Annotated in this window: 39 protein-coding genes and 1 pseudogene (1 of these 40 running past the window's edge); 19 read left to right on the forward strand and 21 right to left on the reverse strand. The window is 45.5% G+C overall.

The genetic code is table 11. The features are described from left to right. Nucleotides 1-517: 517 nt before the first annotated feature. From QUB70_RS11675 to QUB70_RS11685, 3 genes and pseudogenes are all read right to left on the reverse strand, one after another. Nucleotides 518-1,516: pseudogene (locus QUB70_RS11675) on the reverse strand (RNA-guided endonuclease InsQ/TnpB family protein); the annotation flags it as partial. Then, on the reverse strand, nucleotides 1,507-2,106 hold the full coding sequence (locus QUB70_RS11680) for an IS607 family transposase (RefSeq protein WP_332979977.1): 600 nt from the start codon (nucleotides 2,104-2,106) through the stop codon (nucleotides 1,507-1,509). The pseudogene QUB70_RS11675 and the gene QUB70_RS11680, both read right to left, overlap by 10 nt. 117 nt (nucleotides 2,107-2,223) lie before the next feature. After that, a complete protein-coding gene (locus tag QUB70_RS11685) occupies nucleotides 2,224-2,823 on the reverse strand; it encodes a sulfite oxidase-like oxidoreductase (RefSeq protein ID WP_332980436.1) in 600 nt (199 codons plus the stop codon). Between the two features lie 662 nt (nucleotides 2,824-3,485). Here QUB70_RS11685 and QUB70_RS11690 point away from each other — a divergent pair. After that, complete coding sequence (locus QUB70_RS11690) at nucleotides 3,486-3,719, forward strand: hypothetical protein (RefSeq protein ID WP_332980437.1); 234 nt, start codon at nucleotides 3,486-3,488, stop codon at nucleotides 3,717-3,719. A 333-nt stretch (nucleotides 3,720-4,052) separates the two neighbouring features. On the opposite strand, the gene QUB70_RS11695 is transcribed toward QUB70_RS11690, so the two are convergent. Both QUB70_RS11695 and QUB70_RS11700 read right to left on the reverse strand, forming a co-directional pair. Continuing rightward, a complete protein-coding gene (locus QUB70_RS11695; RefSeq protein WP_332980438.1) occupies nucleotides 4,053-4,748 on the reverse strand; it encodes a potassium channel family protein in 696 nt (231 codons plus the stop codon). Between the two features lie 141 nt (nucleotides 4,749-4,889). Then, nucleotides 4,890-6,224 carry a TrkH family potassium uptake protein gene (locus QUB70_RS11700; protein ID WP_332980440.1) on the reverse strand — a complete coding sequence of 445 codons (1,335 nt, stop codon included), beginning with the start codon at nucleotides 6,222-6,224 and terminating at the stop codon, nucleotides 4,890-4,892. 215 nt (nucleotides 6,225-6,439) lie between these two features. On the opposite strand from QUB70_RS11700, the gene QUB70_RS11705 reads away from it, so the two are divergent. The 4 genes from QUB70_RS11705 (at nucleotide 6,440) to QUB70_RS11720 (ending at nucleotide 18,556) form a co-directional block, all read left to right on the forward strand. Further along, nucleotides 6,440-7,393: a methyltransferase domain-containing protein gene (locus tag QUB70_RS11705; RefSeq protein ID WP_332980442.1), complete on the forward strand. Its 954-nt coding sequence runs from the start codon at nucleotides 6,440-6,442 to the stop codon at nucleotides 7,391-7,393. 99 nt (nucleotides 7,394-7,492) lie between these two features. After that, nucleotides 7,493-8,488: a homogentisate phytyltransferase gene (locus tag QUB70_RS11710; protein WP_442927771.1), complete on the forward strand. Its 996-nt coding sequence runs from the start codon at nucleotides 7,493-7,495 to the stop codon at nucleotides 8,486-8,488. Beyond that, nucleotides 8,473-8,724 carry a hypothetical protein gene (locus QUB70_RS11715; protein WP_332980445.1) on the forward strand — a complete coding sequence of 84 codons (252 nt, stop codon included), beginning with the start codon at nucleotides 8,473-8,475 and terminating at the stop codon, nucleotides 8,722-8,724. The genes QUB70_RS11710 and QUB70_RS11715 overlap by 16 nt, the downstream gene beginning before the upstream one ends. Continuing rightward, nucleotides 8,714-18,556 (forward strand): tetratricopeptide repeat protein, encoded by a 9,843-nt coding sequence (locus QUB70_RS11720; protein WP_332980447.1) that lies wholly within the window; start codon nucleotides 8,714-8,716, stop codon nucleotides 18,554-18,556. Before QUB70_RS11715 ends, QUB70_RS11720 begins: the two co-directional genes overlap by 11 nt. 115 nt (nucleotides 18,557-18,671) lie before the next feature. Here QUB70_RS11720 and QUB70_RS11725 read toward each other — a convergent pair whose 3' ends face one another. Beyond that, the gene (locus QUB70_RS11725; RefSeq protein ID WP_332980449.1) at nucleotides 18,672-21,107 is read right to left on the reverse strand and encodes a class I SAM-dependent methyltransferase; all 2,436 of its coding nucleotides are present in this window, start codon (nucleotides 21,105-21,107) and stop codon (nucleotides 18,672-18,674) included. A 163-nt stretch (nucleotides 21,108-21,270) separates the two neighbouring features. Between QUB70_RS11725 and cobA the strand changes: the two genes are divergently transcribed. From cobA to QUB70_RS11755, 6 genes are all read left to right on the forward strand, one after another. Next, nucleotides 21,271-22,851 carry a uroporphyrinogen-III C-methyltransferase gene (cobA, locus tag QUB70_RS11730; protein WP_332980450.1) on the forward strand — a complete coding sequence of 527 codons (1,581 nt, stop codon included), beginning with the start codon at nucleotides 21,271-21,273 and terminating at the stop codon, nucleotides 22,849-22,851. Between the two features lie 136 nt (nucleotides 22,852-22,987). After that, a complete protein-coding gene (locus tag QUB70_RS11735) occupies nucleotides 22,988-23,179 on the forward strand; it encodes a DUF2281 domain-containing protein (RefSeq protein WP_332980451.1) in 192 nt (63 codons plus the stop codon). After that, the gene (locus tag QUB70_RS11740) at nucleotides 23,166-23,558 is read left to right on the forward strand and encodes a type II toxin-antitoxin system death-on-curing family toxin (RefSeq protein ID WP_332980452.1); all 393 of its coding nucleotides are present in this window, start codon (nucleotides 23,166-23,168) and stop codon (nucleotides 23,556-23,558) included. The genes QUB70_RS11735 and QUB70_RS11740 overlap by 14 nt, the downstream gene beginning before the upstream one ends. Before the next feature lie 227 nt (nucleotides 23,559-23,785). After that, a complete protein-coding gene (locus tag QUB70_RS11745; protein WP_332980453.1) occupies nucleotides 23,786-24,976 on the forward strand; it encodes a tetratricopeptide repeat-containing serine protease family protein in 1,191 nt (396 codons plus the stop codon). 88 nt (nucleotides 24,977-25,064) lie between these two features. Then, on the forward strand, nucleotides 25,065-25,643 hold the full coding sequence (locus QUB70_RS11750; protein ID WP_332980454.1) for a Uma2 family endonuclease: 579 nt from the start codon (nucleotides 25,065-25,067) through the stop codon (nucleotides 25,641-25,643). Between the two features lie 12 nt (nucleotides 25,644-25,655). After that, nucleotides 25,656-26,288: a restriction endonuclease subunit R gene (locus QUB70_RS11755; protein WP_332980455.1), complete on the forward strand. Its 633-nt coding sequence runs from the start codon at nucleotides 25,656-25,658 to the stop codon at nucleotides 26,286-26,288. 83 nt (nucleotides 26,289-26,371) lie between these two features. On the opposite strand, the gene QUB70_RS11760 is transcribed toward QUB70_RS11755, so the two are convergent. Beyond that, complete coding sequence (locus tag QUB70_RS11760; protein WP_332980457.1) at nucleotides 26,372-31,519, reverse strand: CHAT domain-containing protein; 5,148 nt, start codon at nucleotides 31,517-31,519, stop codon at nucleotides 26,372-26,374. A 206-nt stretch (nucleotides 31,520-31,725) separates the two neighbouring features. On the opposite strand from QUB70_RS11760, the gene coaE reads away from it, so the two are divergent. The 3 genes from coaE to patX all read left to right on the forward strand — a co-directional run bounded on the left by coaE (nucleotide 31,726) and on the right by patX (nucleotide 33,187). Next, entirely contained in the window at nucleotides 31,726-32,346 is a 621-nt protein-coding gene (gene coaE, locus QUB70_RS11765) for a dephospho-CoA kinase (RefSeq protein ID WP_332980459.1), read from the forward strand. Between the two features lie 422 nt (nucleotides 32,347-32,768). Continuing rightward, nucleotides 32,769-32,900, forward strand: coding sequence for a hypothetical protein (locus tag QUB70_RS11770; protein ID WP_332980461.1), 132 nt, complete (start codon nucleotides 32,769-32,771; stop codon nucleotides 32,898-32,900). An 83-nt stretch (nucleotides 32,901-32,983) separates the two neighbouring features. Further along, nucleotides 32,984-33,187: a heterocyst-inhibiting protein PatX gene (patX, locus tag QUB70_RS11775; RefSeq protein WP_332980462.1), complete on the forward strand. Its 204-nt coding sequence runs from the start codon at nucleotides 32,984-32,986 to the stop codon at nucleotides 33,185-33,187. Nucleotides 33,188-34,045: 858 nt separating this feature from the next. Here the strand turns inward: patX and QUB70_RS11780 are convergent. Both QUB70_RS11780 and QUB70_RS11785 read right to left on the reverse strand, forming a co-directional pair. Continuing rightward, the gene (locus QUB70_RS11780; protein ID WP_332980488.1) at nucleotides 34,046-35,452 is read right to left on the reverse strand and encodes a TldD/PmbA family protein; all 1,407 of its coding nucleotides are present in this window, start codon (nucleotides 35,450-35,452) and stop codon (nucleotides 34,046-34,048) included. 89 nt (nucleotides 35,453-35,541) lie between these two features. Next, nucleotides 35,542-36,732 carry an RNA-guided endonuclease InsQ/TnpB family protein gene (locus QUB70_RS11785; protein WP_332980489.1) on the reverse strand — a complete coding sequence of 397 codons (1,191 nt, stop codon included), beginning with the start codon at nucleotides 36,730-36,732 and terminating at the stop codon, nucleotides 35,542-35,544. A gap of 342 nt (nucleotides 36,733-37,074) precedes the next feature. On the opposite strand from QUB70_RS11785, the gene QUB70_RS11790 reads away from it, so the two are divergent. Then, complete coding sequence (locus QUB70_RS11790; protein WP_332980463.1) at nucleotides 37,075-38,691, forward strand: sensor histidine kinase; 1,617 nt, start codon at nucleotides 37,075-37,077, stop codon at nucleotides 38,689-38,691. Nucleotides 38,692-38,910: 219 nt separating this feature from the next. Here QUB70_RS11790 and QUB70_RS11795 read toward each other — a convergent pair whose 3' ends face one another. Continuing rightward, the gene (locus QUB70_RS11795) at nucleotides 38,911-39,078 is read right to left on the reverse strand and encodes an ATP-binding protein (protein WP_332980464.1); all 168 of its coding nucleotides are present in this window, start codon (nucleotides 39,076-39,078) and stop codon (nucleotides 38,911-38,913) included. A 397-nt stretch (nucleotides 39,079-39,475) separates the two neighbouring features. On the opposite strand from QUB70_RS11795, the gene QUB70_RS11800 reads away from it, so the two are divergent. Further along, a complete protein-coding gene (locus QUB70_RS11800; RefSeq protein ID WP_332980465.1) occupies nucleotides 39,476-40,681 on the forward strand; it encodes a glycosyltransferase family 4 protein in 1,206 nt (401 codons plus the stop codon). A 178-nt stretch (nucleotides 40,682-40,859) separates the two neighbouring features. Here the strand turns inward: QUB70_RS11800 and QUB70_RS11805 are convergent, their stop codons facing one another. The 6 genes from QUB70_RS11805 to QUB70_RS11830 form a co-directional block, all read right to left on the reverse strand. Continuing rightward, on the reverse strand, nucleotides 40,860-42,395 hold the full coding sequence (locus QUB70_RS11805) for an MBOAT family O-acyltransferase (protein WP_332980466.1): 1,536 nt from the start codon (nucleotides 42,393-42,395) through the stop codon (nucleotides 40,860-40,862). An 88-nt stretch (nucleotides 42,396-42,483) separates the two neighbouring features. After that, nucleotides 42,484-43,593, reverse strand: coding sequence for a hypothetical protein (locus QUB70_RS11810; protein ID WP_332980470.1), 1,110 nt, complete (start codon nucleotides 43,591-43,593; stop codon nucleotides 42,484-42,486). Nucleotides 43,594-43,687: 94 nt separating this feature from the next. Continuing rightward, nucleotides 43,688-45,109, reverse strand: a complete 1,422-nt coding sequence (gntT, locus tag QUB70_RS11815; RefSeq protein ID WP_332980471.1) for a guanitoxin biosynthesis MATE family efflux transporter GntT — start codon at nucleotides 45,107-45,109, stop codon at nucleotides 43,688-43,690. Between the two features lie 316 nt (nucleotides 45,110-45,425). Then, nucleotides 45,426-46,115, reverse strand: coding sequence for a TylF/MycF/NovP-related O-methyltransferase (locus QUB70_RS11820; protein ID WP_332980472.1), 690 nt, complete (start codon nucleotides 46,113-46,115; stop codon nucleotides 45,426-45,428). Between the two features lie 140 nt (nucleotides 46,116-46,255). Beyond that, the gene (locus tag QUB70_RS11825) at nucleotides 46,256-46,987 is read right to left on the reverse strand and encodes a TylF/MycF/NovP-related O-methyltransferase (RefSeq protein ID WP_332980473.1); all 732 of its coding nucleotides are present in this window, start codon (nucleotides 46,985-46,987) and stop codon (nucleotides 46,256-46,258) included. An 83-nt stretch (nucleotides 46,988-47,070) separates the two neighbouring features. After that, on the reverse strand, nucleotides 47,071-48,717 hold the full coding sequence (locus QUB70_RS11830; RefSeq protein WP_332980475.1) for an alpha-amylase family glycosyl hydrolase: 1,647 nt from the start codon (nucleotides 48,715-48,717) through the stop codon (nucleotides 47,071-47,073). Nucleotides 48,718-49,556: 839 nt separating this feature from the next. Here QUB70_RS11830 and QUB70_RS11835 point away from each other — a divergent pair. The 3 genes from QUB70_RS11835 to QUB70_RS11845 all read left to right on the forward strand — a co-directional run bounded on the left by QUB70_RS11835 (nucleotide 49,557) and on the right by QUB70_RS11845 (nucleotide 52,232). Continuing rightward, nucleotides 49,557-50,666: a DegT/DnrJ/EryC1/StrS family aminotransferase gene (locus tag QUB70_RS11835; RefSeq protein WP_332980477.1), complete on the forward strand. Its 1,110-nt coding sequence runs from the start codon at nucleotides 49,557-49,559 to the stop codon at nucleotides 50,664-50,666. Beyond that, nucleotides 50,659-51,630: a hypothetical protein gene (locus QUB70_RS11840; RefSeq protein WP_332980479.1), complete on the forward strand. Its 972-nt coding sequence runs from the start codon at nucleotides 50,659-50,661 to the stop codon at nucleotides 51,628-51,630. Before QUB70_RS11835 ends, QUB70_RS11840 begins: the two co-directional genes overlap by 8 nt. Before the next feature lie 62 nt (nucleotides 51,631-51,692). After that, entirely contained in the window at nucleotides 51,693-52,232 is a 540-nt protein-coding gene (locus QUB70_RS11845) for a DUF1349 domain-containing protein (protein ID WP_332980480.1), read from the forward strand. Between the two features lie 303 nt (nucleotides 52,233-52,535). On the opposite strand, the gene QUB70_RS11850 is transcribed toward QUB70_RS11845, so the two are convergent. The 5 genes from QUB70_RS11850 to QUB70_RS11870 form a co-directional block, all read right to left on the reverse strand. Then, nucleotides 52,536-52,949 carry an ester cyclase gene (locus QUB70_RS11850; protein ID WP_332980481.1) on the reverse strand — a complete coding sequence of 138 codons (414 nt, stop codon included), beginning with the start codon at nucleotides 52,947-52,949 and terminating at the stop codon, nucleotides 52,536-52,538. A 79-nt stretch (nucleotides 52,950-53,028) separates the two neighbouring features. Then, complete coding sequence (locus tag QUB70_RS11855; RefSeq protein WP_332980482.1) at nucleotides 53,029-53,976, reverse strand: aldo/keto reductase family protein; 948 nt, start codon at nucleotides 53,974-53,976, stop codon at nucleotides 53,029-53,031. A gap of 264 nt (nucleotides 53,977-54,240) precedes the next feature. Further along, nucleotides 54,241-55,584: a guanitoxin biosynthesis MATE family efflux transporter GntT gene (gene gntT, locus QUB70_RS11860; protein WP_332980484.1), complete on the reverse strand. Its 1,344-nt coding sequence runs from the start codon at nucleotides 55,582-55,584 to the stop codon at nucleotides 54,241-54,243. A gap of 330 nt (nucleotides 55,585-55,914) precedes the next feature. Continuing rightward, nucleotides 55,915-57,438 carry a UDP-N-acetylmuramoyl-L-alanyl-D-glutamate--2,6-diaminopimelate ligase gene (locus QUB70_RS11865; RefSeq protein WP_332980486.1) on the reverse strand — a complete coding sequence of 508 codons (1,524 nt, stop codon included), beginning with the start codon at nucleotides 57,436-57,438 and terminating at the stop codon, nucleotides 55,915-55,917. Nucleotides 57,439-57,469: 31 nt separating this feature from the next. Beyond that, nucleotides 57,470-57,671 carry the 3' portion of a glutaredoxin family protein gene (locus tag QUB70_RS11870; protein ID WP_332980490.1) on the reverse strand. Its footprint extends 104 nt past the window's final position, so 202 of the gene's 306 nt are visible here — the last part of the coding sequence; its start codon lies beyond the right edge, outside the window; the stop codon is at nucleotides 57,470-57,472.

Consider the following 57,671-nt stretch of genomic DNA (forward strand, 5'->3'; position numbering starts at 1 on the left):
AATTTAATAGGTTACTCATATTCTCGTGGTAAAAAACTAACTTTCTACTATTTTACCACAAGAGTTTCTATTTTGGATATGTCTATTACAGAGTGCTTAGTTGGTCAAACCAGTAATTGCCAACCCTGTGGTAAATTGAAGGTAGAATCCCTTTATTACCAATCCTTGCCCTTTTGGGACTCCCAGCGTATCAACCTGTTTCGCTGGTTATCGATCACGATGGTTCGGATGTACCTTTGCTTTCGCTACCCATAAGCTCCTGCTCGACGGGACTCTAGAATAGGTTTTCCAGTTACCGCCTTTTCACCCCGCTTTACGGATTGATGGCTAATCGCTACCGTAGGGGTGATGCTTTCACCGCAGCACCAGCGGGATGGGACTTGAACAATGTTCTCACCCACAAGACGAACAAGTTGTCATCTAACAAGGGATTAAAGTGCGAACTCAATCCATATTGGATTACCTTGTTAGAGCCTGAAATCCCCCCATTTCTGGGTTTCTTCAGAACGAAACGCACACTGGAGCGGGATGTGTAGGATTCTTCATGTACGATTACGGTGATTCCTACCAGCCGAGCTTTGTATTCTAACATCTCAATTAATCGAGAGTGAGGAATGCTGACAAAATTTTGGTTGGTTTGTTTACCTAGATTGATATCGGTTTTCCACTGTGCATTTTTGCCAATGACCAGCGTTCCAATTTGGTTTACTACCAAATGGTCAACAATCACACGACTAGCATGATGCAAGTAATTATCAACTTTCTGATTGCGACAGCGAGTTAATCGCTGAATTCTGGGTGAAGTTTGACGATTCCCTTTTAACTGAGATTGTAATCTGGATTTGCGTTTATTGTAGAACTGGTTAATCGATTTTAGTGGTCGCCCGTTAATCAACAAAGGGATAAATCCCGGTTGATTTGAAGTTAGCGCTGCTAAATTGCCCAGTCCTAAATCAATACTAGCCACAAGATTGTCCGAGCTGGCGGTGGACTCCTGTTCATCGTAAATGACCTCAATTACATACGAATCGCATTTGGGAACCAATCTAACTTGACAAATCTGGTTGGGATTTACCTGGGTTTTAATTAAAAAATCTGTACCCGAAAGTTTAACAATTCCTTTTTTTAGGAATTTGCTACTAATTGCTTGAATCGTGTACACAAGGATGTTTCGTCCTTTAACTTTATCTTTGTACTTCGGTAGTTTGGGGCGACCAGTGAATTTAGAAGAATCAGTTTTGTAAGCTTTGACGGCTTCAAAAAACGATTGCCAATTATTGTCTAAAACCATTAAGATTTGCTGACTAACTTTAGCAGGCATTGCCTTGTAGGCTTCATGAAATTTCATCAATCGGTTCATTTCGTTGTAATTAACATAGCCCCATCCATAAATAAAGCTCTGACGAATGACGTAATTGGCGGCATTGTAGAGGTTTTTGGACTTGAAAGCTAGTTCGTCAATTTGGGCGAAACGATGTTCCGTGGATTTGATAATGTGTCGTTCTGTTAGTTGCATTCAGAACCTCCATCTTTCAGTTCGGCGATTATTTTTTCTGTTTTCCGACTCGCACGGGGCTGCCCGTAAAGTCGAGGAGCAAAACTTGTAACTATTGCCACTAAATCTTGCATTAGTTCATCTTTCCCGTTCTCCGCTAGATTGACTATTTCTAGTTTAATTCCTAACCGAAAAAGCAATACGCTTAGGTAATTTGTACCAAAGCGAGCTAATCTATCTTTGTGTTCGACCAGTAAAATGTCGTAGTCATTTTGCTGTAACAGTGCTTCTAACTGTTTTCTGTTATCGTTTAATCCACTGCCGATCTCTTTGACATTTCTAACAATTTGATAGCCGTTAGCAATTGCGTATTCAGTGAGTTGTTCTGATTGACGATTGAGATTGTCTTTGTTTTCAGAAGACGAGACTCGGCTATAAATGGCAACTCGGTTTTTCTTGATTTGGGCCGATGATACTGGTGGCAAATAATCAACTATGATTAAACCGCTTTCTGTTTGCCGTGCCGGATGTGGTAGCTTGTTTGCTTTCCACCACCGCCATGCAGTTGTGTAACTTATGCCTATTGCTTTGGCGTAGTCAGGTAGTTTCATTTTCGATCTCCTGACTATATATTACCACGATTGCTTATAAATGCTTATAAACTTAACGAAGTTTTACAATACCGTATATAGAAGCTCTCGGCAAGTCCTTGCTGGCTCGCGACCGCATCAAAACAAACCGCTGTAGCGTTCCTCGGCCCAAGGTTCGCCCCGCCGGTGGTAGCCGTTGCGTTCCCAAAAACCGAGTTCTTCGTTTTCTGTAAACTCCAGGCCGTTAATCCATTTGGCGCTTTTCCAAGCGTACAGGTGCGGAACTACCAGCCGCATCGGGCCGCCGTGGTCTGGGGATAGTGGTTCGCCGAAGAGGGTGTGGGCGAAAAAGTTTTCTTCTCGAAGGAAGTCGGCGCGAGCAATGTTAGTCGTGTAGCCGCCGTAGCAGTGTTCCAGAACGTGCACTGCTTTCGGATCGAGTTCTATGTAGTTCATAAAATCTGTGACTTTGACTCCAGTCCACTGCACGTCGAGTTTTGACCAGCGGGTGACGCAGTGAAAATCTGCTGTAAAGTTACTTTGGGGCATGGCCTGGAAGTCCGACCAAGTGAAGGTTTTTGGTTTTGCCAATCCCCAGACTTTAAATTCCCAACTCTCAATGCTGACCGAGGGTGTATCGCCGTAGGTCAGCACGGGAAAGCCGTTGGCGAGGTGTTGACCCGGGGGGACGCGATCGCTGTTTTCTGATTCTGGCTTGCGAAAAAATTTTCCCAGCATTGATTCACCGAAAATTTGGGTCTGAAGCCCCGTCCTTCTAGGACGGCTTTACATTGAATTAAATCCCCCCACGGGGTGGAGGGGTATGGTGTCCCCTCCGAGAGGATATGGTTGTCCTCAAACACCCATTTCTGGGGTAAAGTTAGCTTCGCCAAAGTTATCGGTCGGTTTTCCAAAGCGCACGTCCTTAAACCCCTTAGAGATGTTTAACGCTTTGGTTCTAGAGCAGTGAACTAGCTACGCATTCCCTGGTAGGAGCTTTAACGCTTGCCGATAACGTAGTCTTCAAGAGACTTAGGCTGGTCAGCTACCTAAAGTTGGAGGCTCGAAGCCCCCGTACTTCAGTCGGGGGTGCTGACGCTCTACAGTAACTGACTGCAATCCTGAGTATAACTTGCAGGGATGGGCGCATCGCAATTCATCTCAAGGTAGAAAGCTTTCATCACTCCAGCAGAAAGAAAAATCCCAAAATTCTGACTGATGCCGACCTACTTCTGCCTTCGGAGAGATCCCAAGCTAAAAATTAAAAAGTATGGCTTTAGCGTATTAGTTACCTAACCTTAAATTTTATCGCAATTTATGGTGCATTTCCGAATCTTTGATGTATTGTTACAATATGCTCAAATGTCATATGTAAAAAAATTTTGATGGGGGTAAAAACCATGATCGCAAGTTGCTTGATTCCGTTGACAGTCTGCTTGATTGCTGGGTGGGTGACTGCCGGGACTGACAACAGGACGCTAGACGGGATTCCGGCTCCCATAGCTGCAATTATTGGAGTGTGTTCGTTAATTTGGTTTCTGGTCGTGTGTCCTTGGCCTGTTCAACTCGCTCTAGTCTTGGCGGTGCTGGTTTTGGGCAAAGCTTACCTGCAAGATATTTTGAATGTAGGCTAAATTTTCAGCGCTAGCGCTCCTATGATTGGGGGAGCGCGATCGGGTGATCTACGTTGTTGAAATTTTCGGTATTTGTTTGGCTAGCTTCTAGAGTGGGTCACAACGGCGAAAACAACCCGAGCATTGGTGAAAGTCAATTTACATATTTCGGTTAAAAATTAGAACATAAAGATCGACCGAGAAACCCGGTTTATCTAAGATAAACCGGATTTATCGGAGGCTGAAATTTTCACATATCCCGCAAGACTTGTTTAGAACTTAGGCACTCGGAACCCAAGAAACCGGATTTATGAGTCCAGGACTGTTGCTGTATGTGCGTAAAATGGCGAGCTGTTAAATTGGCAAGCGATTGATATCTTTATTAGAACCAACTACTACCATCACCTCGCCCTTGCTCAATCGTTCGTTTGGCTGCGGATTGATCTCGAACTTGTCGGTGCGACCGACTGCTAGCAAGTTCAAACCATACCTGCGCCGGAGATCCAAATCCGAAATTGTTTTACCGTCAAACTTTTCCGGAACGAGCAACTCAACTATGCTGTGATCTGGGTCGAGGTCAAAGCGTTCTAAAATGCTGGGTTTTGTAAGAATTCGGGCCAAAGAGCAGCCCATTTCTCGTTCGGGAAAAACCACATGATCTGCGCCGACTTTTTGCAAGATTTTCAAGTGAGTTTCCGAGGAAGCTTTGGCTATTACGTGATTTACCCCGCCTTCCTTAAGATTTAGGGTGGTGGTAATGCTTTCTGCTAAGTAATTGCCGATCGCCACAATCACTGTTTCAAATTCAAATATACCCGCTCCCCTAAGAGCGCTAGGCTCAGTAGAATCTAACTGCACAACGTGAGCAGCTATACGATCGTTCAAAGCTTGAGTTACTTTTTTTTCGTCGGTGTCAACCCCGAGGACTTCGTAACCCAAGTCATGCAGGGTCGAACACACAGCTTTGCCGAATCGTCCCAAACCAATAACTGCAAACTGCTTGTTTTCGGCGCGCAAACTGCGAAAAAAATTTAAAGATGACAGGTTCACTGAATATCCAGCGCTGAGCGTCTTGCTGTTTAAATTTTAGCAGAGACAGCGCCGCCTCCTTTTGATTTGTAGGTAAGTTGTAAAAGTAGATTTGGGTTGTCACCCATTGTTTAGATTATCAGCAACTAGGCAGGATTTTTTTTATCCAACTAACAAACTTTCCTCAGCATACTTAAAAGGCCTGGGTTTTGGGTCGCCGAGTGCAGCACTCATCAGCAGCAGCACCCCAACTCTACCTACATACATTGTAGCAATCAAAACCAACTTACCGATCGCCGAAAGCGTGGGTGTAATCCCAGTGGAAAGACCGACCGTGGCAAAAGCTGAAACTGCTTCATACAGGGCTGCGATAAATTCTACTTGGGGATTGGTCAGCTCGATTAAAATTGCAGATGTGAACGCGACCAACAGGGAACCGAAGACTACGCTAATGGTTTTCAGAATCATTGCTGGCGGGATTTGACGCTGATAGCACTCCACATCTTCCTGGCCTTCGAGAACTGCTGCGGTACAGCAAAACAATATCCTAAAAGTTGTGGTTTTGATTCCGCCGCCGGTGCTGCCAGGACTGGCGCCGATAAACATCAGCGCGATAGTCAGAAATAGCGAGGCTTCGGTCATTTGGCCAATGCTAATTGTATTGAACCCCGCCGTCCGGGGAGTAACAGATTGAAACCAAGCTGCCATCAGCTTTTGAGGAAAATTTAGAGAGCCGAAAGTGTCTGGGTTGTCGTATTCCAGCACCAAAAAGGCTAGCGTTCCTAAAATTAAAAGGACCGCCGTTGTAGTGGTGACGACTTTGAAATTTAGGGAAAAAACTGTGCAAATCTGGCTTTTGTTGAAGCGATCGCGCAGCCACAGGTACATTTCCATAATTACTTGATAGCCGATTCCGCCAAATATGATTAAACCGCTGACTGTGAAGTTAACCATAGGCGAACTGATGTAGCCGATCAAATTATCTGAATAGATGCTAAAACCGGCGTTGTTAAAGGAATTAACGCTGTGAAAGATAGCAGACCACACGCCCTCTTTAAATCCGTATTCTGGGACAAAAACTGACATCAGCAAAAACACTCCAGTTAATTCAAACAAAATGGTTGTTGCTAGAATTGACTGCACGAGTTGCAATACGCCGGCTAGTCCAGGTTTGTCAAGAGATTGTTGCAGGGCAATTTTGTCTTTCAAGCAAAAGTGGCGGCCCAATAACAGCAGTAAGAAAGTCGTGGCTGTCATGTAGCCCAAGCCTCCTATTTGCACGAGCAAAAGTAGGCACAGTTGCCCCCAAAAAGAGTAATATTTTCCGACATCAACTACCGATAAGCCGGTGACGCAGACAGCGGAAGTAGAGGTAAACAGTGCTGTTATTGGATCGCTCCAAGTTCCATCTATTGTGGAAAAGGGCATCATCAGTAATAGAGCACCTGCGGTGATGACGGCGAGAAAGCCCAAGCAAATGGTTCGCGAGACAGTCATTCGATTTTAGATTTTAGATTTTAGATTTTAGATTTGAGAGGGAATCCACAAATAGATTTGAGATTTGAGAGGGAACCGACAAATAGATCGTCGGGCTTGAAATCAGAACATCTCTGTCTGGCGAGTACCTGCGGTCGATCGAACTCAATCGGCAAATTCTATGACAACAGCGGGAAAATAACGGTAGAATTCCTTTAATAACTTGCGATCCGGCGATGACATCAACACTTTACCAGCAAATTCAGCAACTTTACGACGCTTCTAGCGGTTTGTGGGAGCAGGTGTGGGGCGAACATATGCACCACGGTTACTACGGCCCGGATGGCAATTTGAAAAAAGAGCGCCGACAGGCTCAGATAGATTTGATAGAAGAACTGCTGGGCTGGGCTGGAGTACCGTCAGAGAAGGCACTCTGTGAATCTTACCGCATTCTCGATGTCGGTTGCGGGATCGGCGGCAGCACGCTTTATTTGACCGAAAAGTTTAGTTCGATCGCTCAAAATAATTTAAAGTTGGATGGCGGGGTCGATCGAGATTTTAGCTTTTCGCCCGAACAAACTAAAACGGGCGCTAGCGTTACAGCGACCGGGATTACTCTGAGTCCGGTACAGGCCAACAGAGCGACCGAACGCGCTAAAATTGCTGGCATGGAAAGCAATGTGAATTTTTTGGTGGCCGATGCTTTGAATATGCCTTTTCCTGACGAGTCATTCGACTTGGTTTGGTCGCTCGAAAGTGGCGAACATATGCCAGACAAAATTAAGTTTTTGCAGGAATGCTGCCGCGTCCTCAAGCCGGGAGGAACTTTGATTTTGGCAACTTGGTGTCACCGCCCAGTGGGAGAAACGGCGGGAGAATTAACTGATGAAGAGAGAAAGGAATTGGCAGAAATTTACCGGGTTTATGCTTTGCCTTACGTGATTTCTTTGCCGGAATACGAGGATATTGTCCGCAGTTTGCCTTTGACAAGTATTCGCAGCGCTGATTGGTCAAAAGCTGTTGCTCCTTTTTGGGATGTGGTGATCGATTCTGCTTTTACTCCGAGCGCGATTTGGGGTTTGCTGACGAGCGGTTGGACGACGATTCAAGCTGCACTTGCTCTCGGATTGATGAGCCGCGGATATCAGCGCGGATTGATTCGTTTCGGGCTGATTTGTGCTGTAAAATAACAGGGATAGATCGGAGAAGTTTTGAGTTTTGAGTTGATGAGTAAGGTGCGCATTGCGCACCCTACAGAATATTATTTGTTTGGTGCGGGTGTGAGATTTATGGGCAACGATTCGATTGGCAAGTCTTGGAGTGATAAAAATGGCTCGGCTCCGCAAAGCTGGGTGAGCGCATTGTGGGAGTTTTCTCGACCCCACACAATTGTGGGCACTACGTTGAGCGTGCTGGCTTTGTACGCGATCGCCCAAAGCGCTCGGTTGTTTGTGAATCCTGTATTTTTGCCCCTAGCTTTTGCTTGGTTGTCCTGCATTTGCGGCAATATTTATATTGTGGGATTGAACCAGTTAGAAGATGTTGAAATTGATAAAATCAATAAGCCGTATTTGCCGATCGCCTCGGGAGTGTTTTCTCGGAAAACCGGAGAATTAATTGTTGCCACTGCGGGTATTATAGCAATTTTGATTGCTGTTTTGCAAGGCCCGTTTTTGCTGGCTACAGTTGGCGTTAGTTTGGCGATCGGGACTGCTTATTCTCTGCCGCCAATTCGGCTGAAACGGTTTCCTTTTTGGGCGGCGCTGTGCATTTTTACGGTGCGGGGCGCGATCGTAAATTTAGGGTTATTTTTGCACTTTAATTGGGTGTTGGGTTTGGGAGGGGCAAAAAGCGCTTTTTCGGGCTGGAGTTTGAAGAGTGTGTCTTTTGAGATTCCTGCGGAAGTTTGGGTGCTGACGGCTTTTGTTGTGGTGTTTACGTTTGCGATCGCCATTTTTAAAGATATCCCCGACATGGAGGGCGACAAGCAATACAATATTACTACGTTTACGATCGAGCTGGGCAAGCCGGCCGTCTTTAATTTATCTCGCTGGGTGTTGACGGTTTGCTATTTGGGCGCGACTTTGGCGGGAGCAGTCGTATTGTCTAATGTTAATTTAGTGTTTCTGGCAGTTTCTCATTTGGTGGCTTTGGGTTTGATGTGGTTTTGGAGTGCGAAAGTTGATTTGGAGGCTCAAACAGAAATTGCTGCATTTTATCAGTTTATCTGGAAGTTGTTTTTCTTAGAATATTTGATTTTTCCCGCAGCTTGTTTGTTGGGGTAGAAGGGGGAGAAGGAAGAAGGAAGAAGGAAGAAGGAAGAAGGAAGAAGGAAGAAGGAAGAAGGAAGAAGGAAGGGGGAAGGGGAAAGAAGGAAGAAGGAAGAAGGAAGAAGGAAGAAGGAAGAAGGAAGGGGGAAGGGGGAAGAAGGAAGAAGGAAGGAATAGTTAACATAATTAGAACAAGTTGGCAATTAGCAGTTAGCGAACTCCCAAACAACAAAGACAACTATGGCTTCTAAAAAAAAATCGCGAAAATCTGCCTGCAAATTGGGTGCAGAAGAATCTTTGAAAGTAGCTTGGGAACATCACCAAGCGGGACGTTTGTTAGAAGCTGAAAATTTGTACCGGCAGATCGTAGAAGTGCAGCCGGAATCAGCAAACGTGCTGTGTTTGTTGGGAATAGCGGTTAGACAGCAGGGAAAAGTTGCGGAGGCGATCGACTTTTACGATCGGGCGATCGCCCAAAATCCCGATTTTGTAGAAGCACATTTAAACAAGGCTCAGGTTTTGCTGGATACAGGCGAGTATCAAAGGGCGATCGCCAGTTACGAACTAATCATCAAAATACAGCCAAATTCCGCACTAGCATACAATAATTTGGGCTGGATCAAACAGCAAATCGGCGAAATAGAATCGGCAGTTTTATATTACCAAACAGCGCTCCGGCTCGACCCCAACCTGCACGAAACAGCGCACAACTTAGGACATTTATTTAAACAAAAAAATCAATTAAACGAGGCAGTCGCCTGTTATCGGCACGCTTTACAAATCAATCCAAACTTGACATATTCTCTGATGGGATTGGGAACAGTTTTGCAACAGCAGGGTAAATTAGCCGAAGCTTTCAACTGCTACCAGAAAACTGTACAACTAGAGCCAAATAATCCCGAAGCTCAGAACAATTTAGGAGCCTTTTATTACGAAGAAGGCAATACAAAAGCAGCAATTTCACACTACCAGCAAGCATTGCAACTGAAGCCGGATTTTGTGGAGGCTATTAACAACCTCGGACACGCTTTTGTCGATCGGGGGCAATTTCAAGAGGCTTTTTCTTGTCACTGTCGAGCCTTGGAATTGCAGCCCGACAACGCCGCCGCACACCTGGAATTAGCTTTAACTTTGCTATTGTTTGGAGATTATCAGCGCGGTTTTGCTGAATATGAGTGGCGGTGGCGCACTCCGCAACTACAACCGAGGCAATTTAAACAGCCGGTTTGGGATGGTTCGGATTTGCAGGGAAAAACTATTTTACTGCACGTAGAGCAAGGCTTCGGCGATTCGATTCAGTTTATTCGCTACGCGCCGATTCTTCGCAGCCGAGGCGCTAAAGTTATGGTGGCTTGCTATCCAGAACTGATGCGGTTGTTTGCGACAGTTGCCGGCATTGAATATTTATCAGTTAGTCTTGAGGGTTTGCCAGAATTTGACGTTCACGCGCCGCTGATGAGTTTGCCGCGAATTGTGGGGACAACTCTGGAAACAATACCGGCAAATGTTCCTTATTTATATCCGCCTGCTGAGTGCAAATTTGCGCTTTCTTCTGATGCAAAATTAAAAGTAGGGATTGTTTGGGCGGGGAGTCCGCAGCGCCGGAAAGACAATCACCGTTCTTGCAGATTGAGCGATTTTATTAGATTTTTGGATGTTCCGGGAATCGCTTTTTATAGTTTACAAAAAAACTTATCAGAGAGCGATCGCACTTTGTTGAACCAACACTTAGTGCCGGATTTAACTCCGCATTTGAACGACTTTGCTGATACCGCTTCGGCTATATCTCAACTGGATTTAGTCCTTAGTGTCGATACGGCTGTGGCGCACTTAGCTGGTGCTTTAGGAAAACCGGTTTGGGTGCTGCTTTCTTTTGCTCCTGACTGGCGTTGGCTGCTGGATCGTGAAGATAATCCTTGGTATCCAACTGCGAGGCTTTTTCGCCAAAGTCAGCCGGAAAGTTGGCAAGAATTGTTTGAGGAAGTACAGGCGGCTTTGAGTTTATTTGCGATCGCCAATACTGCTAGTTATTCCGAGGATTCTGCCCAGGATCAGCTTGATTTCGTTTCACTAGCAATGACTGCTAATACTAAGCCTGACCTCGATTCTGTGGCTCTCAAAATGACAGGTGCAAGCGTGGTTAAAGAGAGTAAACAAATATTTCTGAGGACGAGCGAAGGGTTAGCGGAACGCTCCACAGCTAAGCAATCGCAGGGGATTGAGACATCGGTTGCGATTGAAACGGGTGGCGAGAATCCGGTTTTTTTAGAGGATTTATTGCGGCAAGCAGAACAGTTAATGGAAACAGGCGATCGGGAAGAGGCGATCGCCCTTTATGAACAGATTATATCTATTGAGCCAAATTGCGTTCAAGCGCGGATTAATTTTGGTTTTCTCAAGCAAGAAAAGGGCGAATTAGACGCAGCTATCCCCCATTACCGAGAAGCTTTAGCTATCGATCCAAATATTCCTCAAACCGCTTACAATTTGGCAAAGATTTTTGAGGAACAAGGTCAAGTGGAAGAGGCGATCGCACATTACGAGCAAGCTCTTGTAGCTCAACCGGATTTCGTGCCCGCACTGATTAATTTAGCCGTGGCGCTGCAAGAAAAAGGTGAACTTTTAAGGGCGATCGAGCTGTACCGACGAGCGCTGGAAATTCATCCGCATAGCTGGGAAGCTTACAACAATCTGGCAACAGTGTTGCAAGAACAGGGCAATTTAGAAGATGCGCTGGAGTATTATCACAAAGCTCTAGAATTGCTGCCGGATTTTGTGGAAGCTATCAACAATTTAGGCAGGACGTTTCTGGAAAAAGGCGCGGTAGAAGATGCGATCGCCTGCTACAGACGAGCGATTCATTTAAGTCCAAATCATGCTAGCGCTCACCTGAATTTATCCTTGGCTTTGCTGTTGATGGGAGATTTGGAAAATGGTCTCGCTGAATACGAGTGGCGCTGGCAAATTAAAGAATTTCACACTGGTCATTCCTGTTTTTTGACGGGGCCGGAAAATACAGTTTCGGCGAGAGAATACCGGCCGCTATGGGACGGTTCTGATTTGGTGGGAAAGACTATTTTGCTGCACGCCGAACAAGGTTTAGGTGATTCGCTTCAGTTTATTCGCTACGCTGCGATCGTCAAAAATAAAGGCGGTAGGGTCATTGTGGGCTGTTACCCGCAATTGCACCGTTTGTTTGCAAGGGTTGATGGCATTGATTTGCTAATAGTTAAAGGCGAGCCACTGCCGGAATTTGATGTGCAAGCGCCGATGTTGAGTTTGCCGTATATTCTTGGTACAAATCTGGAAACAATACCGGCAAATACTGCTTATTTATCTCCGCCAGCGGGTGCTGAATTTGCACTTTTGCCCGATCGCACTTTAAAAGTTGGCATTGTCTGGGCGGGGAATCCAAAACACCGCAAAAACAAGCAGCGTTCGTGCAGTTTAAGTCAGTTTCTGCCGCTTTTGGATGTTTCGGGCGTAAGTTTTTACAGCTTGCAGAAAGAGGTTTCCGAGGCAGATCGCGCGCTGTTGAATCAAACGTCGATCGTAGATTTGAGCCCGCATTTTGGCGATTTTGCCGATACTGCGGCTGCGATCGCCAAACTGGATTTAGTCATTAGTGTCGATACCGCTGTCGCCCATTTGGCGGGCGCTTTGGGCAAACCAGTGTGGATTTTGCTGGCGTTTTCGCCGGATTGGCGGTGGCTGCTGGAGCGTGAAGATAGTCCTTGGTATCCGACGGCGCGGCTGTTCCGGCAGCATCAGCGGGGCGGCTGGGAGAGCGTTTTCGATCGGGTGGCGGAAGCTCTAGGCGCGGTTGCTGCTGCATTTGTGCCGTCGGATGCGGCGGATGCAGAGTTTCGGTTGGGCGTGGATTTGCAGCAGCAAGCCGATTTTGGCGCTGCGATCGAATGTTATGAGCGAGCGATCGCGATCGATCCAAATTATGCAGCCGCTCACAGCAATTTAGGCGTTGTCAAACAACAAGCGGGCAGGCTAACAGAGGCGATCGCGCACTACCGACAAGCCCTAGCAATCGACGGGAATTTGGCGGAAACTGCAAGCAATTTGGGCAGCGCGCTGGCAGAAGCAGGGGAGACTGAAGAGGCGATCGCACAATATGAGCGGGCGCTTTCTTTGAACCCGAATTGCGCGGAAGCGCTGATTAATTTGGGCCTGTTGCGGGAAGAGCAAGGGGATGTGGCAGAGGCTGTAAGCTGCTACGAGCAAGCGATTCAAGTCAATCCTAATTGCGCGGTGGCTTATTTGAATTTGGGAATTGCTTTGGAGACACAAGGGGAGGAAGCGGGCGCGAATTACGAACGGGCGATCGCGAATTACGAACGGGCGATCGCGATCGATCCAAATTATGTGGAGGCCCTGCACAACCTAGCATACGCCTCGATCCGACAGGGCAAAATTGACCGTGCGATCGCATACTACGAGCGATCAACTGCACTGCAACCGGATTTAGCAGAAACTCTGATCGGTTTGGGGAGTTCCCTGCAACAGCAAGACAAGTTAGATGAGGCTCTAGCCGTTTGCCAGCAAGCGATTCAGCAATTGCCAGCCAATGCACAGGCTCGCTGCAATCTGGGAATTGTCCTGCAAAAACAGGGCAAAATTGAAGATGCGATCGGCTGCTATCAGCAAGCTTTGAGCCTGAAACCCGATTTTCCAGAAGCTTTGAACAATCTCGGCAAAGCTTTTGAGGAAGCGGGAAAAATGGCAGAGGCGATCGATTGTTACCGTCGGGCGATCGAACTCAAACCCGGTTATATCAATCCCCTCACCAGTTTGGGAAGTGCTTTGCGCGATCGCGGCCAATTTGTAGATGCTGTCACCTGCTACAGCCAAGCAGTTAAATTCAATGTTGGGAATCCCGAATCTCACCTAAATTTAGGTTTAGCTTTGCTGCTGGCGGGAGACTTTCAGCGCGGTTTTTCCGAGTACGAATGGCGACTCCTAGTTAAAGAAAAACAGTTCCGCTCCCACAACTTTATTCAGCCACTTTGGGATGGTAAAGATTTGGATGGAAAAACTATTTTGCTTTGCCCGGAACAGGGTTTAGGCGATGCAATTCAGTTTATCCGCTACGCAGATTTAGTCAAACAAAAAGGCGGTAGGGTAGTTGTTTGGTGTTTGCCGCACTTGCAGCGCTTGTTTGCACAAGTTTCGGGAATCGATGGGTTAATAGTTAATCCAGAGGATGCGCCGGAGTTTCAAGTTCACGCGCAGCTAATGAGTTTGCCTCACCTTCTGGGAACAACTTTAGAAACTATACCGGCGAAAGTTCCTTATTTAGCTCCGCCGCCCGGTTGGGAATTTACTCTTAATCCAACTACTAATTTGAAAGTAGGGATTGTGTGGTCTGGAAATCCTAAAAATTCCCAAAATAAGGTGCGATCGTTACCCCTAAAATTATTGAGACAACTGTTAGATATTCCCGGAGCCGAATTTTATAGTTTGCAACAGGAAATGACAGCAGACGATCGCGCTTTGTTAGAGCAAATGCCCGTAACAGATTTAAGCTCTTATTTGCACGACTTGGCGGATACTGCGGCGGCAATTTCGGCTTTGGATTTAGTGATTTGTGTAGATACTTGTGTGGCACACTTGGCTGGTGCTTTGGGCAAACCCGTGTGGATTTTGCTCTGTTTGGTGCCGGATTGGCGGTGGATGTTGCAACGCGAGGATAGTCCTTGGTATCCCACGGCGCGGCTTTTTCGCCAGTCTACAGCGGGAGATTGGGAAGGAGTTTTAGAACAAGCTAGTTTGGCGCTCAGAGAAAGAATTTCTCAGCATCAGGAAGCTCAAATACTAATAGAAACTCACCCCCCTGTTGACTTAGCTCAAAAACAGTTTAATTGCGGAAATGTTCTGAAAGCGGAAGGTAGATTTTCTGAGGCGATCGCTTGTTTTAAAAATGCTTTATTTTTGCAGCCTAATTCGATAGAGGCTACCACTAATTTGGCAGTGACACTGCACCAAACAGGCAATTTAGCCGAAGCTGTCACCTATTATCAGCGTGCGATCGAAATCGACCCTAACTGCGCTCAATCCCACAATAACTTGGGTATTTTGCTGCAAGATCAAGGCAATATAATGGCTGCTATATCTTGCTTTCAAAAGGCGATCGCCCTGAATCCGATTTACGTCAAAGCTCTCAACAATCTCGGCGCGATACTCCAGCAGCAGGGCGAGTTGCCAAGTGCGATCGCCTATTTTCATCAAGCACTTTCTGTCAATTCCAATTATGCGCCAGCGCTGGTAAATTTGGGTGCGGCGATGCAAACACAATCTCAGCTAGCCGAGGCTGAACGGCTTTACGAGCGTGCAATTGAAGTAGAACCGCACAATCCTACAGCACACTATCACCTGGGAACGTTATGCTTGGCTGCGGGAAAAATAGAACAGGCAATTTCTAGCTTGGAACGAGCCATATCTTTGAACCCTAATTATCTAGAAGCTATTACTAATTTAGGCAGTGCTGTTGAACAATTAGGAGACGTGAATCGAGCAATATTGTGTTACAATAAAGCTATAGAACTTGATGCAAATTGTGTTAAAGCTCACTTCAATTTAAGCTTAGTCTTGCTGTTGACTGGGGAGTTGCCGCGCGGTTTAGCCGAATACGAGTGGCGGTGGCAAACAGAACAGGCCAAAAAATTGCCACGGTTGAATTTTGATCGACCAGTTTGGGATGGTTCAGATTTGAACGGACAAACTATTTTGCTCCGATCCGAACAAGGTTTGGGCGATGCCATTCAATTTGTGCGATACGCGGCAATTGTGCAGCAAAAAGGTGGCAAAGTAATCATTTCTTGCTATCAAGAACTGAAGCGTTTATTTAAGCAAATTCCTGGGATCGAACAAGTGGCGGTTCGGATGGATGAATTGCCAGATTTCCAAGTGCAAGCACCGCTGATGAGTTTGCCTCATATTCTGGGAACAAATTTAGAAAATATATCGGCAAATGTTCCTTATTTAGCTGCGCCACCGAATTGGCAATTTTCCCTAAATTTTGATCGCAATTTCAAAGTGGGGATTGCGTGGGCGGGAAGTTCGGAACATTTTAAGGATTTTCAGCGATCGAGCGATTTAAGCTATTTTCTGCAATTGTTAGATATTCCCGGTGTAAGTTTTTACAGTCTTCAGAAAGAAGCGTCGGCGGAAAATCGTACTTTGTTAACTCAAATTCCCGTGATAGATTTGAGCGACAATTTGAACGATTTTGCCGATACTGCGGCGGTGATATCGCAACTAGATTTAGTAATTTGTGTGGATACTGCTGTCGCGCACTTAGCCGGTGCTTTGGGTAAACCAGTATGGATTTTGCTGTGTTTTATGCCGGATTGGCGGTGGATGTTGGAACGCGAAGACAGCCCTTGGTATCCGACTGCGCGGCTGTTTCGGCAGCAAACACCGGGCGATTGGGTGGGAGTATTCGATCGGGTAAAAATAGCTTTGCAAGAGAGGGCGGGCACGGGGGCACCGCCCCTACAATCTACTCGTTCCCAGGCTCAGACTGGGAACGCAGAGCCCGAGGCTTCGCCTCGATTTTATTTATCGCCCGCACAGGTACAATTTCACATAGCAAAGGCCTTAGAAAAACAAGGTAAAAAAGCAGAGGCAGCCGCTCGTTACGAACAAGTAATTGCCGCCTCACCCAGCCACGCAGAAGCCCACAGTTATTTAGGTTATCTCAAACAGGAAAACGGGCAAATAGCCGAGGCTATTTCGCACTACAAACAAGCGCTAGAAACCAATCCCAACCTGAGCGAAACCAACTTATACTTGGGTTCTGCCCTCGAAGAACAGGGACAAGTCGTAGAGGCGATCGACTTTTATAATAAAGCAATTCAACTACGTCCCAACTCGCCAAATTGGCGCTTGAGACTAGCATTAGCTTTGCTTTTAACTGGGAATTTTGATGCGGGTTTTGCAGAGTACGAATCGCGCTGGGAAACTCAACAATTGGATCAGCGCTCTTTTGAGCAACCACTTTGGGACGGATCTGATTTGCAGGGAAAAACAATTTTATTGCACCCCGAACAAGGTTTTGGCGATACGATACAATTTATCCGCTACGCGCCTTTAGTTAAGCAAAAAGGCGGCCAAGTTGTTGTTGCTTGTCATGTCTTGCTAAAGCGTTTATTTGAAGGAATTGCCGGAGTCGATCGAGTAGGAGTCAGGCCGAGCGATTTGATAGATTTTCAAGTGCAAGCCCCCCTGCTAAGTTTGCCGCGAATTCTGGGAACGACTTTGAAAAATATACCGGCGAATATTCCTTATTTAGCTCCACCACAGGATTTTAAATTTTCCATAGAGCCGAACAATAAACTAAAAGTAGGTATTGTGTGGGCGGGCGGCCCGCTGCACCGCCATAATCATCGGCGATCGTGTAAATTGAGCGATTTTGTGAATTTTTTAGATGTTCCGGGAGTGAGTTTTTACAGTCTTCAGAAAGATTTGTCAGCGGGCGATATTACTTTATTAAATCAACAGCAAATTGAAGATTTGAGCGAATATTGCGTCGATTTTGCCGACACCGCAGCAATTATTTCGCAGCTTGATTTAGTAATTTGCGTAGATACTTCTGTGGCACATTTAGCCGGTGCTTTGGGCAAACCAGTCTGGATTTTGCTGTCTTTTGTTCCCGATTGGCGCTGGATGCTCGATCGCGAAGATAGCCCTTGGTATCCCTCTGTGCGTCTGTTTAGGCAGCAAAAAGCCGGTGATTGGGATGGAGTGTGCGATCGTATAAAAGCAGCCTTGCTAGAGAGGGCGGGCACGGGGGCACCGCCCCTACAATCTACTCGTTCCCAGACTCAGCCTGGTAACCCAAATTCTGATACTCCGCCTCAAATCCAACCCCCACAAACTCCCCCACAAATTACAGGAATCGGCATTAGTTGGCCGCTCAGCATCACCAGCGGTTGGGGAATTTACGGCCTGAATTTAACACTACAACTGCTACAAAATCCCGCCTGGGAAGTTGCACTTTTAGCACCGCCATCAATCACCTCACAATCGATGAATCCGCTGCATAAATCGCTGTTATTACCTGTAATTGAAAAGCATAAAACTTTTCAGGAATTAGTTGCAGCTAATTCCGACAAACAAATCAGTTGTAATTTTCCCGTACTTTACGCTTTGGGGAATAATTTAGCATCGTCTGGAGTTGAGAATCAAATTACCAGTCCTTGTCAAATAGGAGTCATATTTTTTGAAGACACGCGAATTACAACAGAAGCACTAGAAACAGCCAAAAAATATAGTGTGATTGTCGCCGGTTCCAACTGGAATGCCGATGTTTTGAGAAGCTGTGGCTTGACTAATGTGGCGATGGTACATCAAGGAATTGACCCAACAATTTTCCATCCTGCACCCAAATCTAATCTATTTGGCGATCGCTTCGTCATCTTCTCTGGCGGCAAATTGGAATATCGCAAAGGTCAAGATATTGTAATTGCCGCTTTCAAACGATTTCGCGCCAAACATCCAGAGGCTTTGTTACTAACAACATGGCACAACTTCTGGCCTCAGTATATGTTAGGAATCGAACAAACCGGAAACGTTGCCGGACTTCCCAATATCAACCGCGATGGAAGTTTAGGAATTTCCCAATGGTTAGCAGCTAACGGTTTGCCCGTTGACTCTTTTATCGACATCGGCTTAATTCCGAATCACCTCACCGGACAAATTTTGCGAGAAGCCGACTGCGCTGTTTTCACCAACCGCTGCGAAGGCGGCACTAATTTAGTCGCGATGGAAAGTATGGCCTGCGGAATTCCGACTATTTTATCAGCAAATACTGGTCATTTAGACTTGATATACAGCAACATTTGCTATCCTTTATCGAGTCAAGGACGAGTTAAACCGACTGCTCATTTTTCCGGTGTAGAAGGTTGGGGAGAGTCAGAGGTTGAAGAAGTTGTCGAGGCTTTGGAACAAGTTTATACTAATCGCGAACAAGCGAAAAGTCGCGGTTTAGCTGCGGCGAATTTTATGCTTGATTGGACTTGGGAAAAACAGGTTAAGCGTTTTCTTGATGTGATACTCAATGTGAGATAAGACGGCGGTTGAAACCGCGTCTACACAAACGAAGTCCGCCTTCGCGGACTAAAGAATAAAGGGGGGTAAAAAGCCAAAATTTGGTATTGTTACAGGTAATCTGCCGCACTTAATATTATTTCAACTTTTGAAACCACACTCCTGTTTCATCAATTGTATGCAGAGAAAATGACTCGCCTTTCATCCTCTCAAAATCGTGTACTGCTTGCTTGCAGCCCTCCCAGTGTCCGTAATCATCAACTTGAATAAAACCATTAGAAATCACGCTGTCATAAAGCGTATTAAATATATCCATTGTTGACTCGTACCAATCTCCATCAGCGTGCAGAAATGCTATACTTCCTATTGCTGACTTGTATTTGGGTAAAGTCTGGGCGAATAATCCCTTAACCGGTACAACAATATCTCTAACTTGCAGTAATTCACAGATTTTATCCAAATTTTCACTAATTGAAGCTTTGAGAGTTCCTTCGCCAAAACCGGTGAGATTTGCAGGTATTCCCTGATGTCGATCGATCTCCGTAGGTGCCGGCATTCCTTCAAAGGTATCAAAAGCATACAGCACTCTCGGACGGCGACTGTAATGTTTAATTACAAATGCCATTAAGGCTGCCGATCCGCCTTTACAAGTTCCACATTCTACAAAATTTCCCGGCACATCTTCCACACATATTTGCTTTGCCAAACAATAAAGAGAAAACAGTCTCGATTCGCTAAGTAGCGTATAGGGGCGAACCGTTGACAAAATATTTTTAAAGTTGGTAGGAAAAGTTTGCGGTGACGATTTGCTGCTTTGAATAATGGTCTGTGATTTTTGCTGTTGTAACGTTGGCATTTTTTGTTTAGGAAACTCTTTGCTAACGGGCATACCGCTGACTGAATAACCTTGCAAATGTGCTGGCAACTCCCAGGAAATATTGGGGTCTGGTTGATGTTTTACAGGCTCGACATTGCCCCGCCAAGCAGCACCCATAATTTGCATTGTTTGATAAATTACTGTATTCCATCCCCTTTCTTTCAAGTAATCTAAACCTTTAGCAACATCGGGAGCAACTAAATCGTGAAATAAAATTATCGCATCTGCCTCGGCAAATTTTTCACTGACAATTGCGTCATTTAACGGCCCCGCTCCTCCGTGTTCTCCGTCAATAAAAATTAACGACCATTTGCGGTTGAATTGAGTGGCAAATTCTTCGACTCTTTGGGGGCTGTAGCCAGGTATTAGCTCGACTGATGTTTGAACGCCAGACGCATTTAGAGCGCCTTGAATTGAATCGATGACGCTTTGTCTGATGTCTTCTCTTTCTAATAGCGGATCGACGACATCTAAGGCAACTCCTGCGAGGGCTAAATGACAGGCTGACCAACCCAGCCAGCAGCCGATTTCTAATGCTTTTTTACCTTTGAATTGCAGAGCAGTATTGTAAAGAATGTGTGCTTCGTCGCGATTCAAAAACCCGATGAATGGATGGCGCCGGTCTGCATACCAATTATGCGGGATTTCCCGGCGCAAATAAGGCCAATTACTCGCATTTGGATCGGCAACAATCATATTGGGAAAATAGGAGTCAGGTATAATTATTTGGAATCCTGGGGAAATATAATCCCCTGGTTGTAATAAATTATTTTTGCTAAGTTCAGGTTGTTGGTAAGTCATTTTGGGTTCTTGAAATATTTGTATTGCTTCCTGTTTTTTAGGTTGATAACGGACGCTAATTTCCAGTATATCGCCATCAGTTGCCATCAATTGTACTCGGTCAAACTGCTGGCGGCCAGCTAAATGCAAAATGCCGATCGCCTCCTGCGGCAAGTACGGCTCCACAAAACAGCCTCGCTGCTTGTCCCAAACCGGAAAACCGTTGAATATCCAATTGCACCAAGCTGGGAGCATTTCAGTGAAATTGAATAATTCACCACTGTAAACAGCTAGGTTTAGGGCAAATTGATCTGTCATGACACAGCCGGATTTTTGCAATCCTCGATCTAGTTTTTCCGCCCATATTTCCCAGTGCAAAGCATCTTTTCGGAGAGCAAAAACTCCGGCATTTAAGATAGGATAACTGTATAATTGATTGGCAACTTCTTCACCAAAGTTAGCTTCGTATTGCTGATAAACCCACTGCCAAAACTGAGGAAGTTGCCCGTACTGCTGCAAGCTCGCCCTGTGAACTTCGGGAACAATTGCCAGTCCCCGGCGCGATGCTCCTTCAACAAACAAATCAATGGCTCTCCAGTCTTGAACCCAAGCATCTGCATCAATCCAAAGGTATATATCAAAATTGGGAAAGTATTTTCGCAAACAAGGTCTAACTAATAGTCCTTTTAAATGTTCGGGAGCTTCATTTTTGCCGGGAAAGTCAAAGTCCCAATCGGGCTTTTGAATGATATTAACTTGTGTTTCCAGCCACTGCAACTGTTCGGGAGTGCAGCCGAGATCGAAAAAGCCGATCGCCACATTAGCCCCCTCTGGTTTTTCTCGCACCGATAAAATAGTGCCTCGCACCAGTTCAAAGTAATTTGCATCGGCGGCCGTGATGATGATAATCTGCATAAATATAGGATTTCTGGTTAAGGAATGGGCGTTGGGGAATGGGCATCGGGCATTGGGCATCGGGCATTGGGCATTGGTTATTTGTTATTTCATAATTGCTCATTCTTCCTTCTTCCTTCTTCCTTCTTCCTTCTTCCTTAAATTATACTATTGAGGAGGACTTATGAAAAACTACAAAGGGAAAGTTTATCTAGTTGGTGCGGGGCCGGGAGATTGTGACTTGATGACAGTGCGATCGCAAAAACTGCTATCCCAAGCCGAAGTCTTAATCTACGACGCTCTCATCGATATCCCCCAACTCGAATTAATCCCAGCAACTTGTCTCAAAATCGAAGTCGGAAAACGCGGCGGCAAACCATCGACTCAACAGCAAGAAATCAACCGTTTGCTGGTAGAACACTGCAAGTTAGGCAAACAAGTAATCCGCCTCAAAAGCGGCGATCCGTTTATTTTTGGTCGCTCCAGTTCGGAAATTCAAGCATTGATCGCAGCGGGCTGCGAGTTTGAAGTAATACCCGGAATTTCATCAGCATTAGCCGCACCTTTACTAGCAGGAATTCCCCTGACAGATCCGGTGATGAGCCGCTGTTTTGCAGTAATGAGCGCCCACGAGCCGGATGCTCTGGAATGGGAAGCATTAGTGCAGATAGAAACTTTGGTAATATTGATGGGAGGGCGAAATCTGAGCGAGATAGTCTGGCAATTGCAAAAGCACGGACGATCGCCCAAAACTCCGATCGCAATTATCCGAGATTGCGGCCGCCCCGAACAGCAAATCTGGCTCGGCACTCTCTCCGACATCGTACAGCAAACAGCAGGTCAATCTCTGTCGCCTTGCGCGATAATAATTGGGGAAGTAGTCAGATTGCGCGAATATTTAATCCAGCCAGAAAGCACAAACATGAGCGATACATTAGTCACCGCTAACCACAGCCAATTGCCGCTAGCAGGAAAAACCATTTTAGTCACGCGATCGGCTTCTCAGTCGGCTGAATTTAGCGATCGACTCCAGCAACAAGGAGCCCGCGTTATCGAAATGCCCGCCTTGGTAATTGGGCCACCTTCGAGTTGGGAACCATTAGACAGCGCGATCGCACAATTGTCAAGCTTTCACTGGTTAATTCTTACATCTCACAACGCTGTAGACTGCTTTTTTCAACGATTGCAAGCAAAAGGCAAAGACGCCCGCAGCTTGTTTGGCATTAAAATCGCAGTTGTCGGGAAAAAAACAGCAGAAAGTTTGCGATCGCACTCTCTAAAACCAGACTTTATCCCCCCCAACTTTGTCGCCGATTCCCTAGTCGAGAACTTCCCCGACAACTTGCAAAACTGCAAAATCCTATTTCCCAGAGTAGAAAGCGGCGGCAGAGAAGTTTTAGTTAAAGAATTTACCGCCAAAGGAGGGCAAGTAATAGAAGTGCCAGCTTACCAATCTTGCTGTCCCGAAACTATCGACCCCATCGCCCTCTCCGCACTCGAAAATCAAGCCGTAAATATCATAACTTTTGCAAGTTCCAAAACCGTTCAAAATTTTTGCAAGCTCATAGAACCAAGCCCGGAATTGTCCCGATCTCAGGATTGGCTAACAAATGTTTGCATCGCTTCCATCGGGCCGGAAACTTCTAAAAGTTGCTATAATTTATTGGGTAAGTTAGATGTGGAAGCCAAAGAATATACCTTAGATGGATTGACTGAGGCGATCGTTGAGTGGGTGGCAGTATATCAAAAATTACCCGGCGGTTGAAACCGCGCAATTTACGGGGACACTAAAAAATCACTCGGCGGTTGAAACTGTGGCTACAAAAACTTTCGTCCGCGCAACGCGAAACTAAGAAGGGGAGATAAGCTGCCAAAAGGTTGTAAGATAATTAGGAGGAAACATGACTACAAAAGAACAGATTCTTCAAGAATTAGATCGAGTCCCCGAATCCGCAATGGAAGAAGTGCTTGAGTTTGTCCTCACTTTACAGACAAAGCACAGCACTCAAACCCAAAAAAGCGATGTTTGGAAAGCCTATTTAGCATCTAAAAAAGAACGAGAGGAGGTTTACCGTCGCCTTGCAAACTCCTAAATTTATATCTTTAGAGGAAGTGCTAGAACTTCATGACGACCAAATTTCTAGCTTTGGCGGCACTTCCGGCGTTAAAGACGAAGGTTTGTTAGAGTCGGCTTTGGCTCAACCGCAAGCAACTTTTGGCGGTCAATTGTTGCATCCGACAATTGCCGCACAAGCTGCTGCTTATCTCTACCACATAGCGATGAATCATCCGTTTATTGACGGTAACAAGCGATCGGCTTTTGCGGTGATGGATACCTTTTTGCGTTTGAATGGTTGCGCTCTGAATTTGACGGACGATGAAGTATTTGATTTAGTTATGCGAGTCGCACGGGGAACCATGACTAAGGAAGAACTAACCACCGAGTTCGAGTCATGTATTTTTGAGCTTTAATAAGTAAGTTGGGCAGCCTTCATTGAGATTAAGTAAGGTGCGGCGTACTCACGCTACATTGAAATAGCGAATCGCGGAACAAAAAAGCGAGTAAAATTATCACTAAAGAACAAAGCCGATCGCATCAAGCGTCAAATCACCAATAAAACTAAAAACAAAAAAGCACAAACCGCCGATCGCCCTTTCTTCCCGAAATCCCGCTACCCAACTACTAATTAGCAATAGCCATGAATATAAATTTTTCTCGTTACGACACCTTAACCACCCTGCTAGCAGGAACTACCGCAGCCTTAACTATAGTCATCAGCCAGCCCGCTCACGCCAAAACTCCCCAAGACGTCGCCAACATTGCCGGGCCGCTGACAGTACAAATCAACAGTTCCCTAGGAGACGGTTCAGGTGTAATTATTGCCAAAAACGGCAAAACTTACACAGTTTTAACAGTCAACCACGTCGTAGAAAAAGCAGACGTAAAATACACCGTTCGCACGTCGATCGGCAAAAACTATCAAGCAACCGCAGTCACCCGCTTGCAAACAGCCACAACAGATCCGGATTTAGCCGTAGTCAAATTTGAAAGCCCCGAAGAATATCCAGTCGCGACGATCGCAGATTCCGATTTAGCCGTCATCGGCACTCAAATCTTCGTTTACGGCTATCCCGCTACCGGCGGACTTTTCGGCGCCGAACGAGAACCCGAACTCTCTCCCGGACTCGTTACCAGCCGCCCGCGCAACCGCCCGGAAGGTTACACTTTGCGGTATCAAGCCGTAACTTGGAGCGGCATGAGCGGCGGCCCTGTTTTTGACTCCGAAGGCCGAGTCATCGGTTTACACGGACAAGGGGAATTCGGTTTTGCTCAAACCAGTTCCGGCGAAGTCGCCCCGATTAAAACTGGATTTAATGCAGCAGTTCCAATCAATACATTTATCGCGAAGCTAGTGGCGGCGGGAATGAACAAATCCGAGTTGAAAGTAGACAATACTCCTGCAACGATCGGCCCCGTATCCACCATCAATCCGCAAGATGCCCAAGCCTATTATTTTCGAGGACTTTCGCTGTTAGATCGAGGAGATGCTTGGGAGGCGATCGCCGATTTCAACAGAGCACTGGCTTTCAAGCCAAAATATACCCCTGAATTGTATTTTAATATCGGTAATGCCCGCACTTTCATCACCGCCGGCTTGCCCAAACCCGAAACCACCCGCGGCCCAGACCCTATTCAAGCGTATACGCTGGCGATCGATGCCAATCCCGGTTTTGCCGACGCTTACTACAACCGAGCTTTAGCTTACCTGGACAACAAAGACCAACCGAAAGCAATTGCCGACTTTGAAAAAGCAGCAGAACTTTACAAGCAAGGCGGAAGAACCAGCGCCTATCAAGACGCGCTCAACAGAATCAAACAATTGCAGTAGAATTATAAGTTAAGAGTTAAGAATTAAAAATGGAATTATTCCATTTTTAATTCTTAATCTACTTTGTACAAACAGCAGGTAAATAACTATGACTGCTATAACCTTAAACCTCAACTCCATAATTAAACTAACTTCCGAACAATTTTACCAACTGTGCGAAGAAAACCCAGATTTAAAATTAGAACGCAGCGCTAACGGAGAATTAATCGCCATGCCGCCAACCGGAGGAGAAACAGGGAAACGCAATGTAAAATTGACTACACAATTGGATGTGTGGAACGAACAAACCGAACTCGGCGAAGTATTTGATTCCTCCACAGGATTTACCCTTCCCAACAAAGCCGATCGCTCTCCCGATGCTTCTTGGGTAGAAAAATCCCGCTGGTCAGCTTTAACGCCCGAACAAAGAGAAAAATTCATCCCGCTTTGTCCCGATTTTGTCATTGAATTAGTCTCGCCCAGCGACAGTTTGAAAAAAACCCAGGACAAAATGCAAGAATATATGCAAAATGGCTGCCGTTTGGGTTGGTTGATTAACCGCAAAAAACGGGAAGTTGAAATTTATCGCCTCGGTCAAGAAGTGGAAGTCTTACAATCTCCTCTCACCCTTTCTGGGGAAAATGTTTTGCCGGGATTTGTTCTAAATTTGCAAAAAATCTGGAATTAGTAAATTCAAATTATGGTTCAAACAATTCAAGCTAAAAATGTCACATTAGAAGAATTAAAAACGCTTTTTGACCTGCAACTTGTCACAGACGACCAATTCTTCAGAGAATGGCAAGACGAGTTGCCGGAAATTACCGACTTTCAAAAACGACAGCTAGATCAGATTAAAGCGGGTTACTTCAACTTGTTGGAGTATCCGCCGATGCTGGAAAAAACCATCAGTTTGTCGATCGTCTCTCCGCTGTTATTTGCTGGCGAGTTTTACCTGCATCCATTTTATATTAAACCGGAAAAATCTGTCGAATTTTCCGAAGAAGATGAAGGAGTTCTCATCAAAGGCAGCCTCGACACTTTAGTTTTAAAAGACCAGTTGTGGCTGATGGTAATCGAATCGAAACGAGTTTCATTTTCGATCGAAGCGGGATTGGCGCAAATCTTAGCTTATATGCTGGCAAATCCCAACCCGGACAAACCTAGTTACGGCATGATTGCTACAGGCGGCAATTTCATCTTTGTTAAATTAGTGAAAGGAGAATCACCTCGATATAGCACATCTAAGGGGTATCTTACCCGGAACCCCGGCAACGAACTTTATGATGTACTCCGCATCCTCAAACGGCTGACTCAATTAGCAATTAGTCAGTAGTTATTGGGCATGGGGGATTGGGCATTGGGCATTGGGCATTAATCTTCCCTCTTCCTTCTTCCTTCTTCCTTCTTCCTTCAGAATTACCACGGCGAACCGATCATTGTAAAAGCAGCCCAATAATAAGGATGCGACAAATTTCGATCGCCCCTGGCGGCCAACTCCGACGGTAAAGGCAGAGCTTGATTGTTGCCCGATCGCATCAAATAACCGTCTTGCAACCGCACTTCACCCCGCAGCATCGCCAACTGCGCTTGCCGCAAAGCCTCAGCCTTAATCGGCGCCGTGCGCAACTGCTGGTAAAACTCAGTCATCAGCCCCAAAGTACCGACATCGCTGACATACCACAAACTCGCCAAAGCCGATTTTACCCCCGCGTGCACCGCCAACCCCGCAAACCCCAACTCAGCTTGTTCGTCTCCCACCGCCGTAGTACACGCACTCAAAACCAACAACTCCACCTGCGGGTTAGATAACTTCAACTGATCCAACTGATTCAACCGCAACTTAGTATCCCAAAACTGAATGTAAGAATTTTCGGCCCCCCCAGGCTGAAAATCGCCGTGAGTAGCTAAATGAATAATTTTGTATTGCGGTTGATTGCGCTTATCCTTCAAATTTGCCAAAGTAAAAGCTTCATTGAGAAAAGACGAACCCGGCCAAATCTTGCCCACAATTGTCGATATTTCCAGCGGCACCGCAGGCAAAGGATTTTGATCGTATTTGGCAGGAAAATTCGACGCACCCATCGCCAAAACTTCAGAACCCTTAACATCGGCATAGCGAGTATCAGTTAAACTCAAACTCGGAATCAGCCCCAAACTGTACTTTTCTACCAAAAACTGCTTGCCGTCGTAAAGAGCAGCCAAAGGCAAAGTCCGCAAACCCGCATCCATCGAAAACACCAAAGTGTCAATCTTGTTAGCCTCCAATTCCGGTTGCAGCGGTGCAATTAACCACTCGTAAAGTTGTTTTGCTGGTTCCTGGTAATCAGAACCAGTCAATCTCCTGGGAGTTCTCACAGCATTAGTGAATTCTTTAGCAACTTGCAGCACTGTCTCGCGGCTTGCAGGCACGCTTTTAAAAACATTTTTGCCGTCTGGCAATAACAACACAAGTTCTAAATGTTTCTCTTTCGCCCACACGTAAACGATCGCGGGTTTAACTCCCGTCAAGCGATTGACGCTGCTGAGAGTATCTCGAATACTTTGCTGGGTGACTGACTTTTCAGTGAGATTGCCGCCAAAGTAACGTTCAAATTCCCGGCCCTGAACTCTATCCCTTTGCTGCACTGCGTCGATCGGATTTATTTGCCCGATCGAACCCGATCGAGAAATCTCAGGAACCCTCGCATTCCCGATACTTTCTGCTGTTACCGCACTCCCGGGCTTCTGTGCCGTTGCCCCCCCGCTGCCGTTTTCTGTCCCCACAGGCGCACCCTGATTGTCTTTTAACACCGACTGCGACAGCAGTACCGAGCCGGCGGCCACAGTCTGGTTCGACCCCGCATCAACAGACGCAGCAGCAGGTTCTGACGAGACATTTGCGGTACTGCCAGGCGGCGCAGACGCGGAGGAGGCGAGACTGACCGGAGTCACAATTTGTTGAGAACTGCCTGTAGTTTTCAGTTCCACGCTGTTGGTAGTTGATACCGCAGTTGGCACGCTCAGCAGCGGCCCGATCGCAGTTGAGGATGTGGCAGTGTTCGACTTCGAGTTTCCCGTCTCAACAGTCGCAGTCGTGCAGTTTCCTAACGGGCAAGCACTTTGTAGCAGAGTCTGCGAACCCGATCGAACCAGCCCCTCTGTAGAAATGCTGACGCTGGCGCGATCGGCAGCCGTTCCTGTTCCCGCAGCCCGAAACGCTCCCCCAGCCTCGATTGCCACATCGCCGCCCGTATTGCCGCGAGCTTTGATCGAAACAACTTCAACATCTTTCTGCCCGGTAATCTTGCTCGAACCAGCTTTTCCCGATTGCGAACTCGAATTGATCACCCCTGTAACGATCGGGCCCGGCGCTGTAATCGAGATATCTCCGCCAGTTTTAGAGCCGAAAGCATCGACGTTGCCCGCTGCTACCGCACCGGCGCTGCGGATGTTGATATCGCCCGCCGCCCCGGAAGCCGATCGAGATGAAACCGTACCAGCAGTCAAGTTGCCCTGACTGCTAGTGATGTTAATCCCCGCATTCGAGGTAATGTCTCCGACGTTCACAGTACCGCCCATCAGAGCGATCGAGGCGTTATCAGTGCCGACGATCGCACCCGTTGCCACGATCGCGCCGGGGCCATTGGGCGATCGAATCGTCGTGGGGTCTTGAAATGTCACCGCCGGCGTTGAATTTGGCGCTGTTGTTGCCCCAGCAATAGTTATCAGCCCGCTGCCGTCAGCGCGCCCGATCGCGATCGAACCAAAGCCGTTCCGCAGCGAGTTCAATTCCGCAGCAGTCAAATCCAAAGCTTCAGTCTCAGCAGCACCGGCAACAGCAATATTTTGAGCCGGATCTGTCGGTTGCAGCACCAGATTGCCGTTGCTGGCGATCGAATTACTGTCGCCCGTCAAGTCAATTTCGTTACCTGTCAGGGTAATATTTCCCCCTGTTTCCTCCCCGCCAGCTTGGATCGAGCCGGCAATAACCCCGCCGGGGCCAGTCAGCGTCACGTTGCCCGCGCGATCGCCCCTCGTGTCGATCGCCCCTGCACTCACCGTGCCCTCTGCGGTAACGCTAACATCTCCCGCCTCCGAGCGTGCCGCTTTGGAAGAATTGACAGAAGTGTTGATGGTGGGGGCAGTTCCTGTACGTAGCTGACCGGTTGTGACATTGCCCGCTGTACTGGCGATGCGAATTTCTTGATTGTTGGTAGTGATATTTCCGGTGCGGATATTGCCGTCACCTTTGAGAGTAATTGAGGCATTGTCGGCAAGAGTCAGGGAACTTGTGGTAGTGATTGTTCCCAAACCCGCCGGCGATTGAATAATTAGCGGGTCATAAAAGGTAAAATCGTTGGCAATCAGAATCGAACCGGTACCGTTGCTGCGGCCGATCGTAATTCCAGCAAACCCATTTTCCAAACTTCCGAGGTCGTTTGCCGTGAGATTCAAATAAATATTAGTGCCAACATCTCCAGAACCGGCGATCGCAATATTTTGACCTGGACTCCAAGGTTGCAGTACCAAAAAGCCAGTACCGCTGACCGAATTTTTGTCACCTTTGAAATTAATTTCATTACCCGTCAAAGTAATGTTTCCCGAACCCCCTGCGAGCGAGCTCACTCCCAGAACGCTTCGAGCCGTCAAAGTTACATTCGCAGCCGATTTAGAACCGCTGGCATCAACTTTTTGGGCCGTTACGTTCAGCCCTTCGAGCAAAATATTCCCGCTGCTGCCGGTGCTGGGATTGGATGAAGAAATATTGTTTGCAACAGTCGAACCCGGACTAATCAAACTAATATTTCCGCCGTTACTCGACAAATTGCCCGCAGTAATTTGACTTCCCTCCAGGGCGATCGCACCGCCAGCCGTGCTAATTGTATCTCCAGAATTCATCGAAAAAACACCCGCGCCGCTGCGATCGGCATCTGCTCTGAATGTTACCGAACCAGTAGTTGTTTGAAAGCTCAACTGATTGTCCGCCAAATCAGCAATTGTAATATCGTTGAGCGCTTCGAGAACCACATTTGCCGTCGCCGACATACTTTCCAAAGCTCTAGCCGAAATTGTCAGCGTTGGCTCAGAATTGTTTTGCTGTCCTGTCTGAGTTCCTGTTGCCAAAATATTATTGTTGGCAATTATTTCCGCATCGCCCGCACCTTCTGGGGAATCTGTAATTAAAATATTTTCTGGATCTAGCAGCAAAGTCCCCAAACCGTTTGTCCCGGAGGTATCGACAGTACCGTTAAAAATCAATCTTTGCTTGCCGGAAACTTCCACAAATCCGCCAACACCTGCGGTTCCCGTTGCAGAAACGCCATTCGCGCTGATGCTGCCCAAAAATGCTGTTGTGTTGTCCGCCCAGACAAAAACTCTGCCGCCGTTACCTGATTCAGTTGCGTTGGCGGCGATCGAGCTTTTGCCATCCACGTAAGTCATTGTTGCATTCGGCACACTTCCCTCGCCTCGGTAATCTCCCCCGATCCGCACCGTTCCGCCGCCGTCCGGCCCCGAAGCCTCAATCTTCGCTCCAAACAGCCCTACCTTGTCGCCCAACACGTTGACGCTTCCTCCCGCGCCCCCCCTGGCAGACACGTCCGCATCACCCGATACCAGCGCAGTTCCAGCACCTACCGGCACTGTGATACCGCCCGTCAGCACGACTTCACCGCGATCGTTCGCAGTTATACCCGTAGCGTCAGCCACGCCGGGCCCCGACAGCAGCCGAGGCAAACTCTGGGGAGAGAAGGGAACAGCTTCCGATCCCGACACTCCCGCAGCCGGAGAAACTTCTAAATTCAGCAAAAGTCCGTTTTGACTCAACCGCACCAGATTTTTGCCCGGGACAGCGACCACAGTAATCTGACCGCCAGGGGCTGAAAGTTGCCCCGTACTGATAACCGTGCCGCCCATCAAAGTCAAATTTTGCCCAGTTCCGACAGCCAAGTTACCGGCATTGACGATACTCCCGGACTGTGGCCCAAAAGCAAAAGTATTCGGCCCTCCGACTAAAGCCGCGTAGTCGTTCGCGCCAGTACCGTTAAACCAGCCGCTGTCAAAACCGATACCGGTAGCGGTGGTAGCAAAAAAAGACCCGGACACGTCGAGTCGGGCATTCGTTCCGAAAATAATCCCTGCGGGGTTCATTAGGAACAAGTTAGAATTGCCGCCGCTAACTTGAATTAGACCGTTAATTAAGGAAGCGTCGCCGCCGACAACGCGGCCGAGGATATTTTTAATGCTTGGGTTGGAGATGAAATTGGCAGTTTCGCCAGAATTCAGATTGAACCGAGTAAAACTGTGGAACAGATTTGCTCCGTCTCCCGAGGGAGTGCCGCCTTTAATGTCGTAGCGAGGGGGCTGCCCTGTGCGTGGCCCTGGGTTGACGGCGGTTCCGGTGCCGTCTGGGGCTGGAACAATAGATTGTGCCGCAGCAATTTGAGATTGGGGATAAATTGACAATATCACCCATCCGCTGGTGTTTTCTTTGAGAAACGGCAGGTTGGGGGAAAAATCTAATATCCAAAATCCGGCAATGGGAATTGCTGCCAGAATCGATCGCACAGCACGTTGAGCATTCATAAGTTTGCCTCGATCTAGACCTTGATTCGAGTTTTAAATTGAGATTTTAGGTAAAAAAGAGTCGATCGCACCCCAATGCTGACACTTCCTAACGCTAGTTCTCGATCGCAAATTTCAAATTTTAAGTCTAATTTTGATTGTGTCACCAACATAGCAAAGACTGACAGCAAGTGTCGAAACACAGTTCCGTTTAAACAGAGAAAATTATGAGCGATCGAATTGTGCGCGCGATCGGTTTAACTGGGGGCATCGCCACCGGTAAAACCGCTATATCTAATTATCTGGCAGATTCCTGTGGATTTCCGATTTTAGATGCCGATATTTACGCCCGCGAAGCGGTGAACCCCGGTTCGCCAATACTCGACTCTATTGTAGAACGATACGGTGCCCTTATTTTGCTCCCCGACGGCAATTTAAATCGGCCCGAGTTGGGAAATATTATTTTTTGTAACGCAGCCGAACGGCAGTGGTTGGAACAACAGATTCACCCTTATGTGCGCCGCCGCTTAGTTGAGGCAACTCAAAGCTGCATTGCTGCATCGAGTTTGGACGCGCAAAACACATTGACTGTGGTTTTGGTAGTGCCGCTGCTGTTTGAAGCTAACATGACTGACTTGTGTACAGAAATTTGGGTGGTGTACTGTTCGCCCGAAGTGCAGTTAGAACGGCTGATGCAGCGAGACGGCTTGAGTTGCGATCGAGCACAGGCCCGTATTAACACTCAGTTGCCGCTAGCTCAAAAGTGTCAAAAAGCTGATTTTGTTTTGGATAACTCGTCAACCCTCGACTCGCTGTTCGTGCAGGTAAATGCGATTGTCGAGTCTTAAATAATTCAATAGACCTCTTGCAAAAATCCTTTCATCAATTGATGGAACGGGCTCTCCGGCCCGTTCCACAAGAGTTATTTTTTCTTGTGGGATGGGCCGGAGAGCCCGTCCTAATTATTTTTGCAAGAGGTCTAATGAGACTGTTGGTTGAGCGAAAGCGAAACCCAACCTAAGAGATATTCGCCAATCATAATTTGTTGCAATAGTAACAAATTATGAAGGTAATCTGAAGACTTAAAAAAATTTACAAATTACGATAAGCTGTTGTGCATTTAAATTGTATATTTCGAGTCCCGATCGAACAATCGTCAAATCCTCTCCCCCTCTCCCCTTCTCCCCCTCTCCCTCTCTAATACCACAGGCAATCTAGATGCAACACAGCTTAATTGTCCCACTTTTTTGAAGGTTTTTCAGGATTAAAGATGTTTAATCTTGCCTGCTACCTGCTGGCGGGTGACTTGAACCTACAAGTTACTGGCAACTCAAATGGGGGTAAAGCCCCTCAGTTAGGAAATATTTCCAAATTGCCGATGGCATCAATTACCGATCGGTAATTCTGCAAAAATTTCAAATTTTTACCCTGATAGCAGGGTACAGGGTGCGTATCAAGAAGTGGAAACTACAAACACCAAACTTTATGATGCGCGTTTACTCTTCTATCGTGATGTCAAGCCTGTTACTGAGCGGCACCGCAGTTAAGGCTCAAAGCTTTGAAACTCGATCGACCTTTTTTGTTCGAGACAACTCAGCTTCCGAAATTTTAACCGCCGTAGCCGACACTCAGACATTTTACGCAGATAACGATAAAGATACGCCGCCAGAACGAGGAAGCGGGAGATAAAGCCGAAAAAACCGATAATTGTCTGTTGGGAATTAGGTAATTACGGGGAGAATCGAAAATTGGAAGAAGAAGAGAAAACTTGAAGATTTCGATTCATAAAAACAATACGGGAAGCGGGAAACGAGCGTGACTTTAGTCCTGAGAGGAAAGCGACGCGGGGGACTTCAGTCCCCGTGGTCTTTATGCTATAATTCGCTAGATTGTAAGTAAGAACAAAAACATCTACGTATTGAAGCATCCTAGTATCGGAGAGATCCCGGCTCCTATGAAACAACGATTAGGTTTTAGTCCTAGTGCAGTATGACAGGAAAGAGCAAATAAAGGCAGGTTGTGGAGCGTACCGCGTCTTGGCAAGCGTGATGGTTCTGAAAGCATAACAAAAGTAGCTAGAAACTATCGCTTGACTTAGGCGACTAAGTAGACGGCGTTTGGCGGTCGTAGCGAGAATCAGACTTTAGTAATAACTAAAGTTATTCTGTCAGCAGAATCTCAGTGGCTTTAGCCCGCTTGAGTGTCAATAATTCGGGACTTACGTACTGGATACCAAAAAACCGATTTTTTAGCGGTATTGGACGATTCAAGACCTAATTTTGGGCTATTCCGGTTTTTTGGCCAAGCATACTCAATAGACCTCTTGCAAAAGTCCTTTTAATCAAATTTTGGAACGGGCTCTCCGGCCCATTCCACAAGAAAAAAACTTTTTGTGGGATGGGCATCTTGCCCGTCCCAGCTATTTTTGCAAGAGGTCTAATATATCAGATGTCACAAACGGGCGCGAAATGTTGCACTCAAAAAAATAAAGGTAAAGCGCGAGTAGGAATTTTGCGCTTTACCTTTATTTTTTAAACTTTTGAAACTTTAATCTTCTTCCGCAGCTTCGCCACCAACAACTACATCGCGAATCCGCAAACTCGGGCCGCCGCAGCCGACTGGCAAACCGCTTTGTCCTGCCTTGCCGCAGCCGCCGGATTCATCCCAGTAGAAATCGTCGCCGATCGCCTCAATATCGGCTAAAGTGCTGAAAACATTACCCGAAAGAGTAACATCCCGCACCGGATTGTCGAGTTTTCCGTCGCGGATCATCCAAGCTTCGCCGGGACTGAAAGTAAACATTTCGCCGTTAGTCATGCCGCCTTGCCAATTGCGCGCATAAACTCCTTCTTTGATACCAGAAAATAAGTCAGCAACCGGTGTGTCACCCCGCTCGATCCAAGTATTCGTCATGCGGACGATCGGCGGATAATGATAATTCAAACAGCGAGCGTTACCGGTAGCCGCTTCTCCCAACTTGCCAGCAGTTTCCCGCGAGTGCAGCCGCCCGACTAAAGCGCCGTCTTTAATTAACTGAGTAGTAGTCGCGGGAGTGCCTTCATCGTCGTAGAAATAGCTGCCTCGGTGTCCCTCTGGCGCTGCACCGTCGAAAATTTGCAAGTTTTTGGGGCCGAACTGGCGGCCGAGAGTCATTACCTCCATGATGTCGGGATTTTCGTAGGCCATGTCGGCTTCGGAAAGGTGTCCGAAGGCTTCGTGGACGAACAATCCGGTCATAATCGGGTCGATGACGACGGTGTAGGTGTTGCCTTGGACGGGGGGTAAGGCAAGGGAATCTACGGCGCGCTGGGCGGCGCTTCGCACTTGGGCGTCAAGCTCGGTTAAATCTTCGTAGGCTTTGCGCGAACCGGTGGTTTCGCGGCCGGTTTGTACGGTTTCCCCGCTGCGGGCTGTGGCGCCAAAGCGCATTTCCATGTCGGCCCAACCTTGTTCGAGCATTGTGCCTTCGGAGGTGGCGAGGATGATGCGCTGGGTGGTGTCGCCGTAGCGCACCGAGATGGTGGCGATGCGGGGGTCAATGCTGCGGAGAATCGCCGCGTAGCGATCGCACAATTGCTTTTTGTCAATTAAGGGAACCAGACGGGGGTCTGTTCCTGTCAGCGGCAGCAAGCAAATGTCCTGTACGGGAGCAACTGGCGCCAGAATCGTTTCTTCTTCGCCGATCAGTTTTGCCGCGGCGATGGCTTCTTCGATTCTTTCGGCGAGGGTGGAAAGTCGGTTAAAACTGGCAAAGCCCCAGCCGCCTTTGTGACAAGCTCTGACTTGGCCGCCAATTGAGACTCCTTCGCTGAGGGTTTCAATTTTTTCGCCCCGCAGCAGGATGTCGGTGCCTTCGGCTTCTTCCAGTCGAATTGCCAGATAATCGACTTGGTTGCGGTAGCGTGCCATTAAGTCAGACAGCAGATTTTTCGAGTCGGCGATCGAGGTGGGCATAAGGAAAGCACGGTGTTTAACTGACTTCATTTTGCACTTTTTTGACAGCTCCTCGGCCCGAAGGCACGAGGATTCTTGGTTCATTGGGACTACTCACGTAGCTTGCCCTCCCCAAAATTCACTGCGATTTGCCCAACCGCTGTATATCCACGCTGCAACACCACCTGCGCGGCTGCAACATCTCGATTCGTTTCATAGCCACAGGTTTGACATTTATGCACTCGTTCAGATAAGTCTTTTTTACCTGTATGGGTTTGACATAAGGGGCAGGTTTGACTTGTTCCCTTTGGGTCTACTTTTGCAAAGTACGCACCTCGCTTAAAGCAAACATGACCCAAGATATTCAGGAACTGACCAAACCCTGCATCAAGCGTGTGCTTGCTGAGCATTCCCGCTGACATTGCTTTGAGGTTCAAGTCCTCAGCAAATACTGTTTGGGCCCAGTTACATAAATGATGTGCGGTCTTGAAATGAAAGTAAGAGCGACTGTTCGAGATGTATTCGTGGTGTTTAGCTATTTGGTGATGAATTTGACGAAACTTTCTAGAGCCTTTTTTCTTGCGCTTCAGTTGACGTTGCAGCAATTTCAGCTTGCGTTGTCCATCCACAAAGAATCGAGGTCTATCAATCAATTCACCATCCGAAGTTGCCAAAAAATGTTTTAACCCTAAATCAATCCCTAATCCATGTCCTGAAGGTGAGGCTTGAGGCACTGCGACATCACATTGCAAAGAGAGCATGGCATAGTAGCCAGAAGCCCTCTTAACAACGCGAATTTGCTTGACATCAAACCCTTGAGGGATGGGACGTGACAGGTGCATTTTAACTAACCCAATCTTGGGTAGGTTGACCCACTCGGCACCATCAAACCGTTTAACTGATTCTAGATTCAATTGAGGGAACACAAATGAGCGCATCCGTTTTTTGAATCTAGGAAAACCGTGTCCTCGTTCCCACATCGCCACAAACGCTGCCTCTAATTGGCGCAACGCCTGCTGCAAGACATGGGTGTGAGGTAGTTGCAACTCAGGAATTAACTTCTTTGCTTGGGCCAATGATTTGCATTGGCGGGCAAAGGTTGGACGCGGTGCATCAGCAGGGATCATGTATTCCTGCTTAATGCTGCACGAGTTGATATCACACTTACGAGAATTAACCCAATCTTTTCGTTCTCGCAATGCAAAGTTGTAGACCTTGCGGCAAATATTGAGCCACAGGTCGAAAGTCTGGCGTTGCGCGTCGGTAGGAATGAGCTTGTACTCGTAGGTTAGATTTAACATACAACCATTGTAGAGCCAACCTGAATAAATGCGGTGCTGTTTATTCAAAAACCTTGCTTGAGAGATCCGAACCGAAAGTCCCCCTAGAAGGGGGAGGCTTGTATCCCATTTTTTTGTCAGGGCGATCGTGCAAAATATCGCCCCAAGCGCGGAGATTGCGACTTATTGGTACGGTTCTGCCAATATCGTTAGTTGACAAATGTGGATATCCTGTGAGTTAGGAGGAAGGCGCAAGAAATTATGCGGGATTTTTCGATCGTGCTGGTGCTTGACTCCTAACTCCTGAACTTTCCTATACATAAATACTTCACCCTTCATGCCTCCGAAGGTGGGTTTATAACTGTGAATACTTACTTTTTACCGACAATAAGCGAAATTTTAGCCTCCGAAGGCCAAGAAAATGACCTGGGTCTCTTTGATGCTAAGTTGGCGGGAGAAAACAACCGCCATCGGTGTCCTGCCAGCCGCGGGGCTTCTCGGCTGAAAGCCCAACAGGAATGGTACGGGGCGATCTCTGCTTTGAATCAAATGCTCGATCGGCAAAAACAAGGACAAAAAACCGCTTCCTCGATCGGCGATTCTGTCTCCCCAATCCCCAATTCCTGTCAGGGATTGGTGTTGTCGGGCCCGTCTTCGGTTTTGACAGACCCCGCTGTTGCTTCGGGTTTTGCCAATTGGATTTTTACCAGTATTCCAGACAATGATGCAGCTTTGTGGTCTTTTCGGGCCAGACAAAGTTTAGCTTTACTGCCGGCTGCTGATGAACAAATATCTGTGCCTGCGGCGGCCCCGGCTTTGGCTTTGGCTAGTGGCGATCCTTTGGCGAACGAGCAGTTTTGTTTAGTTTTAACTGCTACTTTTAGCCTGGTGATGGTTTTAGGTGAAACTTCTGCGGGCATTCCAGCTTTTCTCTTTTCTTTCGATCCGCAAGTAGTCGCTTCATCTGGGGAAGTTTTGCGGCGCAGGGTGACTGAAAGCGACAGTTTGCTTGCCAATTCTGACGGCGGTATCAATTTGCCAGTTAGCCAATTAACTAATAATTCTACTAAATTAGACGCGCTGTTCGAGCAGTTTTCGCCTGTTGCTCCGCATTATCAAACAGTGATGCAGTTCAGCCAGTTGCTGTTGAATAATTTGCCTGTTGGGAAAGAGGAAGCAGGCAGGGTAAAGGATGAAAGAGCCGATCGCGGTTTTAACCAGAGGAATCAAAAGTTATCGGCTACAGATATCAACTGCAAATCTCCAATTCCTCTCGCTACTAAAGAGGTGGAATTGCTACAGGCGATCGCCCACGAAGTCCGCACTCCTTTGGCTACCATTCGCACTCTGACTCGGCTGCTGCTGAAGCGCCCCAAACTCGATCCGGTAGTGGTCAAGCGTTTGGAAACGATCGATGCTGAGTGTACCGCTCAGATCGATCGCTTCGGTTTAATTTTCCGCGCCGTGGAATTGGAAATGTCGCAAGCTAAAAATTCCTGCGTGCACTTAACAGCAATGTCCCTCGGCGAAGTGCTGCAAAATAGCATTCCCCGCTGGCAAAAACAGGCCGCTGTTCGCAACCACACTTTGGAAGTTATTGTGCCGAAAAAATTGCCTGCGGTAGTCAGCGATCCGACGATGTTGGATCAGGTTTTAACTAATTTGATTGAGAATTTTACTCGAACTTTGCCCTCGGGGAGTCGCATTCAGGTGGAGGTGACATTGGCGGGCGATCAGTTAAAGTTGCAGTTGGAATCGGAACACCTACCTGAAGGTAATGGCGCATCGACTTTTGCAGCTAAGGCTAATACTCCTTTGCGATCGATCGGGCCTTTGTTGATGGTGCAGCCGGAGACGGGATGTTTGAGTTTAAATTTGAGCGTGACTAAGAATTTATTTCGGGCTGCCGGCGGGAAGTTGGTAATTCGCCAGCGGCCTGAAAAGGGCGAGGTGATGACGGTATTTTTGCCGCTGCAATAGTCATTAGGTGTAGGGGCGGGTTTTACCAACCATCTATGTCGGAAACCAACAATATAATAAACCCGCCCCCAGCTTGGGCGGCAAATCCGAATTTACATTTTTTGGATGCGCTCGAATATTGGGTTGATCTGGGTTATTGCTTGGGTGGGGGCGGATTTTTATAGATTTTTTGCGAGCATCAATTATTCTTGGTGAAACCCGTCCTTACAGGCGATCGCATTAATCAATTAAAATGTCAATGACAAACTCCGTTCCTTCTCCCAGTGCAGAAATACAACTCAGTTTTCCGCCGCGTTTGTCTTCTACCATTTGACGCGCGATCGCCAGTCCCAACCCAGTCCCTTTGCTCACGTCTTTAGTTGTAAATATAGCGGTTATCAGAAACATGAGGTACGTAGTTGGGCTTGGGCCCAATACGTTTAGTGGTTATATAAGCTGTCAGTCATACCTCATCTTTTTGATAAAAGCTATAGATGGTCAAAAATCCGAAAGAGATGGAGTCGATCCCAAATCCTCCTTGAACCCTTCAATATTCTTTTACTTTTTCCCAAAATGCCGAAAAGATGTTTCCTTTAAACAACAATGTCGATTTCAATGGAAATTTAACTTCACATTGTGCAACTTATGGTAAAATTCAGTATAAATACATTGTCCCGTGACTCAACGGCTTCAGTAGATTGCAAGAAGAAGACTTTTGCTAGATATAGCTCATATCTCAGCCAGAGTGGGCTAGAAAATCCCAATATACCTAATCACCTATACAAAGACTACCAGTTCCACAGTTATGGCCATAGCAGAGCAAAGAATTAAAATTACCTATATCTTTACGCACCATATTCGTTGGGTTCCCTTTGAATTAGTCGCCAAATGTATCGATAAGAGTAAATTCGCAATTGACTATATCATTCTTAATGAAGGCGATCCTATGATCTCCTTTTTAAGCCAGATTGATGTTCCTTGCACTGTTGCTTCCTATCAGGATTATAGCAATACCCCAGAAATCGTCAAATTTATCTACGAGCACTTGATAAAAAATCAGACCGATATTGTTCATACTCATTGGTTCGCTGGCAGCTTGGCTGGAATGCAAGCTGCTTATTACGCCCATATTCCAGTACGAATCTTCACCAGGGAACATCCTTCGATTAAATACTATTCGCGTCATGCTCCCAGCAAGCATCGCTTGATATGGGAATGTGCCACCAATATTATTGGTGTTACCAACACAAGCAAACAAGGCATGATAGAAGACGGCATACCAGCTAATAAAATCACAGTGATACCAACGGGATTTGATATTAGTGAATTTGAAAATGTAGACAGTTCGCGCATCGATAAATTGCGCTCTAAGTATCTAGCAAATCATCACGGCCCTGTTATCGGTGTGGCTGCGAGGTATGTCAGATGGAAAGGAGTTGAATACGTCATTGAAGCACACAAGCAGGTTCTCGAAGCTTATCCGAATGCAATCTTAGTTCTTTCAGGAACACATACAAATCGTGCCAACCTGGAGGAGAAAATTCGCAATGCGGGTAAAGAAGACATAGTTGCGCCTCAATACCAGGACATTATCAGTATCACAGACAAGTTGGCGCAATTACCCGATCGTAGCTATATTGAAATCCCATTTGAAGAAGACCTTTTCGCTTTGTTCAGATTATTTGATGTTTTTGTTCATGTGCCTACCGATTCTATTCAAGAGACGTTCGGCCAAGTCTATGTAGAAGCAATGCTTTCTAGAGTTCCATCTGTTATTACTCTTGCAGGTAGTGCTTTGGATCGTGCTGTACACAAAGAAAATGCCTGGGTTGTTGATTACAAGAACAGCGATCGAATTGCCCAGGGGATATTAGCACTCTTAAGCGATGCACGCCTGAGAGAAACGATCGTTAACAACGCCTTTCTCTGCGCTCAACAATACGACATCAAGAATCACATACAACGACTTGAAGACTTTTATGTCTGTGAGCTTCAAAAGAGAAGGAAGTAGAATTGAAGTCTAATAGCATAAGTTTAACGCCTGTTAAGCTGTTACGCATTTAAAAGTATTGTAGGGTGCCACGGCTCCTTTCTCGTTTCCCTTGTAAGCGTAAGTGTTCGCTTCTGACGCACCCTACAGGCCCCGCCCGGTGGTTTAAATGCACAACAGCTTAGCAGTTGGAAGATATCTAAAACTGAAAATAGATAAATGGGTGAGGAGTTATTGCTGTAAACCTCAATATTATTGAAACCAACACTCCATAGAAAACAACAAAGCTCCAGCTTGGAATTTTACTTTGCCAATCAGCGAACCAACCCTTGTAAGCTACCCAATGGACTATAATTAAAGGTACAAAAATCCATACAACTTGGACATTTAGGTTTTGAGTTCCGGAAGAATTCAGGAAGACAAAAGCTTTTCCTACTTGCATTGCACTCCTAAAGTCGCTACTCCGAAAGAAAATTACAGAAGCACAAAACCAATGAAACGTGAGTGGGATGCCTAGCATATTTCTCAGCGGTACCAAGACTTTATAGGGAGCAATCCAAGATGACCATTGCTTGTGAACAACTAAAGCGATTCCATTTAATCCCCCCCAAGCTACAAAATGCCAAGCTGCACCATGCCACAGTCCAGACAGAAGCATCAGAATCAGAATATTTCTGTACCCAAACAGTTCTGTGCGTTGCTCTTTTGGTCGCATTTTCATCAAAGGAATATAAATATAGTCTCGCAGCCAACTGTAGAGGGTTATGTGCCAACGTTGCCACAATTGAGTGACACTAGTGGAGAAGTAAGGAAATCTAAAGTTAAGAGGTAGCTTGTATCCAAGTAAACCTGCACTGGCGATCGCCATATCTGAATAGCCAGAAAAGTCACAGTATAGTTGTATGGCGAAAGATATAACAGCAATCCAACAACTCAAAACAGTATAAATTTCTGGACTTGCGAAATACTGTTCTACTAAGGGAGAGATATTATCCGAAATACAAGCTTTCTTAAAATATCCCACTAGAAAAAGTATTAAACATCCCCGAAAATCAACTTCTTTTAAGATTTTTGGGGTTAGCAATTGAGGTAAAAAGTCAGATGCGCGGACAATAGGACCCGCAACCAGTTGAGGAAAAAAAGTTACAAACAGAGCGAAATCCCAAAAATTTCTAATCGGTTTGAGTTTATCCAGATACGCATCAATAGAATAGCTCAGAGTTTGAAATGTGTAAAAACTAATACCTGCTGGAAGAATGATTTCAATGGTTTCAATATTAATAGGTAGCCCCAAAAAAGTTAATAAATTTGAGGCGGAGTCAGTGAAAAAGTTATAGTATTTAAAAAACCCTAATAATCCTAGATTCACAGCTAAACTGAATGCTAACCATGCTTGTCGCTGGTTCTGATTCAGTGGTTTAATCAGCAGCGCATCCCAAGAAAATAGGTCGATATGTCCTTCCTTAGTTTCTGGGATCTGTACTGCCTCGCTCGTTTGAATTTCTTGTCCTTTTGTTGAATAATCAACCTGTGGTCGAGATAGCATCAAACCTACAAAGTAGTCAATGACTGTCGAGAGCAAAAGCAGGAAAAGAAATCGCCAATCCCAAGCACCATAGAAGATATAACTACAGACTAGCAACCAGAATTTACGATGATTGTTTTTCTGCAAAGCCCAGTAAACGCAAAAAATCAGAATAAAAAACAAGATAAAACGAAATTCTGTAAAAACCATGTTGATTCTAATTTGTGAATTAACTTCATCCTTCACTCAGTTACAAGGAACTTTTTGCACCTGAATTCTGACTTATAGATATAAGGGATTAATTGTACACCTCTTTTTGAGATAACTTGAGATACTGAGAAAACTGTGATGCCAAAGTCCGTGTGAACTCTTGAGCACCTTTGTGATTTAAATGCAAATCATCACTTCGGCTATCAACTTCATATAATGCAGGGAAAGTATTGGGGTTATAAAAAGCAAATACGGTCGAAATATATTTTAAATCTAAAGCTTCCACAATCACCGAATATTCGTTCTCATTATTAGGATCTAAAGCCGGAGGAATTAAGAATATAGTTTCCATTTTAATTTTTTTGGCGTTCTTTTTTTGGTTATCAATTCTATAAACAACTTTTTTAATGATTTGAATAGCATAAGAATTGAGGGGATAAGTAGATGTGTTTTCTCGAAAAGCTCCTGATTTTGCTGTTTTTAATCTTTGTCGATAATCCTCCAAACTTGATTGGAAAAGTTTTTTCCATTCTTGACTATTTGTCATCCAATCCATTGCATAATATCCATTTGACTCTATCAATTTTTCAGTAGATGATATTAATCCTGGTAATGCTTCCGTTCTTAGCTGCAACAAATTAGAAAAACCACCAATCCCCAGCCATCGATAGATAAAGCTTATTGTATTTGCATAAAAAGCGCTAATTTTATTTTTAAAACTCAGAGGTGATTCAGCAACTAATTTAAAATTTTCTATCGTTTTAAGAGGATTGTGCCAATAGACACTTCTAGCCGAAGTCGGCGCTGGATCGACGATAGAGTTAACGAAACAATCTAAAAATATCCATTTTAAGTTTGCTGGTTTTAAAGCTAAAATCTTTTGCAAATAGAAATCCATTTCGGCTATATTCGCGGCTTGTAACCCCAAGTTGAAAGATCTGACAAAATTACCATTTGCTGCCATTGATTCATCAAATAGTTTGGGTATAATTCCATGATATGTAGTACTAGGCCCTAAAAAAATCATATCGTAATCATCTTTATGCTCGGTGAAATATTGGAACTTAACGCTTACATCACCAAGGCTTGGAGGAATTCGCTCGGAAGGTAAAACCGTATTGATTAATCCCGCAGTTAAAATCAAAGCAAGCATAAAAAGTAAGCTGTGAATAAAAATAAAAAGTGGTATTTTTGCCATAATTTTTATGAAATTTTTACAATCATTTGCATTCTGTTATCAGCCATAACCTATCCATACAAATTATGCTTGCAACTCGAACGGTAAAGGACTTTTAAGGTTCTTCAGCTATCGCCAAGGACGCAAGTTCCTGATTGGAATCCGCAGGTAAGTTGCTCTCTGCTTCTAAAGCCGAAAGAGTACCGTCATTAATATTGCTCCTAAAAGTTCTTGGCAACTGTACCCCAAAACTAACTACTTTAACTGCAAAATACAAACACAAAGCCAACCACAAAATATGGTTGCTGTGAAGCTTCCAAGCAACAAAAGCTGTAGGTGTAAATCCGATGATGAAGGAAATTAAGCTAACATTACGTACAGTTTCCCCTTCTGTTAATCCCAAAAAATAGGCTTCCAAAACGAAGCCAACAGAAGTCACTACTAGAACAGGTAGCAACCAAAAAACATAAACCCCAATCAGTTCAATGACTTCAGTATGGTTAGTAAATAAACCAAATAAAGTATAGGGAAATAAAATAGCAACCCCAGCTAAACTGACTCCTATAAATAAGCTGGTGGCTATACCAACAGCAACTGAAGGTTTTAATTGAGCGGAAATTCCTTTACCTGTGAAATTTCCACACAGAGTTTCTATACCGAATCCTACTCCTTCAGCTAAACAAGCATTTAAATTAAATATTTCTATTAACAAGGCATTTTCTGCATAAGTCGTCGTTCCTAGACCTACCCCTTGGTAATTGAAAATCATGACAGTTAAGATAAAAATCGTATTATTTATCAAAAGATTGCTATTTAAGGTCAATGTAGATTTGAGAACATCAGAGTGCCAAACTTTTCCGGTTAAACCTTTTAACTCTTGCCATTGAATTTCATGAAACAAAAAAATCAAGGCTAATAGCAGAAAGATATACTGACTCATCACAGAGGAAATGCCAGCACCTGTACTAGCAAAATTCCAACGAACAATTAATAAATAGTTGGCCAGAATATTAGTAATATTACCAACAAAGGACAACAGTAAAACTTTACCGTTTCTTTCTATTCCGAGAAACCAACCAATTAAGACAAAATTGATTAAAGTAGCAGGGGCACCCCAAATTGCAACATTGTAATAATTAATAGCAGAATCAATTACATCTGGCGAAGCATTGACCCAACTTAATCCCAATTGTTGCATAGGATACTGGAAAATTATTAAAGCAATACCAAACAGCAAAGCAATGATAAAATTACGCAATCCTACGAGTAAAGTTTCTTCTCGGTCTTCTCGTCCCATCGCTTGAGCCGTAAGTCCCGTGGTGCTCATCCGCAAGGAGACAAATATTAGGAAGAGGAAGCAGAATAGATTTCCAGCTAAGGCGACACCCGCTAAGTGATGAATTTCCTCCAGGTGTCCTAAGAAAGCAGTGCTAAATATAGTCGTCAATGGCAGCATAATATTTGAAAGAATATTAGCTGGAAGCATTTGGAAAAAGCGAGGGATGATATTCTCTTGAGTTGGGAGTGATTGATTCATTGGTTATTTCTTGGTCTACATAATTTTTTTATTGCCCAAGTAATCCAGATTGAAAATTTTATTTCTGATTTTTTTTGAATAAAAAGTTATTAATTATCAGTATAGCTTAGATTTTAATTTAACCGATTTACAGAGTTGTTCGGTCAGGCAAATTCAAACTAACGCTATGGTTTAAGCTGTGTTGCATCTAGATTGCCTATGGTATTAGAGAGGGAGAGGGTCCGATGGGGATCGGGGGAGAGGATTTGACGATTGTTCGATCGGGACTCGAAATATACAATTTAAATGCACAACAGCTTACTAAGAAATTATTAGTCTAAATCTTGATCCCAAGACGCACTTCCTTATCAATGCGTTTCAGCATAGGTGCTGGTACTTGACTAAAATACTCATCAGTAGCTTTGCGCGATCCAGCCCAAGCACCATAGTCATCAATAATCAGCACGCCTCCTGTGGAGAGCAGAGGGTAGAACTGCTCTAACTCAGCGGCTGTGGACTCGTACCAGTCGGTATCTAGACGCAGCACAGAGATAGTTTCTGGCTTAATTATTTCCAATGTCTCAATAACGTCCCCTTGAACAAAATGAATCTCGAACTCAAAATTATGCACAGAGAATGTCGCTTGAACCTCTTCCAATAAAGCGTAACACCAGCCTATGTCGTCGGCATATTTCTCCATCATGTCAAAGCCAGTATTTCCCCGTTTGTTCACATCAAATTCAGTGGGGGCTGGCATCCCTTTAAACGTATCATACAGATATAGCTTGCGATCGCTGACTTTTCGCGCCTTCATAATCAAGGCTGCAAGTAAAGAGCTTCCTCCTCTCCAAACTCCGCACTCCACAATATCACCGGGTATCTCGCGATCGAGGACATAGTTCATCGATGTGTAAAGTGCAAAGAGTGCTTCTTTACTGGTCATTGTGTAAGGCAAGACTTGCTCAAATAGAGCCATGAAGACCGGATCTTTGTCAATATCTGGTGTGACCCGATCTTTTATGGTCATTTGATGCTTTGTGGAGAAAACGATCGTGCGCTCAATACTCATGATAATAAGGAGGAGTGGGAATAGTTTGGCAGGATGATGGGGGCTGCAAAGCTTTTAGAGTTCACTAAATCCCCAGGATTTATTGGGAAATCGTCAGTCTAAATCTTGATCCCAAGGCGCACTTCCTTATCAATGCGTGTCAGCATTGGCCCCGGCACCTCACGGAAGTAGTCATCCGTGGCTTTGCGCGATCCAGCCCAGCAGCCATAGTCATCAACGATCAGAACGCCTCCTGTGGATAGTCGAGGGTAGAGAAGCTGAAACTCAACGGCTGTGGATTCATACCAATCGGTATCTAGACGCAAAACAGAGATGGCTTCTGGCTTAATTCTTTCCAATGTCTCAATGACATCTCCTTGCACAAAATGAATCTCAAAATCAAAATTATGGACGGAGAAAGCTGCTTGAACATCTTCCAATGAAGCGTAACACCAACCAATGTCGTCCCCATATTGCTCCATCATTTCAAAGCCGGTACGTCCATATTTGTCCACATCAAATTCAGTGGGGGTTGGCATACCCTGAAATGTGTCGTACAGATATAGCTGGCGATCGCTAACGTTTCGCCCCTTCATAATCAAGGCTGCAAGTAAAGCACTTCCTCCTCTCCAAACTCCGCACTCGAGAATATCACCGGGTATCTCGCGATCGAGGACGTAGTTCACCGATGTATAAAGGGCAAAGAGTGCCTCTACGCTGGTCATTGTATAAGGCTTTACCTGCTCAAATAAATCCATGAAAACCGGATCTTTACCCATATCTGGTGTGATCTGATCTTTCATGGTTGCTTGATGCTTTGTGGAGAAGACGATCGTTCGCTCAGTATTCATGATCGCAAGGAGGAGTGGGGATAGTTTAGGAGGATGGGATCTGCAAAGCTTTGATAATTATACATGAGCAATAGATTAATAGCTCATCTTTTTTCCTGGGTTTGAGGTGATTGCGATTGATGGCTGCGCTGGAGGATCAGACCTTCATTTCCTCGTAGCTCAAGGGTGTGTCCCAGTTGCCCTCCCTGGCGATCCATGAATGTAGAGAGGAGAACTTTTGACTGGTTGCGAAACTCGATCGGTAATGTCCATTCCCGGTATTCAGAACTGAAGTTCAAAGCCACAACGAGATCCGATTCCTCGTTAAAGCGTCGATAGCAGAAAAGCTGTGGGGATGAGTATAAAGAAATGTAGTCACCAAGTTGCAGTGCCGGTTGTTGCCGACGCAAGCGCAAAAGTGCCTGGGTGAGTGAGAGACACGATCGGGAGTTATGCTTCTGGGCCTTGACATTGATACTGCTGTAGTCATGAGTTATAGGCAACCAAGGCTGGACTGAGGCCGAACAGAAGCCCGCATTCGCAGAGTCATCCCAGAGCATCGGCGTGCGCTCAGGATCGCGTCCCACCCCAATACCTGGAGCTTTTTTTTCCCAAGGATCTTGGATGTGCTCGGAGGGAATCCAGCCGTCCTCCATTCCCAGTTCTTCTCCGTAGTAAATTGTTGGTGTACCGCGAAGGGTGAGCAATAACATCATGCCGATTTTGGCTTGAGAAATCCCAATTCTGCTGGCGACGCGGTGCTTGTCATGATTACCCAATGTCCAGTTGGGCCATGCACCTTCAGGCAGCAGTCTCTCGTAACGATCGACAATTTCTCGGACGGACTCTGCACTCCATTGACAATCAGATGACATCAATTCAGAATTGAGGGGTAAATGAAATTCATCATTATTTGACCCATAGTGCTTGATAATTTCTTCTAGTGACTTATACAGTTCACCTATTAAAAGTCGATCGCCATAACCATCTACAAGCGTCCGCAGCATACGATTGAAATCGTGAATTTCCGGTATATTCTTGCTGAAGACTTCAAACAGGCGATCGGATGGTTCCATGCCGGGATGCCAGTCGGGATTCACCGGATTATCTCGAAATTGCAAATCTTTGAAGGCACGATAGGCGGCATCAACTCGAAATCCATCCACGCCTCGCTGTAACCAAAAATGCAGTACATCCAACATCGCCTTACTGGCAGCGGGGTTACGCCAATTGATATCTGGCTGCTCTTTGAGAAACGAGTGTAGATAGTATTGCTCTGTTTTATCATCCCATTCCCAAGCAGAAAGCCCATCGAAACGTCCCAGCCAATTATTGGGAGGACTACCATCTGGCTTTGGATCTTTCCATATATACCAGTCTCGCTTGGGATGAGAACGCGAACTGCGGGATTCAATAAACCACTGGTGCCGATCGCTAGTATGTGCGGCAACAAAGTCAATCAATACCTTGATATTGCGATCGTGCAACTGTCGTATCAAGCTATCTATATCTGAAAGGGTTCCAAAGACAGGATCGATATTTGTATGGTCGCTGACATCATAACCAAAATCGGCCATTGGAGAGGGATAGAAGGGTGTCACCCAGACGGCATCTATCCCCAGCCATTCTAAATAATCTAGTTGCTGGATAATGCCGGGGATATCACCGATGCCATCTCCGTTCGAGTCCTGAAAGCTACGCAGATAAGGCTGATAAATAACAGCAGACTTCCACCAAGGAGAATGAGACATTACGGTCATGGGTAATTAGAATCAATAAAAAGAGGAAGATTTCTTCGCTCAGGATTTGGTATAGTAGACCTCTTGCAAAAATTCTTTTAATCAAATTCTGGAACGGGCAAGATGCCCATTCCACAAGAAAAAAATTTTGTGGGATGGGCATCTTGCCCGTCCTAGTTATTTTTGCAAGAGGTCTAGTGGCTAAACCCCCACGATCGCGGCGGATCGTGAAAAGACTTGCCAGCATGGATGGATGCTACTGTAAGTGTTGAACGGTCGATCGGATAATATCATAATCCCTCTTTGGTTACTTTGACCGTAAAAAAAGGCTTTTGCCTTGCGTTCTCTGGATTTTAGCTATGCTCAATAATTTATTCTTCGCCAGGCAAAAGCCTTACAAACCAATAGTCCGGACAAAATCTTGGGGGGTTTTAGCGGCCCAAAGCCAGAACCTTCATAACTGCAACCATTGTAATCAAAGTCTGTTCGGGAGCTAACAAGCAAATAAATCGGTGAATACATAGGATGACCGCCCTGTCAAGCTTACCGCCTCGTAGAAAAAACTGTCCTGAGTATTGACAAACCATTAAGCTGTTCGACATCTAAATTGCATTTTTTGTGCGGTCGAGACGCCCACCCCACAAGAACTTTGTTAAATTTTGACTGTGCAGTTTAAATGCAGAACAGCTTAGTTCCAGAAAATAATCTACCGAAAGCGACAAAAGAGGGATAATGATTGCCTGAATGATTTAGGTAGATCCATTCTCGCATATCCCTGTTTCATCCTTTAAGGAAGTAGGTAGGACAGAGAAGATTTACTTCACAAACAGCCTGTAAAGAAAAACAATTGTATGATCCCTCAAATTCAACCTTGGATTGACGATAGTGAATGGCAAGAAGTTAAGCGGGTGATGGAATCAACCTACTTAACCGAGAATCAGGTGACAGAGGAGTTTGAAGCTGGCATTAAAGCTTTAACGGGGGCAAATCACGCAATTGCTGTTTGCAACGGTACTGCTGCCTTATACTGCATCCTCAAGGCTCTGGATATCGGTCATGGAGATGAGGTGATTGTTCCTAACCTGACCTTTGTTGCTTCCTCGAATGCGGTGATTATGGCAGGGGCTAAGCCGGTCTTTTGCCCAGTTAGAGCAGATACCCTGTGCATTGATGTAGAAGCAGCCGCAGCGCTCGTCAATGATAAGACGAAAGGGATTATGCCCGTCCATTTGTACGGTCAAAGTGCAGATATGGATGCGGTACTCGCCTTTGCTAAGCGCTTTGAGTTGAAGGTGATTGAAGATGCAGCACAGGCGATCGGAGTAGAGTTCAACGATCGCCATGTCGGCTATGACGGAGAGGCAGGTGCCATTTCCTTCTATGGCAACAAAACGATTACCTGTGGTGAAGGTGGGATTATTCTCACCGACTGCGATACTGTTGCCCAGACTTGCCGCCGGCTTAAGAATCACGGGCGATCGCGTCGCGGCACCTTTATCCACGAACATATTGGTTTTAATTTTTCCATGACAGAAATGCAGGCAGCCATTGGTGTTGCCCAACTCAGAAAGTTACCTGCAATTATTAAGCGCAAACAGCAAATTTATGAAGCTTACATGGCTGGTTTAGCAGATGTGACGGAGTTGCAGCCGATCTTTATAGATCCGCGGTGTAAGCCCGTTCACTGGTTTACCTCTTTCTTGGCGGAAAACCGGGCTGAACTGGCTGACTATTTAGCCAATCGGGGAATTCAAACCAGACTATTTTTCTGTCCGCTTCATCTTCAACCTTGCTATCAAGACTGGATCGATCCCAGCATGAGCTATCCCGTCAGTACCTCTGCTTACGATCGAGGAATTTCTTTGCCATCATCCTATAGTTTGACAGATGAAGAACTAGATTTTATCATCGGCGAAATTCACCAGTTTTATCAGCTTTGCGAGCAATTGAAAAGTGCTTGAATCTCCCCTCTCCCAAACCTCCGAATATCTTGCCTGCCGCGATCGGGTAGTTGCGGCTGTGGCAGATTTGCCCCAGGGTAAAGCGTTATCTGAGGCGCTGATTGCAGGTCGCGACTTTCTTCACTCGATCCATCCCGATGAGGTGGCAGGCGTAACCAGAATTCAGGTGCGGGAAGGGCACGGGCCTCAAAATCTCAATGATGAGCCGATTGACACGCAGTTCCATGCTTATTTGGAAGCTGCGATCGATCCCCAGATTCGTCTTGGTCTACTCGCAGATGGCACTAAACCCAGAAGCTATGACGATCGCAAAGTCCGCTGGTCTGGGGCTGGAGTGGCTGGATTCTGGTCTCGCAGTCAAGACACCCTCACCCTGGAAGTTGGGCCCACTAGCTACCCGCGTTGTCGTCTGGATTTGACTCGCAGTTCGCTAGAAGCACTAAAGCTGATGATGCGCGGACTGACGAATTACCAAGATCCCTACGCTTATTTTGCTAGGGGAGTTGGGGTTGCGGTGGTTCCGCTGACGGAGGATGGTAATGTCTACATTGGTAGGCGATCGACTTCATCGGATTACACAGGAGTTCTCAATTTTGTGGCGGGTTGGGCTACATTTTCTCCTACAGCTCAAGACATCAATTTTTATCAAGATGCTCAGCGGGAATTGGGGGAAGAAGTGAATGTTTCCATGACCTTAAATAACACGAATACTCGGTTTATTGGTATGTCTGGCAACCCGATGACGGGGGAAGTTGATTTGGTCTTTGTGGTACAAACGGAAATGCGCGATCGCCATTTTCGATCGGGTCAGTGGGAAGAGCATTCTGGTTTGGTTCGCATTCGCAATAAAGCTGAAGCTGAAGCTTTGCTGGAACACGGACTGTTACCCGGAGAGCAAGAGCCTTGCGCTCTGATGTTTTCCTCTCGCTTGGGCTTAGAATACTTAGTTCAACAGCATTGGTGAACGGTAGATAGAAAACACCTGACACCGCTGGCAATCAAATATTTTGAACAGGATGAAACTCTATGCAATGGCTCAATGAACCCTCCCAATGGACAGACTCAGGCGATCGCTTGATTGTCAAAACTTCTCCCAAAACAGATTTCTGGCGAATTACCCATTATGGGTTTATTCGTGACACCGGACATTTTTACTTTGATTCCATCAGCACTGATTTTGTTGTTGATGTCAAAATACGCGGCAATTACAAAGATATCTACGACCAGGCGGGCATCATGCTGCGTGCCGATGAAAAGCATTGGATCAAGACAGGCATTGAATATGTTGATGGCGTACAAAATCTGAGTGCTGTCGTTACCCATGACTATTCAGATTGGTCAGTCATTCCCTTGCCGAATCCCCCTGATGTTTTACACTTGCGCGTTGAACGCTCTAAAGAAGCTATCCAAATTTTCTACTTAAATGAAGCTTCTAACTATGCAATGCTCAGAATGACGTATTTACCCTATGAAACGCTTCAAGTAGGGGTTATGTGTGCCTCCCCAGACGGAGATGGATTTGAGGTAACGTTTGAGGACTATCAGGTCAATGCTACAGGATTGTAATCTTCCTTTCATCTCACATCTTGCACCATTCTCGCTTAACAGGCAAGATGCCTGTTCCACAAAGAGTGAATTTTCTTGTGGAACAGGCATCTTGCCTGTTCATAAAAAGCTTATTGATACCATTTTTATAAAATAGTGCAACACTCTTCGACACCCCCTAGCCCCCCCGCTGCATTGCGGGGGGAACAAGAATACTGTTGCATTCTTTTTTAAATTTGGTATGAGAATGGTGCAACATCTCAGTTTCATCCCACTTTGAAATTTGTCGATGAGTATTGTGAATCTGAACTCACACTTTGGCTATCAATCAACCTTCTCAGAAGCCTGAATCTGGCTGACAATATCTGACATTGGCCAATATCCCCAGGATTCTGTAATCTGCTGGTTCTCAATCTTAAATATTTCTAATGCCTCAAATTCTACTTTCACTCCAGTGGCAGCCATACCAACAAACTCACCCAAGTGCGTAGCTGTAAAGTGACCTCGAAATACAACTTTGTCATTTTCCTCAATGAGATCGTCAATCACTACTTTGATATCTGGAAAGGCTTTGTGCGTCGCTTTTAGGATCTCAATCGCATCTTCGACGCTTCGCACTTGAGGTAGCCCGTGATCTAGATAATTCGGCACAATATACTTATATGCAGCTTCGTAATCTTGATTGTTATATATCTCAAAAAACTGTTTAACTACTTCCTTATTAGTCAGGCTATTCATACAATTTCATTTCTAGTTTTACAGGCAAATTATACACCAATGCTGTTACTTTGTAAACTTGTCAGGACTTACGCACGAATCACTTGCCTAAAACTGATACCAGCGATCGATCGATCGCTGCCAATACGTCCGCATCGAGTTGTATTCCTGATGCAGCAGCGTTATCAACAATTTGTTCCGGGCGACTAGCACCGATAATGGCTGAAGATACACACTCAGACCGCAGTACCCAAGCCAGGGCTAACTGTGGCATACTCAACCCTAAGTCTTGAGCAATGGGTTTCAGTTTCTGTACTGCTGTTAGAATGCGATCGCTAAACAACTCCTCCAGCAAAAACCAATTCATTTTTTCATTTGCAGCGCGAGAATTTTGAGGTGGAACTTCTCCTGGCTGGTATTTGCCTGCAAGTACACCTTGAGCTAATGGCGACCAAACAATCTGACCAATACCATTAGCTGCACACAATGGAAACACTTCAGCTTCCGGTGTGCGCCACAGCATAGAATACTGAGGCTGACTGGAAACAAAGCGTTCAACACCAGCAATATTAAACGCCGCTTGAATTTGCTCTGGAGTCCACTCGCTAAAGCCGATGTAACGAGCTTTTCCCTGACGCACTACCTCAGTGAGTGCCGTCATTGTTTCCTCCAAAGGTGTGTTGGGATCGTAGCGATGACATTGATACAGGTCAACATAATCGGTACGCAATCGATTTAAAGAAGCATCGATTTGTTTTCCGATCTGGGCTGCTGACAATCCTCGGTCAGTAGGTGACGTGGGAAAGAAGACCTTGGTTGCTAGGATATAGGACGATCGCTCAATTCCTTGTAATACTTCCCCTAGAAATGACTCAGCGCCACCAGCCGCATAAGAATTAGAAGTGTCAATGAAGTTAATACCAAGGTCAAAGGCTTTGTAAATGCAAGCCTCTGCATTTTGCTGTTCTACACCCTCACAAATACCCCAGGAACCAAGACTGATTTCAGAAATATGCAATTCGCTGTTACCCAATTTTCTGTATTTCATTTGTATTTCTTATTTCACTGGTGTTTTTATCTGATTTTACGAAAATATGATAATTCGTCACACTAATTTTAACCGTCCAAGATACAGAGGCCTGTAGGGTGCGTCAGCTAGAACACTTACGCTTACAAGGGAAACGAGAAAGGGCTGACGCACCCTACAATACTATTTTAAATGCGTAACAGCTTAATTCGTCACACTAATTTTAACCGTCCAAGATACTACAGGGCAATGATGGTTTTGGCGGTATTTTCAAGATAAATTAAATTATGAGTTGGCAACAGCCTCCTTTTCCTCAGTTGATTGCAAAGTCATAGGTATCTGTATTCCAGAAACTAACGTGCAAGATAACATAAATACGGATAAAGCTAACCATAAAAACTGATTGCTATGAAAATAAAAGGTTGCTAAACATAGAAATATAAGTCCCAGTAAGCCACTGACCAAGTACGTATTGCGTACAGCAGATCCCTCACCCAACCCAGAAAAATATCCATCTAGAATATAAGCCACTCCCGCGCCCACTATAACAATGGGTATCCAAAGGATATAAGTTTTAATTGCTTCTATCAATTCAGAATGGCTAGTGAACAGATGAAATATAGGGTCAGGAAAAAAGAAAGCAGCTAGTCCAACTACTAAACTGATCGCCAGATTAGTTGCTAATGCAATTTGCAAAAGTGGCACAAATTTATGTGTTGTTCCTTGACCTTGAAAGTTACCGATTAAAGTTACAGTAGCGTATTCTACTCCATCACACATATACATACTTAATGCTACTATTTGGAGGAGTAAAACATTTTCAGCCAGAACCTCAGTCCCCAATCTTGCACTAAAAGCATTGAAAAGGACAAAAATAGATACGATAACTATAGACCTAACAGATAGATTGCCATTCAGAACAAAAGCAGTTTGCAATGCGGACAAATTTAGGACTTTTCCTGTTAAAGTACCTATTTCTTTTAACGAGAATTCACGGCTAATCATCACCAGCGCTACAAATAAGGTTAGATACTGGCTAATAGCCTGCGACAATCCCGCCCCCATGCTTGACCAATCCCAAAGGACAATGAAAAGGTAATTCAGTGCAACATTAGCAACATTCCCAATAATAGTGAGTAAAAGAACTTTGCGGTTTTGTTCTCTTCCAAGAAACCATCCAATTAAGACTAAATTGAGGAAAGCCGCAGGCGCTCCCCAAATCCGACTATTAAAATAAGTAATACCGGCAATTTGCACATCGGGAGTAGCGTTCAACAACATAAAGCCTAGCTTCCCCAAAGGGTATTGCAGCAGCAGAAAAAGCATACCCAATCCCAAAGCGATTAAAGCATTTTGTAGCCCTGCTAGAAGCATTTCTTCTCGGTCATCTCGTCCAACTGCTTGAGATGTAATTGCAGTTGTTCCTGACTTGATAAAGGAACAACTTTCGTAGAGAAAATCAAACAAAATAGCACCTAATGCCACCCCTGCTAAATAACTAATGTTTGACAGGTGTCCCAGGAAAGCTACGCTGATTGCACCGGATAAGGGTATTGTAATATTCGAGGCTACGTTGACAGCAGCCATTTTCAGAAAGCGATATAGAAAGTCGTATTGATGCAATGTCAAAGTCCCTTGGGATAGATACTGGAGTCTAGTTTATCAGTATTTTTTGCCTAATGTCAACTTGAAATGAAGTCAAGCAGAATAAAGGGAGGAAAATCAGGGAGCTAGCTCATTAGGAATGAAAATTTAATAGACCTCTTGCAAAAATAATTAGGACGGGCAAGATGCCCATCCCACAATTTTTTTTTTCTTGTGGAATGGGCATCTTGCCCGTTCCATAATTTGATTAAAAGGATTTTTGCAAGAGGTCTAATATAACAAATTTCGTAGCCCGCGAACAGCTAACCGTTAACAGTTAACCGAATTCGGTTAACCGTTAACAGTTAACCGAATTCACTTAACCGAATTCATTCTGGCTTTCAAGGCATCTCGCGCTTGTTCTCGATCGTCAAAATGGACTTTTTCGGTGCCCAAAATCTGATAATCTTCGTGTCCCTTTCCTGCAATCAGCACGCCATCTCCCGGTTTAGCATCCATAATAGCAGTGCGAATTGCAGCGGCTCGATCGCACATCACGACCGGCTTTACTGCGGCGGGAATTCCTGCTAAAACATCCTCCAAAATGCGATCGGGATTTTCAGTGCGCGGATTGTCGGAAGTAACAACAGCTAAATCGGCCAATTCTGCAACGATTTTACCCATAATTGGGCGCTTAGTGCGATCGCGATCGCCACCGCAGCCAAACACGCAAATCATCTGACCCGGAATAAACGGCCGCGACGCCTTCAACAAGTTCTCCAAACTGTCGGGAGTGTGCGCGTAATCGACAATAACGCTAATATCTTGGTCGGCACTAATTTGCACTCGTTCCATCCGTCCCGGTACTCCCGAAAACTGAGATAATTTCTCCACAATTGCGGACAAATCTAAACCCAATTCTAAAACAGCACCGACAGCAGCCAACATATTTGATAAATTGAACTGACCGACTAAAGGCAAAGAAAAAGCTGTTTCACCCTTGGGAGTGTGCAGCATTCCCTTAACTCCATTGGGTTGATACTCCAAATCAAAAGCATACAAATCTGCCGTTTTTAGCACAGTGCTGTAACTCCAAACTCGGTCAGATTTGAGGGTTTCAAATATGCGCTGTCCGTAGGGATCGTCAATATTAATTACAGCGCGATTCTTGAGGTAATGCGAACCAAACAAAAGCGATTTAGCCTCAAAATAATCTTCCATATCGCGGTGATAATCGAGATGGTCTTGAGTCAAATTTGTAAAGACAGCAACTTCAAAACTACACCCCAAAACTCGCTGCTGCGCTAAAGCGTGGGAACTGACTTCCATCACGCCGTGTTTGCATCCGGCTGCTACAGCTTCTGATAATTGTTTTTGCAGGTCAACCGCAAAAGGTGTGGTGTAAAGTGCAGTTTGTTGGAAGCCGGGCCAGCGAGTGTAAAGCGTGCCAAAAATTGCCGCCGGCAACTGCATTTCATTGAGCAAAAATTCGATTAAATGAGTTGTTGTAGTTTTGCCGTTTGTGCCGGTAACGCCGACAAGTTTTAATTTGCTAGCTGGATTGCCGTAAAATGCGGTTGCTATTTGACCGCAAACTTGAGCCATATCGGCTGCTGCGATGACGCAGGGAACCTCTTCTAGCCCCTTGCTAAGGGGGGGTTGGGGGGGTGTTTTCTCGGCTGCTTGGGTGGAAATTATGGCGGCAACTGCACCAGATTCGATCGCACTTTGCCAAAAATCTCCCCCATCTACCCGAGTTCCCGGCATTCCCAAAAACAAATCGCCCGCCTGACAAGCGTGGGAATTAGTAGATAAACCCTTGACTTCGGCATCGAGGGCGGGATGTTTGGCATCAAAGGAAATGCTAGGAACTGCTGCTAATAATTCTCTCAATTTCATCTGAAAAACTCCTCACTTGGATGTCTTGAATCTATTCTGACTCATCGGTTTGCCAATATTTCTGTAACAATTGTTCCAATTGGGCTACACTACAGCGGGGAGAAGGACGGGGTAACAGTTGTTCAGCGGAGAATGCAGCTTCGCCAGCAGAACTTATTGGCTGAGGCTGTACTTTAAACAAAACTGGAACTTCGTACTGATAAGCTTGAAACCAGTCATCGCGTTCAGTAATA

The organism is Microcoleus sp. A003_D6 (genome assembly GCF_036702825.1).
GTDB lineage: Bacteria > Cyanobacteriota > Cyanobacteriia > Cyanobacteriales > Microcoleaceae > Microcoleus.

Coding starts and splice junctions, on each gene's coding strand:
- QUB70_RS11680 (WP_332979977.1), bottom strand. CDS start 2,106: ATGAAACTACCTGACTACGCCAAAGCAATAGGCATAAGTTACACAACT.
- QUB70_RS11685 (WP_332980436.1), bottom strand. CDS start 2,823: ATGCTGGGAAAATTTTTTCGCAAGCCAGAATCAGAAAACAGCGATCGC.
- QUB70_RS11690 (WP_332980437.1), top strand. CDS start 3,486: ATGATCGCAAGTTGCTTGATTCCGTTGACAGTCTGCTTGATTGCTGGG.
- QUB70_RS11700 (WP_332980440.1), bottom strand. CDS start 6,224: ATGACTGTCTCGCGAACCATTTGCTTGGGCTTTCTCGCCGTCATCACC.
- QUB70_RS11705 (WP_332980442.1), top strand. CDS start 6,440: ATGACATCAACACTTTACCAGCAAATTCAGCAACTTTACGACGCTTCT.
- QUB70_RS11710 (WP_442927771.1), top strand. CDS start 7,493: ATGGGCAACGATTCGATTGGCAAGTCTTGGAGTGATAAAAATGGCTCG.
- QUB70_RS11720 (WP_332980447.1), top strand. CDS start 8,714: ATGGCTTCTAAAAAAAAATCGCGAAAATCTGCCTGCAAATTGGGTGCA.
- QUB70_RS11725 (WP_332980449.1), bottom strand. CDS start 21,107: ATGCAGATTATCATCATCACGGCCGCCGATGCAAATTACTTTGAACTG.
- cobA (WP_332980450.1), top strand. CDS start 21,271: ATGAAAAACTACAAAGGGAAAGTTTATCTAGTTGGTGCGGGGCCGGGA.
- QUB70_RS11735 (WP_332980451.1), top strand. CDS start 22,988: ATGACTACAAAAGAACAGATTCTTCAAGAATTAGATCGAGTCCCCGAA.
- QUB70_RS11745 (WP_332980453.1), top strand. CDS start 23,786: ATGAATATAAATTTTTCTCGTTACGACACCTTAACCACCCTGCTAGCA.
- QUB70_RS11750 (WP_332980454.1), top strand. CDS start 25,065: ATGACTGCTATAACCTTAAACCTCAACTCCATAATTAAACTAACTTCC.
- QUB70_RS11755 (WP_332980455.1), top strand. CDS start 25,656: ATGGTTCAAACAATTCAAGCTAAAAATGTCACATTAGAAGAATTAAAA.
- QUB70_RS11760 (WP_332980457.1), bottom strand. CDS start 31,519: ATGAATGCTCAACGTGCTGTGCGATCGATTCTGGCAGCAATTCCCATT.
- coaE (WP_332980459.1), top strand. CDS start 31,726: ATGAGCGATCGAATTGTGCGCGCGATCGGTTTAACTGGGGGCATCGCC.
- QUB70_RS11770 (WP_332980461.1), top strand. CDS start 32,769: ATGTTTAATCTTGCCTGCTACCTGCTGGCGGGTGACTTGAACCTACAA.
- patX (WP_332980462.1), top strand. CDS start 32,984: ATGATGCGCGTTTACTCTTCTATCGTGATGTCAAGCCTGTTACTGAGC.
- QUB70_RS11780 (WP_332980488.1), bottom strand. CDS start 35,452: ATGCCCACCTCGATCGCCGACTCGAAAAATCTGCTGTCTGACTTAATG.
- QUB70_RS11785 (WP_332980489.1), bottom strand. CDS start 36,732: ATGTTAAATCTAACCTACGAGTACAAGCTCATTCCTACCGACGCGCAA.
- QUB70_RS11795 (WP_332980464.1), bottom strand. CDS start 39,078: ATGTTTCTGATAACCGCTATATTTACAACTAAAGACGTGAGCAAAGGG.
- QUB70_RS11800 (WP_332980465.1), top strand. CDS start 39,476: ATGGCCATAGCAGAGCAAAGAATTAAAATTACCTATATCTTTACGCAC.
- QUB70_RS11805 (WP_332980466.1), bottom strand. CDS start 42,395: ATGGTTTTTACAGAATTTCGTTTTATCTTGTTTTTTATTCTGATTTTT.
- QUB70_RS11810 (WP_332980470.1), bottom strand. CDS start 43,593: ATGGCAAAAATACCACTTTTTATTTTTATTCACAGCTTACTTTTTATG.
- gntT (WP_332980471.1), bottom strand. CDS start 45,109: ATGAATCAATCACTCCCAACTCAAGAGAATATCATCCCTCGCTTTTTC.
- QUB70_RS11820 (WP_332980472.1), bottom strand. CDS start 46,115: ATGACCATAAAAGATCGGGTCACACCAGATATTGACAAAGATCCGGTC.
- QUB70_RS11825 (WP_332980473.1), bottom strand. CDS start 46,987: ATGAATACTGAGCGAACGATCGTCTTCTCCACAAAGCATCAAGCAACC.
- QUB70_RS11830 (WP_332980475.1), bottom strand. CDS start 48,717: ATGTCTCATTCTCCTTGGTGGAAGTCTGCTGTTATTTATCAGCCTTAT.
- QUB70_RS11835 (WP_332980477.1), top strand. CDS start 49,557: ATGATCCCTCAAATTCAACCTTGGATTGACGATAGTGAATGGCAAGAA.
- QUB70_RS11845 (WP_332980480.1), top strand. CDS start 51,693: ATGCAATGGCTCAATGAACCCTCCCAATGGACAGACTCAGGCGATCGC.
- QUB70_RS11850 (WP_332980481.1), bottom strand. CDS start 52,949: ATGAATAGCCTGACTAATAAGGAAGTAGTTAAACAGTTTTTTGAGATA.
- QUB70_RS11855 (WP_332980482.1), bottom strand. CDS start 53,976: ATGAAATACAGAAAATTGGGTAACAGCGAATTGCATATTTCTGAAATC.
- QUB70_RS11865 (WP_332980486.1), bottom strand. CDS start 57,438: ATGAAATTGAGAGAATTATTAGCAGCAGTTCCTAGCATTTCCTTTGAT.